The sequence below is a fragment of the Nonomuraea sp. 3N208 genome, from assembly GCF_052245935.1.
GTDB lineage: Bacteria > Actinomycetota > Actinomycetes > Streptosporangiales > Streptosporangiaceae > Nonomuraea.
This window is the reverse complement of the sequence record NZ_JBQQBR010000061.1, coordinates 1-55,827: the sequence shown is the minus strand read 5'-3', so window position 1 is coordinate 55,827 and position 55,827 is coordinate 1. Positions and strand designations below refer to the sequence as shown.

The 55,827-nt window shown below is 70.1% G+C and carries 55 protein-coding genes (1 of these 55 only partly in view); 25 read left to right on the top strand and 30 right to left on the bottom strand.

The annotated features are described in order from the left end of the window. The 3 genes in view from ACTWPT_RS53635 to ACTWPT_RS53625 are tightly spaced (each overlapping or abutting the next) and all read right to left on the bottom strand, a layout consistent with a single transcriptional unit that may run on beyond the window. Nucleotides 1-1,531 carry the 5' portion of an acyl-CoA dehydrogenase gene (locus tag ACTWPT_RS53635; protein ID WP_443185290.1) on the bottom strand. 164 nt of this gene lie to the left of the window's left edge, so the window shows 1,531 of its 1,695 coding nt (coding positions 1-1,531); it begins with the start codon at nt 1,529-1,531; the stop codon falls past the left edge of the window. Beyond that, the gene (locus ACTWPT_RS53630) at nt 1,528-3,213 is read right to left on the bottom strand and encodes an acyl-CoA dehydrogenase family protein (protein ID WP_443185289.1); all 1,686 of its coding nucleotides are present in this window, start codon (nt 3,211-3,213) and stop codon (nt 1,528-1,530) included. The genes ACTWPT_RS53635 and ACTWPT_RS53630 overlap by 4 nt, the downstream gene beginning before the upstream one ends. Next, entirely contained in the window at nt 3,210-4,979 is a 1,770-nt protein-coding gene (locus ACTWPT_RS53625) for a fatty acyl-AMP ligase (protein WP_443185288.1), read from the bottom strand. Before ACTWPT_RS53625 ends, ACTWPT_RS53630 begins: the two co-directional genes overlap by 4 nt. A gap of 274 nt (nt 4,980-5,253) precedes the next feature. Between ACTWPT_RS53625 and panD the strand changes: the two genes are divergently transcribed. The 4 genes from panD to ACTWPT_RS53605 are packed head-to-tail and all read left to right on the top strand — an operon-like array spanning nt 5,254 to nt 7,972. Then, the gene (gene panD, locus ACTWPT_RS53620) at nt 5,254-5,679 is read left to right on the top strand and encodes an aspartate 1-decarboxylase (protein ID WP_443185287.1); all 426 of its coding nucleotides are present in this window, start codon (nt 5,254-5,256) and stop codon (nt 5,677-5,679) included. 32 nt (nt 5,680-5,711) lie between these two features. Next, a complete protein-coding gene (locus ACTWPT_RS53615) occupies nt 5,712-6,173 on the top strand; it encodes a hypothetical protein (protein ID WP_443185286.1) in 462 nt (153 codons plus the stop codon). A gap of 3 nt (nt 6,174-6,176) precedes the next feature. Next, on the top strand, nt 6,177-7,301 hold the full coding sequence (locus tag ACTWPT_RS53610; protein ID WP_443185301.1) for a sensor histidine kinase: 1,125 nt from the start codon (nt 6,177-6,179) through the stop codon (nt 7,299-7,301). Between the two features lie 14 nt (nt 7,302-7,315). Beyond that, nucleotides 7,316-7,972 (top strand): response regulator, encoded by a 657-nt coding sequence (locus ACTWPT_RS53605; protein WP_443185285.1) that lies wholly within the window; start codon nt 7,316-7,318, stop codon nt 7,970-7,972. A gap of 45 nt (nt 7,973-8,017) precedes the next feature. Here ACTWPT_RS53605 and ACTWPT_RS53600 read toward each other — a convergent pair whose 3' ends face one another. The 7 genes from ACTWPT_RS53600 to ACTWPT_RS53570 form a co-directional block, all read right to left on the bottom strand. Continuing rightward, a complete protein-coding gene (locus ACTWPT_RS53600) occupies nt 8,018-8,824 on the bottom strand; it encodes a hypothetical protein (protein WP_443185284.1) in 807 nt (268 codons plus the stop codon). After that, on the bottom strand, nt 8,821-9,789 hold the full coding sequence (locus ACTWPT_RS53595; protein WP_443185283.1) for an ABC transporter ATP-binding protein: 969 nt from the start codon (nt 9,787-9,789) through the stop codon (nt 8,821-8,823). The genes ACTWPT_RS53600 and ACTWPT_RS53595 overlap by 4 nt, the downstream gene beginning before the upstream one ends. Nucleotides 9,790-9,928: 139 nt before the next feature. Beyond that, the gene (locus ACTWPT_RS53590) at nt 9,929-10,738 is read right to left on the bottom strand and encodes an SAM-dependent methyltransferase (RefSeq protein WP_443185282.1); all 810 of its coding nucleotides are present in this window, start codon (nt 10,736-10,738) and stop codon (nt 9,929-9,931) included. Between the two features lie 241 nt (nt 10,739-10,979). Then, a complete protein-coding gene (locus ACTWPT_RS53585) occupies nt 10,980-12,248 on the bottom strand; it encodes an FAD-dependent monooxygenase (RefSeq protein ID WP_443185281.1) in 1,269 nt (422 codons plus the stop codon). A gap of 32 nt (nt 12,249-12,280) precedes the next feature. Further along, on the bottom strand, nt 12,281-12,982 hold the full coding sequence (locus tag ACTWPT_RS53580; protein WP_443185280.1) for a maleylpyruvate isomerase family mycothiol-dependent enzyme: 702 nt from the start codon (nt 12,980-12,982) through the stop codon (nt 12,281-12,283). After that, nucleotides 12,982-13,818, bottom strand: coding sequence for a fumarylacetoacetate hydrolase family protein (locus ACTWPT_RS53575; RefSeq protein ID WP_443185279.1), 837 nt, complete (start codon nt 13,816-13,818; stop codon nt 12,982-12,984). The genes ACTWPT_RS53580 and ACTWPT_RS53575 overlap by 1 nt, the downstream gene beginning before the upstream one ends. After that, nucleotides 13,815-14,963 (bottom strand): cupin domain-containing protein, encoded by a 1,149-nt coding sequence (locus ACTWPT_RS53570; RefSeq protein WP_443185278.1) that lies wholly within the window; start codon nt 14,961-14,963, stop codon nt 13,815-13,817. The genes ACTWPT_RS53575 and ACTWPT_RS53570 overlap by 4 nt, the downstream gene beginning before the upstream one ends. Before the next feature lie 105 nt (nt 14,964-15,068). On the opposite strand from ACTWPT_RS53570, the gene ACTWPT_RS53565 reads away from it, so the two are divergent. Beyond that, nucleotides 15,069-15,851 carry an IclR family transcriptional regulator gene (locus ACTWPT_RS53565; RefSeq protein WP_443185277.1) on the top strand — a complete coding sequence of 261 codons (783 nt, stop codon included), beginning with the start codon at nt 15,069-15,071 and terminating at the stop codon, nt 15,849-15,851. 43 nt (nt 15,852-15,894) lie between these two features. Here the strand turns inward: ACTWPT_RS53565 and ACTWPT_RS53560 are convergent, their stop codons facing one another. Then, the gene (locus ACTWPT_RS53560; protein WP_443185276.1) at nt 15,895-16,746 is read right to left on the bottom strand and encodes a glutamate ABC transporter substrate-binding protein; all 852 of its coding nucleotides are present in this window, start codon (nt 16,744-16,746) and stop codon (nt 15,895-15,897) included. 286 nt (nt 16,747-17,032) lie between these two features. On the opposite strand from ACTWPT_RS53560, the gene ACTWPT_RS53555 reads away from it, so the two are divergent. The 11 genes from ACTWPT_RS53555 (at nt 17,033) to ACTWPT_RS53505 (ending at nt 26,928) form a co-directional block, all read left to right on the top strand. Next, the gene (locus ACTWPT_RS53555; RefSeq protein WP_443185275.1) at nt 17,033-17,380 is read left to right on the top strand and encodes an NADH-quinone oxidoreductase subunit A; all 348 of its coding nucleotides are present in this window, start codon (nt 17,033-17,035) and stop codon (nt 17,378-17,380) included. A gap of 11 nt (nt 17,381-17,391) precedes the next feature. Then, a complete protein-coding gene (locus ACTWPT_RS53550) occupies nt 17,392-18,561 on the top strand; it encodes a hypothetical protein (protein WP_443185274.1) in 1,170 nt (389 codons plus the stop codon). A 19-nt stretch (nt 18,562-18,580) separates the two neighbouring features. Continuing rightward, entirely contained in the window at nt 18,581-19,429 is an 849-nt protein-coding gene (locus tag ACTWPT_RS53545) for an NADH-quinone oxidoreductase subunit H (protein ID WP_443185273.1), read from the top strand. Beyond that, nucleotides 19,429-19,938, top strand: a complete 510-nt coding sequence (locus ACTWPT_RS53540) for an NADH-quinone oxidoreductase subunit J family protein (RefSeq protein WP_443185272.1) — start codon at nt 19,429-19,431, stop codon at nt 19,936-19,938. Before ACTWPT_RS53545 ends, ACTWPT_RS53540 begins: the two co-directional genes overlap by 1 nt. Further along, complete coding sequence (gene nuoK / locus ACTWPT_RS53535; protein ID WP_443185271.1) at nt 19,935-20,240, top strand: NADH-quinone oxidoreductase subunit NuoK; 306 nt, start codon at nt 19,935-19,937, stop codon at nt 20,238-20,240. The genes ACTWPT_RS53540 and nuoK overlap by 4 nt, the downstream gene beginning before the upstream one ends. Next, the gene (locus ACTWPT_RS53530) at nt 20,237-22,030 is read left to right on the top strand and encodes an NADH-quinone oxidoreductase subunit 5 family protein (RefSeq protein WP_443185270.1); all 1,794 of its coding nucleotides are present in this window, start codon (nt 20,237-20,239) and stop codon (nt 22,028-22,030) included. The genes nuoK and ACTWPT_RS53530 overlap by 4 nt, the downstream gene beginning before the upstream one ends. Further along, nucleotides 22,027-23,490 (top strand): complex I subunit 4 family protein, encoded by a 1,464-nt coding sequence (locus ACTWPT_RS53525; RefSeq protein ID WP_443185269.1) that lies wholly within the window; start codon nt 22,027-22,029, stop codon nt 23,488-23,490. The genes ACTWPT_RS53530 and ACTWPT_RS53525 overlap by 4 nt, the downstream gene beginning before the upstream one ends. Beyond that, complete coding sequence (locus ACTWPT_RS53520) at nt 23,487-24,863, top strand: NADH-quinone oxidoreductase subunit N (RefSeq protein WP_443185268.1); 1,377 nt, start codon at nt 23,487-23,489, stop codon at nt 24,861-24,863. Before ACTWPT_RS53525 ends, ACTWPT_RS53520 begins: the two co-directional genes overlap by 4 nt. Nucleotides 24,864-24,950: 87 nt before the next feature. Next, entirely contained in the window at nt 24,951-25,349 is a 399-nt protein-coding gene (locus tag ACTWPT_RS53515; protein WP_443185267.1) for a VOC family protein, read from the top strand. 18 nt (nt 25,350-25,367) lie between these two features. Beyond that, nucleotides 25,368-25,706, top strand: coding sequence for a YciI family protein (locus ACTWPT_RS53510; protein ID WP_443185266.1), 339 nt, complete (start codon nt 25,368-25,370; stop codon nt 25,704-25,706). Between the two features lie 7 nt (nt 25,707-25,713). Further along, nucleotides 25,714-26,928 carry an RNA polymerase sigma factor gene (locus ACTWPT_RS53505; protein WP_443185265.1) on the top strand — a complete coding sequence of 405 codons (1,215 nt, stop codon included), beginning with the start codon at nt 25,714-25,716 and terminating at the stop codon, nt 26,926-26,928. 131 nt (nt 26,929-27,059) lie between these two features. On the opposite strand, the gene ACTWPT_RS53500 is transcribed toward ACTWPT_RS53505, so the two are convergent. Genes ACTWPT_RS53500 through ACTWPT_RS53470 form a run of 7 tightly spaced genes read right to left on the bottom strand, consistent with a single transcriptional unit; the run spans nt 27,060 to nt 31,375 of the window. Then, entirely contained in the window at nt 27,060-27,587 is a 528-nt protein-coding gene (locus ACTWPT_RS53500; protein ID WP_443185264.1) for a DUF1707 SHOCT-like domain-containing protein, read from the bottom strand. A 5-nt stretch (nt 27,588-27,592) separates the two neighbouring features. Further along, the gene (locus tag ACTWPT_RS53495; RefSeq protein WP_443185263.1) at nt 27,593-28,396 is read right to left on the bottom strand and encodes an ABC transporter permease; all 804 of its coding nucleotides are present in this window, start codon (nt 28,394-28,396) and stop codon (nt 27,593-27,595) included. Then, a complete protein-coding gene (locus tag ACTWPT_RS53490) occupies nt 28,393-29,358 on the bottom strand; it encodes an ATP-binding cassette domain-containing protein (RefSeq protein WP_443185262.1) in 966 nt (321 codons plus the stop codon). The genes ACTWPT_RS53495 and ACTWPT_RS53490 overlap by 4 nt, the downstream gene beginning before the upstream one ends. Before the next feature lie 25 nt (nt 29,359-29,383). Next, nucleotides 29,384-30,028, bottom strand: a complete 645-nt coding sequence (locus tag ACTWPT_RS53485; RefSeq protein WP_443185261.1) for a DUF4097 family beta strand repeat-containing protein — start codon at nt 30,026-30,028, stop codon at nt 29,384-29,386. Nucleotides 30,029-30,034: 6 nt separating this feature from the next. Then, nucleotides 30,035-30,286 (bottom strand): hypothetical protein, encoded by a 252-nt coding sequence (locus tag ACTWPT_RS53480; RefSeq protein WP_443185260.1) that lies wholly within the window; start codon nt 30,284-30,286, stop codon nt 30,035-30,037. 43 nt (nt 30,287-30,329) lie between these two features. Next, nucleotides 30,330-30,899, bottom strand: coding sequence for a hypothetical protein (locus ACTWPT_RS53475; RefSeq protein WP_443185259.1), 570 nt, complete (start codon nt 30,897-30,899; stop codon nt 30,330-30,332). A 41-nt stretch (nt 30,900-30,940) separates the two neighbouring features. Continuing rightward, nucleotides 30,941-31,375, bottom strand: a complete 435-nt coding sequence (locus ACTWPT_RS53470) for a sigma factor (RefSeq protein WP_443185258.1) — start codon at nt 31,373-31,375, stop codon at nt 30,941-30,943. A 107-nt stretch (nt 31,376-31,482) separates the two neighbouring features. Between ACTWPT_RS53470 and ACTWPT_RS53465 the strand changes: the two genes are divergently transcribed. Beyond that, a complete protein-coding gene (locus tag ACTWPT_RS53465; RefSeq protein WP_443185257.1) occupies nt 31,483-31,947 on the top strand; it encodes a nuclear transport factor 2 family protein in 465 nt (154 codons plus the stop codon). Between the two features lie 53 nt (nt 31,948-32,000). Next, entirely contained in the window at nt 32,001-32,546 is a 546-nt protein-coding gene (locus tag ACTWPT_RS53460; protein WP_443185256.1) for a YceI family protein, read from the top strand. 128 nt (nt 32,547-32,674) lie between these two features. On the opposite strand, the gene ACTWPT_RS53455 is transcribed toward ACTWPT_RS53460, so the two are convergent. The 7 genes from ACTWPT_RS53455 to ACTWPT_RS53425 form a co-directional block, all read right to left on the bottom strand. After that, nucleotides 32,675-33,655, bottom strand: coding sequence for a threo-3-hydroxy-L-aspartate ammonia-lyase (locus tag ACTWPT_RS53455; protein ID WP_443185255.1), 981 nt, complete (start codon nt 33,653-33,655; stop codon nt 32,675-32,677). After that, on the bottom strand, nt 33,652-34,374 hold the full coding sequence (locus ACTWPT_RS53450) for a helix-turn-helix transcriptional regulator (RefSeq protein ID WP_443185254.1): 723 nt from the start codon (nt 34,372-34,374) through the stop codon (nt 33,652-33,654). The genes ACTWPT_RS53455 and ACTWPT_RS53450 overlap by 4 nt, the downstream gene beginning before the upstream one ends. A 108-nt stretch (nt 34,375-34,482) precedes the next feature. Then, nucleotides 34,483-37,050 (bottom strand): BTAD domain-containing putative transcriptional regulator, encoded by a 2,568-nt coding sequence (locus ACTWPT_RS53445; protein ID WP_443185253.1) that lies wholly within the window; start codon nt 37,048-37,050, stop codon nt 34,483-34,485. Between the two features lie 300 nt (nt 37,051-37,350). Then, the gene (locus tag ACTWPT_RS53440; protein WP_443185252.1) at nt 37,351-38,040 is read right to left on the bottom strand and encodes a response regulator; all 690 of its coding nucleotides are present in this window, start codon (nt 38,038-38,040) and stop codon (nt 37,351-37,353) included. Then, a complete protein-coding gene (locus ACTWPT_RS53435) occupies nt 38,010-39,131 on the bottom strand; it encodes a hypothetical protein (RefSeq protein WP_443185251.1) in 1,122 nt (373 codons plus the stop codon). The genes ACTWPT_RS53440 and ACTWPT_RS53435 overlap by 31 nt, the downstream gene beginning before the upstream one ends. Further along, on the bottom strand, nt 39,124-40,251 hold the full coding sequence (locus ACTWPT_RS53430; RefSeq protein WP_443185250.1) for a sensor histidine kinase: 1,128 nt from the start codon (nt 40,249-40,251) through the stop codon (nt 39,124-39,126). Before ACTWPT_RS53430 ends, ACTWPT_RS53435 begins: the two co-directional genes overlap by 8 nt. Nucleotides 40,252-40,342: 91 nt before the next feature. Then, nucleotides 40,343-41,170, bottom strand: a complete 828-nt coding sequence (locus ACTWPT_RS53425; protein ID WP_443185249.1) for an AraC family transcriptional regulator — start codon at nt 41,168-41,170, stop codon at nt 40,343-40,345. Here ACTWPT_RS53425 and ACTWPT_RS53420 point away from each other — a divergent pair. Then, a complete protein-coding gene (locus ACTWPT_RS53420) occupies nt 41,169-41,711 on the top strand; it encodes a TIGR03086 family metal-binding protein (protein WP_443185248.1) in 543 nt (180 codons plus the stop codon). The genes ACTWPT_RS53425 and ACTWPT_RS53420 overlap by 2 nt on opposite strands. A gap of 99 nt (nt 41,712-41,810) precedes the next feature. Here ACTWPT_RS53420 and ACTWPT_RS53415 read toward each other — a convergent pair whose 3' ends face one another. Next, nucleotides 41,811-42,569 carry an SAM-dependent methyltransferase gene (locus tag ACTWPT_RS53415; protein WP_443185247.1) on the bottom strand — a complete coding sequence of 253 codons (759 nt, stop codon included), beginning with the start codon at nt 42,567-42,569 and terminating at the stop codon, nt 41,811-41,813. Nucleotides 42,570-43,031: 462 nt separating this feature from the next. Between ACTWPT_RS53415 and ACTWPT_RS53410 the strand changes: the two genes are divergently transcribed. Together ACTWPT_RS53410 and ACTWPT_RS53405 are read left to right on the top strand one after the other, a co-directional pair. Beyond that, nucleotides 43,032-44,303 carry a cytochrome P450 family protein gene (locus ACTWPT_RS53410; protein WP_443185246.1) on the top strand — a complete coding sequence of 424 codons (1,272 nt, stop codon included), beginning with the start codon at nt 43,032-43,034 and terminating at the stop codon, nt 44,301-44,303. 618 nt (nt 44,304-44,921) lie between these two features. Continuing rightward, a complete protein-coding gene (locus ACTWPT_RS53405) occupies nt 44,922-46,496 on the top strand; it encodes a carbohydrate-binding protein (RefSeq protein ID WP_443185245.1) in 1,575 nt (524 codons plus the stop codon). Between the two features lie 123 nt (nt 46,497-46,619). Here the strand turns inward: ACTWPT_RS53405 and ACTWPT_RS53400 are convergent, their stop codons facing one another. Continuing rightward, the gene (locus ACTWPT_RS53400) at nt 46,620-46,832 is read right to left on the bottom strand and encodes a hypothetical protein (protein WP_443185244.1); all 213 of its coding nucleotides are present in this window, start codon (nt 46,830-46,832) and stop codon (nt 46,620-46,622) included. A 152-nt stretch (nt 46,833-46,984) separates the two neighbouring features. Beyond that, nucleotides 46,985-48,214, bottom strand: a complete 1,230-nt coding sequence (locus ACTWPT_RS53395; RefSeq protein ID WP_443185243.1) for a cytochrome P450 — start codon at nt 48,212-48,214, stop codon at nt 46,985-46,987. A gap of 47 nt (nt 48,215-48,261) precedes the next feature. Between ACTWPT_RS53395 and ACTWPT_RS53390 the strand changes: the two genes are divergently transcribed. After that, on the top strand, nt 48,262-48,855 hold the full coding sequence (locus ACTWPT_RS53390) for a TetR/AcrR family transcriptional regulator (protein WP_443185242.1): 594 nt from the start codon (nt 48,262-48,264) through the stop codon (nt 48,853-48,855). A 51-nt stretch (nt 48,856-48,906) separates the two neighbouring features. On the opposite strand, the gene ACTWPT_RS53385 is transcribed toward ACTWPT_RS53390, so the two are convergent. After that, complete coding sequence (locus tag ACTWPT_RS53385) at nt 48,907-49,785, bottom strand: hypothetical protein (RefSeq protein ID WP_443185241.1); 879 nt, start codon at nt 49,783-49,785, stop codon at nt 48,907-48,909. A gap of 250 nt (nt 49,786-50,035) precedes the next feature. Here ACTWPT_RS53385 and ACTWPT_RS53380 point away from each other — a divergent pair, with 250 nt between their 5' ends. From ACTWPT_RS53380 to polX, 3 genes are read left to right on the top strand one after another with little or no spacing between them, the layout of a single operon-like run. After that, on the top strand, nt 50,036-50,485 hold the full coding sequence (locus tag ACTWPT_RS53380) for a MarR family winged helix-turn-helix transcriptional regulator (protein ID WP_443185240.1): 450 nt from the start codon (nt 50,036-50,038) through the stop codon (nt 50,483-50,485). Then, a complete protein-coding gene (locus tag ACTWPT_RS53375; RefSeq protein WP_443185239.1) occupies nt 50,463-52,919 on the top strand; it encodes a PEP/pyruvate-binding domain-containing protein in 2,457 nt (818 codons plus the stop codon). Before ACTWPT_RS53380 ends, ACTWPT_RS53375 begins: the two co-directional genes overlap by 23 nt. Before the next feature lie 23 nt (nt 52,920-52,942). Further along, complete coding sequence (polX, locus tag ACTWPT_RS53370; protein ID WP_443185238.1) at nt 52,943-54,661, top strand: DNA polymerase/3'-5' exonuclease PolX; 1,719 nt, start codon at nt 52,943-52,945, stop codon at nt 54,659-54,661. A 286-nt stretch (nt 54,662-54,947) separates the two neighbouring features. On the opposite strand, the gene ACTWPT_RS53365 is transcribed toward polX, so the two are convergent. Further along, a complete protein-coding gene (locus tag ACTWPT_RS53365) occupies nt 54,948-55,610 on the bottom strand; it encodes a hypothetical protein (RefSeq protein ID WP_443185237.1) in 663 nt (220 codons plus the stop codon). Nucleotides 55,611-55,827 lie beyond the last annotated feature (217 nt).

Genomic DNA, 55,827 nt, shown 5'->3' with positions numbered 1-55,827 from the left:
CGAGCAGGCGGTCACGCCGGTTGTGCCGCCAGGTCTCCAGGCAGGCGGCGGCCATGAGGACCCGCACGTATCGGGTGGTCAGGTCGTAGGTGTCCGACGAGGCCGCGTAGGTGCGTTCGTGCGGCGGCAGATCGGCGCACTGCCCGGCCAGGTCCCGCAGCTCGGCCAGGAAACCTTCGGCGAGGCGGCGGACCAGCCGCTCGGTGACCTCCCCCGCGGCCTCGCCGCTGTCGAGCCAGGCGGCCACGCCGGCGCTGAGGCTGTCGCGCCCGCCCGCGGTGATCCGCAGCCGGTCGAACGGCAGGGGCGGCAGCTCGGCCCCGGCCCGGAACATCGCCGCCGGAGCCGGCTCCGCCGACCCCCACGAGCGACGGGCCAGCAGCGGCAGCTGCGGCAACATCGTCATCTGGCAGGCGGCCCGCGCGGCGTGCCCGAACCCGATCGGCTGCACGTCGCGCAGCAGCTTCTGGAAGATCGCGTACTCGCCCTCGCGCAGGTACGAGCGGGCGCCGAGGACGAGCGACAGCCGGTGCACGGCGTCGAGCACGACGCCGGACACGCCGTACTTGGCGGCGGCGGCCAGCACGCTGGTCTCTCCGGGCAGCACGTGCAGCGCCCTCGTCGCGGCCAGGGCGAAGACCTCGCAGGTCAGCAGGTCCACGAACGCGCCCACCAGGCTCGCGCGCACGGACGGCAGGTCGGCCGCGGGGGCGCCGTACAGGGTGCGGGAGAGTGTGAAGCGCAGCGTCGTCCGCAGTGCCGTGTCCAGGATCCCGGTCATCATCGCGGGCAGCACGGTCCTGGTCACCTGGAAGGAGCGCATCGCCGTCTCCAGCCCCTGCCCGGGGAACCCGATAACGTCGCCGGAGGAGAGCGGGCAACCGGTGAACTCCACCCCGCCGAGCTGCACGCCCCGCATGCCCACTGTGGCGAACCTGGGCAGGTAGCGCAGGCTCCCCTCGGGCAGCCTCGATTTCTCGACGAGCAGCTGGGAGTGGCTTCTGCTGCCCGGTCCCGGGTCGGTCCGCGCGAACAACACCAGCGCGTCCGCCCGCTGGAGGTTGGTGACGACCTCTTTGCGGCCGTTCAGCACCAGCCCACCGGCTCCTGGGAGGGCCGCGCACTCGGTGCCCGCCATGTCGTTGCCGTGCGCCAGCTCGTGGTAGGCGCTGGCCACCCGCCGGTTGTCCAGCAGCAGGGCGGCGACACGGGCGCGCTGCGCGGCGTCCCCCGCGCTCCACACGTTGACACCGGCGATGAACGAACTGGCGCCGTAGCCCAGGCCGAGGCAGGGATCGCGGCGGTAGACCGCCCGCATGATCTCCACCAGGTCGTCCAGCCGGGTCAGCCGCCCGCCGTCCGCCTCTGGGACGAACTCGGCGTTCAGCCCGTAGGCGTCCAGCACGCTCTCTCCCGCCGCGCACATCTCGGCCCGCTCGTCGGCCGCCAGGACCGCCCGGAACCCCACCGGGTTGCCCGGCTCCCACGGATCGCCCAGCATGTGCTCCAGCCGGGCCAAGCGTTCCTTCATGAACGGCTCCCCTCGTCGCCGGAGATCGACAGCGGCGCCTGGTCGTCCAGCAGCCGCGCCGCCAGCGCGTCCCAGCTCCCCCGGTCGGGGACGGGGGCGCCGAGTCTGCCGAGCACCCAGGTCAGGCAGGCCCGCACCCAGAGGCCGTCGCGCCACAGCGGGTCCGCCGCCCGCCGGCCGCCGTCGCGCACCCACAGGTGCAGGGCCGCCGCACCGGCGAAGGCCAGCTCGTACCGCTCGGCCAGCGGGAAGACCGCGGCGGGGACGTCGCGCGGCACGGGCACATATCCGGCCAGGTCCCGGTGGAGCCCGGCCACCACCGTCTCGAGCTGCGCCGCCGCCTCCGCGACCTCGGGATCCCCGAGCTCCTTCGCCTGCCGGACCGACTCGGGCAGGCTCTGCACGACGCTGCAGCCCGTCGGCGACAGCAGGCCCAGCGCGCCGGGGTCGAACGGGGGCAGGTCCGCGTCCAGGCAGGTGGCCAGGTCGAGGCCGGGCCGGTCGCGGCGGGCCTCGTCGTAGGCGACGGCCAGGCGTGGGAACTGCCCGATCAGTGCGTGCCGGTTGACCTGCGTGCTGCCGTCGAAGATGGCGACCACCCGGTGATCACGTTCGAGCTTGGCGAACGCGCCGTCGGCGTAGCCGTCCGCCAGGAAGGCGCGTACCCCCAGCAGCTCGCCGCACTTGTCCAGCAGCTCCTGTACCACGGTCGGCGCGAACGCCTTGATCACCGACGAGACGACGCCCAGCTCTTTCGGCAGGGCGTGCACGGCCCGGGCCGCGACCTCGGCCGTGGCCTCCACGGTCAGCGCCATGGCCGCCGCCTCGCCCAGCACCCGTCGCACCCGTGGCAGATCGGCCAGGTAGCGGCCGTAGAGCAGACGTTCGCGCACGAAGCCGGCGGTCAGGCGCAGCCCGTGGTCGGCGGCGCCGAGCGACAGCGCCGCACAGGTCGTCCTGGTGAGCTGCAGCGCCCGCAGCACGATCTCGAGTCCCTGCCCGGGCGCGCCGATCAGCGCCACGTCCGGCACGATGGCGCCGTCGAAGCGGATGCCGCTGATGTCGGCGCCCCGGATGCCGTGCGTGGCCACCTTCGGCAACGGCCGCCACGTCTCTTCGGCCAGCCCCCGCTTGTCCACCAGGAAGAGGCTGAACCCGCGTGCCCCGCCCGGCGGCCGGGTACGCGCCAGCACGCACACGAGCTCTCCCCGGGTGGCGTTGTTGATCAGCCATTTCTCGCCGTCGAGCCGCCAGCCGCCGGCCGTCCTGCGTGCGGTCAGCTCGCCCGCGAGCAGGTCGCTGCCGTGCTCGCGTTCGGTCAGCCCCCAGGCCACGGCGGCGCCCGCGGAGACCCGCGCGCCCAGCTCGGCGGCCTGCTCCGTGTGCCCGGCGACCCACACGGGCGTGGTGCCGAGCAGCGTCTTCCCGTGCGCGATGGCCACCGTGAGGTCGCGGCGCGCGACGGCGCGCAGCAGGTGCAGCAGCGTCGGGTAGTCGGCGAGCAGCCCGCCGTGTGCCGACGGGACGTAGTGGCGGTGCAGCCCGAGGTCGTCCAGCTCCCGCACGGCCTCGGCGGGGAACTCCTCCCGCAGGTCCAGCTCGGCCAGCCGGGCGGGGTCGAACGGGCGCCCGGCGCAGGACAGGTCGCTCAGACGGCGGTCGAGCGCCGCGGCCGTCGTCACTGAGCGGCCTCCCCCGCCACGAGCAGCCGCGAGTCGGCGTCCAGGTGGAGGGCGTCGAGCTCGCCGTCGAGCAGGAGCCGCCGCATGGCGACCCGCTGGACCTTTCCGCTGGTGGTGCGCCGCACGGCGCCCCTGCGCAGCAGCGCCACCCCGCCGACGGGGACGCCGAACTCCCTGGCCACCGTCTGCTTGACGCCACTGGCCAGCCGCCGGAGGTCCGCGTCCGGGAGTCGCTTGCCGAGCTCGTGGGTGACGACGAGCATCTCCTCCTCGGCCACGCCGTCGCCGGCCGGCACGGTGACGGTGAACACCGCGCCGACGCCGCCGAGCTCCGGATGCTGCTCGCGGAGCTCGTACTCGATGTCCTGCGGGTAGAGGTTGCGGCCGCGCAGGACGATGGTCTCCTTGATGCGGCCGGTCACGTGCACCTGCCCTTCGAGCAGGCAGCCGCGGTCGCCGGTGCGCAGGAACCCGTCCTCGCCGTCGGCGGTGGCGGCCCTGAACGTCGCGGCGGTGGCCGCCTCGTTGCGCCAGTAGCCCGCCGCGACGCTCGGCCCGCGCAGCCAGATCTCGCCGACCTGCCCGTCCGTCAGGGCGCGGCGGCTGTCCGGCTCCACGATCCTGACCTCCAGGTCGAGTACGGGCCCGCAGGCCACCACGTCCCGATACGGCCGGCCGTCCCCCGCGGGTGTGAACCGGTCGCGCTCCAGGTCCTCCGCGTCGACCCGGTGCACGGGCGGGCCGTCAGGTCCCCGCCCGCCCGAGACGAACACGGTCGCCTCGGCCAGCCCGTACGAGGCCACGAAGGCGTCCTTGCGGAAGCCCGCCGCGGCGAAGCGCCTGGCGAAGGCCGACAGCGTGGCCGCGTGGACCGGCTCGGACCCGTTGTGCGCGTACTTCCATCGCGACAGGTCGATCCCGGCGAGCTGCTCGTCGGTCACCCGGCGGGTGCACAGCTCGTAGGCGAAGTTGGGCGCGGCCGACCAGGCGACCTCGTACGCGTCGATCAGCCGCAGCCACAGGTGGGGTCGCTTGACAAAGGTGGTGGGGCTCATGAGCACGGACCCGGCGCCGAGGAACAGCCCCGGCAGCAGCTGCCCCATGAGTCCCATGTCGTGATAAAGCGGGATCCATCCGCCGACGCGGGTCGTCTCGTCCATGCCGAACGCCCGGCGCAGGCTGTCCCCGTTGTGCAGCAGGTTGCCGTGGGTGACGACCACGCCCTTGGGCTCGGCGGTGGACCCGGAGGTGTACTGCAGCAGCGCCGGGGTCTCGTGGCCGATGACCGGCATCGCCCAGTCGGCGGCCCGGTGGAAGGGACCGGTGTCCGTGGCCTCGACGGGCAACCCCGGCGGCGCCTCCGCCTGCGCCCACTGGCGTACCTCGTCCAGGCCGGCGGTGTCGGTGAAGACCGCCGACGCGCCCGCGTCGGCCACGATGGCGGCCACCCGGCGCCGGTCGTGCTGATATCCGCCGGGCATCGGCGCGGGGATCGCGATCGCGCCGGCATACAGGCAGCCGAGAAACGCGGCGGCGAATTCCAGCCCCATCGGGTACTGCAACAACACGCGCGCGCCGGGCTCGACGTTCCCCAGCAACCAGGCGGCGATGCCGCGGGCCCGCTCGTCCAGCTCCGCGAAGGTCAGGGACGGGGGATTCTGCTCGCGATCCGGGTCGGACACCATCGTCAGCGCCGGCGCGGAATCACGGGAAATCGCCTGGCCGCGGAACAACGCGGCGGCGCTCTGCGCACTCGGGAAATCCATCACGGGTTCGCGCCCCCAATAAACTGGAAAAGGTCCCGCACCGGTCTATAAATGTGCGGAATTCGCATCCGGCGCTCACGCTAACCACCCCGCAATCGGCCGGTCAAGGACCTTCAGGAGCGGCTACACCCCGCCTCACGTGCGCCGTAGCAAACCAACTGGGTCTTTTCGCGGAAACTTAATCGAATGCCGGGGCGGTCGTCCTACTGCTAGTCTCCAGCGTGGAGTTTTATGTGCACAATGAATTGTCACGGCTTGTGGAGACGAGGCAGCCTTGCTCATCACGCTCATGAAATCGAAGATTCATCGCGCCACGGTGACGCAGGCGGACCTGCACTATGTCGGGTCTCTGACGATCGACGCCGACCTGATGGAGGCCGCCGACCTCCTCCCCGGCGAGAAGGTGGACGTCGTCGACATCGACAACGGCGCGCGACTGACCACTTACGTCATCAAGGGTCCGCGAGGCTCGGGCATGATCGGCATCAACGGGGCCGCCGCGCGGCTCATCGCTCCCGGCGATCTGGTCATCATCATCGCGTACGCGTCGATGACCAGGGACGAGGCCCGCACCTTCGACCCGCGCGTGGTCTTCGTCGACCGGGGCAACCGGCCCGTGTCGCTGGGCTCCGACCCGGCCGACGCGCCCGAGGACACCGGATTGACGCGCGGGGACCGGCTGGCCGAGATCGCCGGGTAGCGGCCCCCCTGCTCGCTCGATAGCGTCGATCCGTGGACGAGTCGCGGTGGACGTGGGTCTTGAGGGTGCTGCGTGGCCGTTCCGCCGCGGGGCGGGCGCTCCACGACGGCGGCCTATGGGTGTTGCTCTCCCTGCCTCCGGCTCTGTGGGTGGCCGACAGCGGGGCGAGCGGGCCGCTGTGGCGGGAGATCGTGCTGCCGCTGGCCGCGCTGGGTGGCGCGGTCGCGGTCAGCCGGTGGCGGCCCTTGCTCGCGCTGGCCGTCTGCGTGGCGCTGACCTGCCTCGACCCGCTCAGCCCGGTGGACCGCTACACACTCTCGGTGGCCGTGATGAGCTTCCTGGCCGGCCGGCGCGTACCCGGCGCGGCCAGGGCGCTGTCGTGGATCGCCGCCATGGTCGGCCTGACCGGGCCGGCCGGGCTGCTGCTCGGCCGGCCCGCGCAGTTCCTCCTCTACGACCTGCTGGTGCTGCCCCTGGTCACGGTGATCCCCTGACTCATCGGACGGTACCTGATCCAGCGCCGGGAGCTGCTGCTGGCCGGATGGGAGCGCGCCGATCGGCTCGAGCACGAGCAGCGCATCGTCGCCGAGCGCGCCAGGCTGCTGGAACGCTCGCGGATCGCACAGGACATGCACGACAGCCTGGGCCACGAGCTGAGCCTGATCGCTCTCATGGCGGCCAACCTGGAGGTCGCCGCCGACCTGGACGAGCGGCACCGGGCCACGGCCAAGCAGTTGCGCGTCGCCGCCGGCACGGCCACCGAGCACCTCCAGGACGTCATCGGGGTGCTGCGCGCCGACGAGGACCACGAGGAGCCGGGCGCGCAGACCATCGAGGACATGGTGCAGCGGGCCACGGGCACCGGCCTGGAGGTACGCCTGATCGCGGAGGGCGACCCGGAGGACGTTCCGCGCATGGTCGAGAGGGCCGCCTTCCGTGTCGTCCAGGAGTCGCTGACCAACGCCGCCAAACACGCGCCCGGCGCGCCGGTGACCGTCGAGGTGGCCCACGGCGACGGGGAGACGAGGGTGCGCGTGGTCAACGGGCCGCCGTCCGGCCCGCCCGCGTTCGGCATCGCCGGCGGCGGCCACGGCCTGACCGGGCTGCGGGAGCGTGCGCGGCTGCTCGGCGGCACCGTACGCCACGGGCCCAGCGACGGTGGTTTCGAGGTCGTCGCCTGGTTGCCGCACACCGCCGAGCCCGCGCCCATCACCGGAGGCCCGGAGCCCGGGCCCGCTCCTGCGGACGGCGGGCACGCGCATCAAGCTCGACGGCGCGCGCGGGGCCGCTTTTTGCTGGCGTTCGGGGTGCCGATCGGGGTGGCGACCCTGCTGGGGCTGGCCGGGATCGGCTACCTCTACCAGACCCAGTCGTCGGTCCTGCGTCCCGAGGTCTTCGACGGCTTGAGTGCCGGGCAGTCCCGCACGGAGCTCGCCGGCCGGCTGCCGGTGCACTCCTTCGACGAGAGCCCGAGCCCCATCACGGAGGCGGCGGCGCCCTCGGGGACGACCTGCACGTATTACCTGTCCACCGGGGATCTCTTCGTGACGGCGACGGTCTACCGGCTGTGCTTCGCGGGTGACCGCCTGGTGGCCAAGAACGCCTACACACCGACCGAGTGAACGGAGAGCCGACAGTGGTCCGAGTCGTGATCGCCGACGACGAGAACCTGATCCGCGCGGGCATCAGAGGCATCCTGGCCTCGGATCGGGACATCGAGGTGGTGGCCGAGGCGCAGGACGGCCGCCAGGCGGTCGAGCGCGTACGCTCCCACGCCCCCGACGTGATCCTGCTCGACATCCAGATGCCGGGCCTGGACGGGCTGCGGGCGGCCGAGGAGATCCACCGCCTGTCCACCAGGACCAAGGTGATCATGCTGACCACGTTCTCGCAGGACGACTACGTGGCAAGGGCGCTGTCGTCGGGGGCCGCCGGCTTCCTGCTGAAGTCCGGCGACCCGCAGGAGCTGCTCTCGGCCGTGCACGCGGTGGTCGGCGGCGCCGCGTACCTCTCTCCCAAGATCGTCGCCCGGCTGATCACCAAGCTCGGCCCGGAGCGCATGGCGCGCGGGCTGGCCGCCAAGGACCAGATCGACGGGCTGACCGAGCGGGAGCGGCGGGTGCTGGCGCTGCTGGGCGCGGGGTTGTCCAACGCGGAGATCGCCCAGCGGCTGCACGTGGTGGAAGGCACGGTGAAGACCTACGTGAGCGGCATCCTCCAGCGGCTCGGCCTGCGCAACCGGGTGCAGGCCGCGATCCTCGCCCATGAGGCCGGGCTGGTGGACCCGCTGTAACGCGAACGGAGCCGGCCGCGCCGCGGCCGGCTCCGTTCCCTCCCGTCACATGGTGTCGCGCCGCCGGAGCGAGAAGTAGCCGAGAAAGATCGACAGCAGCGACCACGCGAGCACGATCAGCCCGGCCACCGGGCGGCCGTAGGTCTCGTCGGTGCCGCCGTGCATGAGCGCCGCGCCGGCGTCACCCGGCAGGTACGACGCCACCTCCGCCAGGTTCACCGCGGGCAGCATGATCGGGATGATCAGCAGGACCACGAACAGGATCGCGATCGAGCTGGCCGCCCCGCGCAGCAGCGTGCCGAGCCCGAGCGCGAACACGCCGAGCATCGGCAGGTACAACGCGACGCCGACGACCGTGTTGTAGGCGTCGTCGGTGGTGTAGGAGTCGCCGTACTCGCCGAGGCCGACGATGCTCAGCCCGAGCGCGCCCGCGCCCAGCACCAGCCCGAACACGAGCATGACCGACACCAGCACCACCGTCTTGGCCAGGAGCGTGCGGCCGCGGCCGGGCACCCACTGCAGCGTCGAGCGGATGCTGCCGGTGGAGTACTCGGAGGTGATCATCATGACGCCGAGCACGGCCACGGTCCACTGGACCAGGTAGCCGATGGCCTGGGCGGCCACGAACGGAGCTGAGGTGGTGAACGCCTCCGGCACACCCTCGGCATGCTGCGAACGGGTCGAGATCGCGGCGATGGCCACCCCTCCGAGCATGAGCACGATGCCGGAGAGGAGCGTCCACCACGTGGACTGCACCGTCCAGAGCTTGATCCACTCGGACCCGATCGCTCCCTTGAGCCCGCCGTCGCGCTGCTTGGGCTTGCTCAGCCTCGCGGGCATCACTGCGGTCATAGTCCGACCTCCGCCTTCTGCTCGGTGAATGTGTCCAGGGGACTGGCCGCGCGCGAGCGCTCGCCGTACTCCACGCTCTGCGCGGTCAGCTCGATGTAGGCCTCCTCCAGGGACGCGTCCATGGGGCTGAGCTCGTGCAGGCGCAGGCCGAGCTCGAAGGCCATGTCGCCGATCGTGCCCGGGCTCGCGCCCTCGGCCACCAACTCGTCGTCGCCGAGCCACCGGACGTTGGCGCCACCGGCCGTGAGCCGCGCGGTGAGCGTGTCGAGCCCGCGGATTTCGGGGCTGCGTACCTTGACCCGCTGCCGGCTGCTTTTGGCGATCAGCTCCTCCATCGGCGAGTCGGCCAGCAGCCGGCCCTTGCCGATGATCACGAGATGGTCGGCGGTGACCTGCATCTCGCTCATCAGGTGGCTGGAGACGAAGATCGTACGCCCCTGGGCGGCCAGCGCGCGCATCAGGTCGCGAACCCACCGGATCCCGTCGGGGTCCAGTCCGTTGACCGGCTCGTCCAGGATGAGGATCTCGGGGTCGCCCAGCAGCGCCCCCGCGATGCCGAGCCGCTGCCCCATGCCCAGCGAGAACGACCCCACGCGCTTGCCCGCCACGTCCGACAGGCCCACCACACCGAGCATCTCGTCCACCCGCTCGGTGGAGATGCCGTGCGTCTTGGCCATGGAGCGCAGGTGGTTACGCGCGGTGCGCCCCGGGTGCACGGCTTTCGCCTCCAGCAACGCCCCGATCTCCCGCAGCGGGTGCCGCAGGTCCACGTATCGTTTGCCGTTGATCAACGCCGACCCGCTCGTGGGCACGTCCAGGCCGAGGATCATCCGGATGGTCGTCGACTTGCCGGCGCCGTTCGGGCCGAGGAACCCGGTGACCTTCCCCGGCTCGATGTTCACGGAGAGCCCATCGACGGCAGTCTTCTCGCCATACCGTTTGGTTACTTGATTAAGGGTGATCACTGACCCTCCCGGGTGTCCGTTACCATCACCACGGACGGTAGTCAGCGAACCTCGGGCGGCACCTCTGCCGATCGGCACCGGATGGCATTGACTTTCGGCAAGATTGGGACGTCCCGGACCAGCGCGGCCGCGAGATCCTCTAGGCCTTGCGACCGACCCCCACGATCACCCATGCCTTGTCCGACCGCTCGGACACGAAGGGGCTGTCCGGCCGCCAGTCGCGGACGTAGACCAAGCCGGGCTCGACCACCTCGAGGCCGTCGAAGAAGCCGGACACCTCCTCCCGCGTACGGGCACCGCCCTCGGCATCACCCAAGATCTTCTTGTAGAGATCGACGATCGGCTCCGCGATCTCCGGGCGCGAGTCGAAGACGACGTGCGTGATGACGATGTGACTGCCGGCCGGCAGCGCATCACGCAGCTGGGCCACGCGCAGGAAGGGCTCTCTTTCGTCAGGGATGTACTGCAGGATGGCGAACAACAACACCGCCACCGGCTGATCGAGATCGATCGTCTGCCGCAGAACGGGGTCGGCGAGCAGTTCGGCGGGATGCATGACGTCGCCCTCGACGACGACGATCCCGGGCTCCCTGGCGAGAATGGCCCTGCCGTGGGTGAGCACCACCGGATCGTTGTCGACGTAGACAACGCGGGCATCAGGAGCGACGGAGCGGGCCAGCTGGTGCGTGTTGAGCTGGGTGGGCAGCCCTGCGCCCAGGTTGATGAACTGGGTGATGCCCTGGTCCACGAGATACCGGACCACCCGTACGTGGAACGCCTGATGCTCCAGCGCCATCACCCGGACCTCCGGAGCGATGGCCAGCACCGCCTCGGCCGCCTCCCGGTCGACGGCGAAGTTGTCCTTCCCGCCGATGAAGTAGTCGTGCATGCGGGCGAGGTTCGGTGTGCTGGTGTCGACACCTGCGAACCGCGTGTCCTCGTCACCCATGCGTCGCCCTCCACGGTCGATAGCTCCTCGATTATGGCGGAAAACGGAGAGCTATGCCGAAACCGCAGGAGCTCGGCTTCCTCGTCATCGCAAAGCAGACCTATGTGGCTGTTCATACCCTGGCCAAGGCGACGACCGCCGACAACAAGATCGCAAGCCCTGGACCACGGCCTGGCCGACCCGGGGCTGGCAAAGTTTTGGGCCTCAGCTCCCCCGGCTGAGGCATGCCAACATTATCCCCCTACGTCCGATTTGTATAGTTTTTTGTGTGACGCATGCCACCACCGTTGGACTCGGCGAACATCGGCGGCAGTTGCTCGGGTGTGAGAGCCGTCGGTCCGAAGAGCCAGTCCACGTAGCTGTAGTCGTGGACGTCGCGGTCGCGGAGCACCGCGTTGCGCCACTCCCGCTTCTCCCCGTCGTGGTGCCACAGCTTGCCCCAGGCCCGCGCCGTGGTCAGCACACGACGGCAGTGCTCAGGGCGGACGGCGTTGTAAGCCGCCAAGGCGGCGTCCCAGTCGACAGAGCGCGCCTTGCCCTGGGCGCCCACGTGCTCGGACAGCACCCACGCGTCCTCGATGGCCATCACCGCGCCCTGTGCGAGGTACTGGAGCGGCGGGTGGGCGGCGTCCCCGGTGAGGGCGATCCGGCCGCGCACCCAGTCCATGATCGGCTCGCGGTCGAACATCCGCCACCACCGGTCGCGCCACATCAGCGGCAGGCCGGCCCGCACCTGGTCGCAGGTGGCCGCGAACGCCCCGTCCAGCTCGTCGGGCGTGCCCCAGTCCTCCTCGCCGGCCAGCGCCTTCGGCGACTCGAACACCGCGACCTGGTTGAACATCTCGCCGTGACGCAGCGGGTACTGGACGAAATGACACCTGGGGCCGATGTAGACGACCACGTCCTTGAGGTGCACATCGAGCTCGGCGACCCGCTCGATGGGTACGGCGCCCCGGTAGGCGACGTACGCCGAGCTGACCGGCTCGTCGTCGCTCACCATCCGGCGAGCCACGGAATGCAGACCGTCGGCGGCGAGGACGATCTCACCGAATTCACGCCCGCCCTCGTGAACGGCGACGGCGCCGCCCTCGACCTGCTCGTACCTGGTCACCGTGACGTCGTTGACGAGATCCACCCCGGCCCGCCGGCAAGCGCGCAACAGCGTGCCGTGCAGGTCGCTGCGATGGATCACCATGTAAGGGAAGCCGTAGCGCCGCTCCACGTCGTGCAGGTCGAGCCTGCTGAGGACGCCCGCGTCGATCGCGTCCTTCATGACGATGCTCTCGGGGAGCACACCGAGCGACATGACCTCGTCGAGCAGGCCCCAGTGGTCCAGGATGCGGGTGCAGTTGGGTGCGATCTGCAGACCGGCGCCGACCTCACCGAATCGGTGAGCCCGCTCGAGCACCCGCACTCGCAGGCCCTTCCGGGTGAGTGCCAGGGCGTTGGCCAGACCGCCGATGCCTCCGCCCACCACCACGACGTCGGCGCCGTGGCTCCCTTCAGCCATGTCGCATGTTTCCTTTCTCACGTCGCGCCGGGCTACAGCCACCGTGGGAGTTCTGGCCACTGCCCGTCCCCCGGTCGGCGACCGGAGAGGTAGGCGGCGAGGCCGGCGAGGGTGCCGGTGACCGGAGCGGGGTCGCCGTCGCCGGAGACGGTCCACATGCGGCCGTGGTCGGTGGCTGTGAGGGCGAGCGCGGGCCCGGCAGCGCCGGACCGCTTGGCGGTGATGTCGTCGATCAAGGCGGCGAGGAAATCGGCCGGAAGATCGTCGAACTCCACCCCGGCGCCGAGGTCGACGGCGTGCACCATGACCTCGCGCGCGCGCATCCAGGGGATCTCTTCGGCCGGAACGGTGCGGCCCTGGGCGGTGCGGACCGCGTGGGTCCACTGCTGCTCGTCCAGCTCGGCGAGCCGGGCGTCGAGCGTCTCGGCGGCCTGTGCGGCCCAGGCACGCAGCTCGGCGGCCGGCCGCGTCGCGCCTGCCTCGATGTCGGCGTCGCGCTGCGCCGGGGAGGAGTACATCGGCCTCTCCTCGCCGGTGCGGGCCCAATGTGCCAGGTTGACGAGGGCGTCGGCGTTGGCGGCGACGTGGGCCAGCAGGTGCTTGCCGCTCCAGCCGTCGAGCGCCGCCGGCTGGTCCAGCAGGTCGTCCGGCAGTTCGGCGAGGGCGCCGAAGAAGATCACGGTGCCCTGCGCCATCCACCGCAGGCTGTCGGCGCGGCTCCTGTCGGCGGCCATCACGCGACCGGCTCGGCGACGGCCTTGACCTCGGACCGGCCGAGTCCGGTGATCTCGGTGGCCAGGACACTGCCGTCGGTGAGGTAGCGGGCGGGCTTGCGTGCGTGGCCCACCCCTCCCGGGGTCCCGGAGGCGATGACGTCGCCGGGGGTGAGCGTGAGGATCGTGGAGATGTACCGCACCAGGGCGACGGGGTCGAACACGAGGTCCGAGGTGTCGGCCTGCTGGACCACCTCACCGTCGACGGATCCGGTCAGGCTGAGCGAGGGCCGGCTGCCGCCGTCCAGCTCGTCGGGGGTGACCAGGTAGGGGCCGAACGGCGTGCTGTCCTCCCAGGTCTTGCCCTGCAGCCACACCGGGGAGCGGTACTGCCAGTCCCGCATCGTGACGTCGTTGAGAACGGCGAACCCCGCGATGGCCGCGGCGGCGTCGGCCTCACCGGCGCGCCGCACGGTCCTGCCGATGACGATGGCGAGCTCGGCCTCCCAGTCCACCTGGCCGGACTCCGGGGGGAGCCGGATCTCGTCGTACGCCCCGACGAGCGCCTCGGGATACTTCGCGAACAACGTCGGGTACTGCGGCAGCTCCCGGCCCATTTCGAGGATGTGGTTGCGGTAGTTCAGCCCCACACAGATGATCTTGCCTGGCCGGGGGACGACGGGCGCGTAGCCGGCGCACTCGGCCGCCCGCCCCTCCGCCCGCGCGGCGTGTTCCGCCCAGTCCGGCCGGGCCAGCAACTCGCCGAGGTCGGCGAGGCCGAGGTCGATCAGGGTCTCCCCCTCGACACGCACGGCCCGGGTGGCGCCGTCGGCGGTGCGGATGGTGGCGAGCTTCATGCGTTGAGTCCTTCTACGTGTGCGCGGTTCAAATGCAGCGTCTCGAAAATCGGCCCGTCGCTGAACCTGAAGAGATCGAGGGCGGCAGAGTCGGAATCGGACGCCGAGGCCTCGGACTTCGCCGAGAACGGCACCCAGGAGGGGACGACGAACAGATCACCCCGGGTGACCGACCAGGACAGATCTCCGACCGTGACCCGCCCGCTGCCGTCGAAGACCTGGTACACCGAGGAGCCGGTCTCGCGGCGGGGGGCGGTCTCGGCGCCGCTGCGGATCCGGTGCATCTCGACCCGGATGGTCGGCAGCACATCGCCTCCGGTGGTGGGGTTGGTGTAACGCACCGCCGCGTGACCGGGCTCGAGCGGCCCGGCATGGCCCTCGGCCTCGAGCTCGAGCTGGTCCGCAAGCGCGCGGTCGGTGTCGGCCCACCGGTAGGCCAGCAGCGGGGTGCCGGGCTGCGCGCCGAGGGACGAAACCGGGCGCAGGCCAGGGTGGCCCCACAGCCGCTCGGATCGAGAGCGTTCGGGGGTGGTGCGTTCGTCCGCGCTGATCTGCTCACGGCCGAACTCGAAGAACTGCGACTCCGTGACGTACTGGAACGGAATGTCCAGGCCGTCGATCCACGCCATCGGCCGGTCGGCCGCGTTGTGGTGGGCGTGCCAGTTCCACCCGGCCTGGGGCAGGAAGTCACCCCGGCGCATCGGCACGGGGTCACGGCCGACCACGGTCCACACGCCCTCGCCCTCGACGACGAAGCGGAAGGCGTGCTGGGTGTGCCGGTGCTCCGGAGCGTCCTCGCCCGGCATCAGGTACTGGATCGCCGCCCACAGCGTCGGAGTCGCGAACGGCCGGCCGCCGAGCGCCGGGTTCGCCAGGGCGATCGCCCGCCGCTCCCCGCCCCGGCCGACCGGCACCAGATGCCCGGCCCGGTCCGCCAGGCCCAGCAGGCTCTCCCAGCGCCACAGATGCGGGACCGCCTTGGAGCGCGGATGCAGCGGCATCAGGTCGCCGATCTCCGTCCACAGCGGGACCAGCAGCTCCTTCTCGAAGCCGCGGTACAACTCCGCCAGGTCCACCGACGGCGTCGGCTGATCCGGCGAGTCGACCACAGCGAGGCGAACAGGGGAGTTCGCGGTCTCGGTCATGTCTGCTCCTGCCCTTCAACCTGCGGCGTGACTCGAAGACATCCGCCGGCCCGCCGTGGCTCCAGCTTGTATCGTGGAGGACAGAAAAGAACAGGAGATTCTGCTATGAAGAATCCCCCGAATTACTCCGTGCGGAGTGTCGACCACGCGCTCCAGCTGGCGGTCATGCTGCAGGTGGAGGGCCCGTTCGGCGTGGGCGAGGCCGCGCGGCGTCTCGGGGTGGCGCCCTCCACCGCGCACCGGCTGCTGGCCATGCTCGTCTACCGGGACTTCGCGATCCGCCGTGAAGACCACCGATACGCGGCCGGGCCGGTGCTCTCGCTGGGCGGGAGCTCGCAGTCGCGGACGGCGCTGCTGCGCTCAGTCGCCATGCCGCACCTGGCCGGCCTGGTCGACCGGGTCCAGGAAAGTGCGAACCTGCAGATCCTGTCCGGTGACCACGTACGGTTCATCGCGTCGGTCGAATGCATGCAGGCGCTGCGGGTCGGCAACCGCGAGGGCATGGTGTTCCCCGCGCATCTGGCCTCGGGCGGAAAAGTGATGCTCGCCGATCTACCGCCCGAGCGACTCGACGCGCTGTACAGCGAGGCGAAGTGGGCCGACCGCCTGGACCGGCGGCCCAACCTGGCGGCGCTGCGCCGCGAGCTGCGTACCGTCCGCGAGCGGGGCTTCGCCATCAACGCCGGCAAGACAGAATCGGGCGTCACCGCCATCGGCCGGGCCGTGCATGGTGAGGACGGCCGTGCTCAGGCAGCCGTGTCGGTGTCGATGCCCACCAGCCGCTTCTCCCGAGATCGTCTCCCCGGTCTGGTCAGCGCCCTGACCCTGACCGCCCGCGACATCGAAGAGGAGATGCGAGGCGTCGACGCCCCCCGCGCCCCGTCATGAATCTTGCAGGAAAGGCCGGTCCAGGCCGGTCAGGTCGCCCTGCTCAGCTGCATGTTTCGGCCGCCGGCGCCGTCTTGGGCAGAACGAGACCGGTCTTTCCGAACCACTTCTGCAGCAGCCGCGAGGCCGTGCCGTCCTGCCACATCTTGGCGACCGCCCTGTTGACCGCCTCGCACGTGGCCGTGTCGCCCTTCTTCAGCCCGACCGCGTACCTCTCGTCCGTGAACGGATTCCTCAGCAGCTTGTACCGCTTCGGGTCGTGGCTGGAGAGGCCGGCCAGGATCATGTCATCGGTCGTCACCGCGTCGAGGCCACCGCTGCCGAGCTTCTGCAGGCACTCCGAGTAGGAGTCCGCGCCGACCAGCGTGGCGGACAGGCCGAGCCGGCCGTCCGGGGGCGGCTCGGTGATCCGCTTGTAGGAGTTGGAGCCGGGCACCTGACAGATGCGCTTGTTCTCCAGGTCGGTCGCCTTGGTGATGTGGGTGGCGTCGGCGCGCACCATGGTGTCCTGGTGCGCGATGACGTACGGCCCGGCGAAGGTCACGTAATTCTTGCGCGCCGCGGTGATGGAGTACGACGCGATGACCATGTCCACCGTGCCGTTCTGGAGCAGCGCCTCACGGTTCGCCTGTCGCGACTCCCGCCAGGTGATCTTGACGTCCTGGCCGTCGGCGAGCTCTTTCACGATGTACTTGGCGACGTCGACGTCGAAGCCCTTGGGTTCGCCTTCCCCCTGCTTCAGACTCAGGTTCGGCTGGTCCCACTTGGTGCCGATGGTGACTTCCCCGGCCTCCCTGATCTTCTCTTCGACACTGGAGTACGTGTGCGTGTCACTACACGCGGCCAGGCTGACCGCCATGGCCGCTGCGGCGAGCACCGCTCCTGTTCGACGCATCAGCATAGTGGTGGCCCTATCCGATCTACGAGGGGAGTCGCCTGCCGCAGGCTGAATCAGTCGAGCGTGCCACACGCGACGTAAAGAGAAACCTGGGTATATGCATGCCTATGTCCATATCGTCGTGATTGTTTACTCAGCTGCTCCCACCTCGGCCCGCTGCCTGCGCAACACCCGAGAGACATCTCAGGCGTGAGGACGTGGACCCGGGTGGACGTCCCGTCACCGGTTGGTGGTGGTGCAGGGGGGAAGCACGGATCTTAGTAGCGATGTCAGGAGAAGAATCATGGCGCCATGGGCGGCGGTGATGGGTCTGCTGAGCCTGGTTCTCGCCGGCGTGCTCAGCGTCCATCTGGTCGCCCGGCTCATCGCCCCTTCCGGCATCGCCCAGGTCGGGCCGTTCCTGTCGGGCGCACGCCCGCACGAGCACGCGCTGTCGCGCTTCCACGTGCGCTGGTACGCGGTGACGCTGGTGTTCCTCGCCTTCGATATGGAGATGGTCTTCATGTATCCATGGGCGGTCGTCGTCGCGGAGGTCGGGGCGGTCGCGGTGGTGGAAATGTTCATCTTCCTCGGCCTCCTCATGGTCGGCGTGATCTACGCGTGGCGGGAGGGCGCGTTCCGGTGGGTCTGACCGAGTGGCTCATGCGTCAAGCCGCCCATGCCGCCCGTCCGCTGGTCGTGGGCGTCCCGTACGGCACCCGGACACGGCTCCACGTCGAGGCGGAGCTCGCCAGGCGCGGCTGGGTCACGGCGCGGACGGTGGCCGAGGCGGGCATGCTGGTGGTCTGCGGTGAGCCAGGGGACGATCTGAGCCGGGCCGTGCAGCGGATCTGGGCGGACCTGCCCAGTCCACGGGCCCGGGTCGAGCTGCCGCCGATGTCGGATCCCGCACGCGTGGCACAGGCATTGGACGAGGCGACGGACCGGCTGGCCGATGCGCAGGCGCAGCGGCGGGACGCAGCGGAACGGCTCACTCGGCCCTGGCGACCGGAGGCCGGCGAGCAGGCCCATGGGGAGCACACCGCTCACGAATCCGCCGGACACGAAGAGCACGCCGCGCACGGACATGCCGCTCATGAGGGTCACGAGCACCACATGGGGAGTCCGGGTGGGCTCAGAATGGCCGGCCGGGCCGATGACCGTGACGGTCTGAAGCTCGACCGGCTTCACCTGCCGCTCGGGCCCGTTCTCACCGATTGGCCCTGCGGACTCATCGTGGAGACCACGGTGCAGGGCGATGTGATCCAGCAGGCCACGGTCAAGGTCGCCGACGGGTTGTCCCGTGGCGGCGAGGGATCGTTCTGGGACGGGCCGTGGCTGGCGGCGACACGGGGCCGGCGGATCATCCGGGGACAGGCGGAAAGACACCGGGCGGCCTCGCACCTCGACAGCCTCGACCGGCTGCTGGCCGTGGCGGGGTGGCCCGCCGAGGCGGCACGGGCGAGACGGCTACGCGACCGCGCCCTGGCCGGAGCTCCCCTCTCCGAGCTGGGGCCGGAGTTCAACCGGTTCGCCGGCCGGGTCAGCGGGTCGTGGATCCTCCGGTGGATGTTCCGCGACGTCGGCGGCGCCGGCGGCGACGTGTGGCAGCGCCTGCAAGGATGGCTCGCCCGGACCCGGACGGCGCTCGACGCCTTGGAGGACGGCTCGCCCCTCACCGACGATCAAGGACCGCGCGGGCCGGTGAGCGAGCGGCCCTCGGCGAACCTTCTGGCCGCACTGCCCGATCTGCTGGCCGGGGCGGAGCTCGCCGCCGCCCGGCTGATCGTCGCGAGCCTGGATCCCGACGTCGAGCAGGTGCTCCATGCCTGAGCTCACGCCAGTCTGGACAATGATCGCCTACCCTCTCGCACTGGGCGCGTTCACCTTCGCCGCCGCGGCCTTCGACACCAGGCGCCCGCTCAGCCGGGTGGCGCGGCTGCTCGTGCAGCAGCGGCGGCGCACCCTGCTGCCGGACACCCTGCTGATGCGGATCGGCGTGGTGAGCCTGCTCGCCGCCGCGGTCCTGGCGGGGATCGTGCTGCCGCTGGGCGACATCCCGCTGCTCGACCTGGACGTCGGCATCGTCTGGTTCAACGCGATGGAGGTGTGCGTCTGGGGCTCGCTCTGGCTCATCGGCTGGGGCGTCAACGCGATCCACCCGCTGGTCGGCGGCTACCGCTTCATCGCCCAGGGCCTGGCGTACGAGTTGCCGCACATGTTCGCGCTCATCACCGTCGCGCTGGGGGCGGGCTCCCTACGGATGACCGACGTGGTGGCGGCGCAGCAGGGGCTGTGGTTCGCCGTCTGGATGCCTGCGGCCTTCGGCGTCTACCTGATCTCCGCACTGGCGATCGCGTTCTGGGGACCGATGAGCCAGCCGCTGGGCCAGGACATCGCCGGAGGCGTGACGGCCGAGCTGGGAGGCGCCGATCGGCTGCTGTTCGGGATCGGCCGCTACGCGCTGCTCGGCGTCGTGGCGGCGGCGGCTGTACCTCTATTCCTCGGCGGGGGCGCCGGACCGTGGCTGCCCGAGTGGGTGTGGACGGCGCTCAAGACCGCGGCCGTCCTGGCCGTGCTGGTATGGGCGCGACACCGGTTCCCCGCGGTCAGGATGGACCGCTTCATGCAGGCGTCCTGGCTCGTTTTGATCCCCGTCACGCTCGTGCAACTGCTGATCGTCGGAATCGTGGTGTTGTGATGGCCGTCGCCTTCTGGATCCTCGCCGTCCTCGCCGTGGCCGCCGGGGTCACGGTGTTCGTCGTCGACTCGATGGCACGGGCGACGTTCGCCCTGCTGACGTCGCTCCTGGCCGTCGGGGTGACGTTCCTGCTGATCGACCTGCGCTACCTCGGTGTGCTGATCATCCTCATGATGGTCATGGAGATGCTGATCATGGCCGTCTTCATGATCATGTACATGATGAACCCGGCTGGGCTCATGCCGATGAAGATGGTGCACAACAACAAGGGCGCCGCCGTCATCGCCGGGACCGTGTTCGTGTTGCTGGCGGCCGGGGCGCTCGTCACCCGGTGGCCGGAGCGCAGGGGGACCCCGCCGGCGGACCCGACCGAGCAGCTGGGGCTGGCGATCATGGGCCCGAAGATGCTGGTGATGATGGTCATCGGTGTCGCGATCCTGGCCACGATGATCGCCGGTGTGGTGCTGGCCACGCACAGGGGGCGGTACGACACCGAGGAGGGGTCGTGACGCTCGAGGCGTTCCTGCTCCTGGCCGCGGCGCTCTTCGCCGTGGGCCTGTACGGCGTGCTGTCCCAGCAGTCGATCGTCATGCTCATGATGGGCCTGGAGCTCATGATCAACGGCTTGATCGCGGCGGGCGGCGCCTTCTGGTACTTCCTGGCCCCCGCCTCCGCGGACGGCCAGGTGCTGGTGCTGGTCGCGGTGACCGTGATGGCGCTGGAGATGGCGATGGGCTTCGCCGTGGTCACCGCGCTCTTCCGCGCTCGCGACGTCGACATGACCGATGCGGCCGGGGACCTGAAGGGATGAGCGCGCTCCTGTGGTCGCTGCCCGCACTGCCGATCGTCGCCGGCGGGCTGCTCCTGCTGGTGCGGTGGCGCCCCCCGGTGGTGGCGACGGTCGTAGCGGCCGTGACGCTCGTCCTCGCGGTGTGCGCCGCCGCGACGCGGCCCTCGGCTCGCACCGTGCTGTTCGCCGGGATCGAGTCGGGGGCGGCGGTCGACGGCCTGTCGGCCGTGATGGTGGTCACGGTCGCGGCGGTGTCGCTGGCCGTGCTGGTGTTCGCCGCGGGAGAGATGCGCGAGCCCCGCTTCTTCGGCCTCATGCTGATCTTCGTCGGCGCCATGCTGCTGACCGTCACCGCGACGGACCTCGTCCTTCTGCTCATGGCGTGGGAGGTCATGGGCGCGATGTCGTACGCGCTGATCGGCTTCTGGTGGCAGGACCCGGACCGGGTCCGCTCGGCGAGCATCGCGTTCGTCACCACCCGCGCCGGCGATCTGGGCCTCTACCTGGCGGCCGGCTGCGCCATGTTCGGCGGCCAGGCGCTGGCCCTGAGCGGCCTGGCTTCGTCCGCGTGGCGTGACCTGATCGCCGCCGGCCTCGTCGCCGCGGCGCTCGGGAAGTCGGCTCAGCTGCCCTTCTCGTTCTGGCTCTCCCGTGCCATGGCCGGCCCCAGTCCGGTCTCGGCGCTCCTGCATTCGGCGACCATGGTCGCCGCCGGGGCGTACCTGCTGTTGCGGATGCAGCCGTTGCTGGCCGCGACCGGCTGGGCGGCCACCCTGGTGGCCTGGGCGGGCGCGCTGACCGCGCTCCTGCTGGGTGGCGTGGCGGTGGCGCAGCGGGACCTCAAGCAACTGCTCGCCGCGTCGACCTGCGCCCAGATCGGATTCATGGTGCTGGGAGCGGGGGTGGCGGCCGTGGCGGGCGGAGCGGCACACCTGGTCGCGCACGCCGCGGTCAAGAGCCTGCTGTTCCTCGGGGCAGGCGCCTGGTTGACCGCGCTGGGCACCAAGGACCTGGCCGAGCTCCGCGGCGCCGCCCGCCGCCACCGCCTGGTCGGCCTCACCTTCGGGGTCGGTGGCCTGGCGCTGGCCGGGCTGCCGCCCCTCTCCCTCTGGGTCACCAAGGACGCCGTGCTCGCCGCGGTGGATTCACCCGCTCTGTACGTCGTCTCGCTCGGCGGCGCCTTGCTGGCCGCGGCGTACGCGGCGAAGGCCGTGGTCGCGGTCTGGCAGCCGGGTGAGGTCGGAGGGCGCCGCGTGGGCCTTTGGGAGATGATCCCGCTGCCGGTGCTCGCCGCCGTCGCCGCCGCGTTCGGGGTCGTCGGACTGCCCGGAGTGTTCGACGGCTGGTCCCGGCTGGTGGGCGAGCCGGCCGCACCGGCTCCCGGCGCCGGTGAGCTGGCGTTGTCGGGCGGGCTGGCCGCCGCCGTGGTGCTGACCATGGTGGTGGTACGGCGCCGCCACGCGACAGTCCCAGGCCGGGACGCATGGGCCGGCTGGCTGCACCTGGAGCAGGCAGCGGTCACCTTGGTGTGGCGGCCACTGGAATCCGCCGCCAAGGCCGCGGCGTGGTTCGACGACCGGGTCATCGACGGTGCCGTACGTGCCGTGCCCCGCGCGGGGATGGCCGCGGCCCGCGTGGCCATGAGACCCTTCGAGACCGGAGTGGACGGCGTGGTGTCCGGCATCGTCGCGGGCACGGCCAGGCTCGGCAGACTGGCCCGTCGCCCGCAGACCGGGCAGATCCACACCTACTTCGCCCAGGCGGCGGTGGCGTTCGTCCTGCTCGCCCTGGTCATCGTGCTGGTGAGGTGAGCGTGCTCTCCGTCGTGATCTTCCTCCCCCTGCTGGCGGCGGCCTCGCTCGCGCTGCCGCGGCTCGGCACCCGGGCCGTCCCGTGGATCTGGATCGGCGCCGCCGCCCTGGACCTGGCGCTCGTCGTGGTCATGTGGCTCGGCTATGACGGCGGCATCGCCTATGAGACGCGCCTGCGGTGGATCCCGTCCATGGGCGCGGGTTACCACGTCGGCGTGGACGGCCTGTCTCTGCCGCTCATCGCGATGACCGCGCTGCTGTTCCTGGTCTGCGCGATCTACTCGATGCGCGAGAGCGAGCGGGTCCGGTCCTACGCCGCGCTCTTCCTGTTCCTGCAGACGGTCTCGCTCGGCTTGTTCGCCGCGCTCGACCTGCTGCTGTTCTTCGTCTTCTTCGACCTGTCGATCGTCGGCATGTACTTCGTGATCGTCGGCTGGGGGCACGGCGACCGCGCCCGGTCGGCGCTGAAGTTCTTCCTCTACACCTTCCTCGGCTCGCTGGTCCTGTTGCTCGGCTTCATCGGCCTGTTCCTGGCCGGAGGGACGTTCGACATGGTCGAACTGACCCGGACTCCCCCGGCGGCGAGTGCGCTGGTGCTGCTGGCCATCGGTACCGGGCTGGCGGTCAAGACGCCGACCGTGCCCGTGCACACCTGGTTGCCGCCCGCCCACACCGACGCGCCCGCCGCCGGTTCGGCGATCCTGGCGGGAGTGCTGCTGAAGATGGGCACGTACGGCTTCGCGAGGATCGCGATGCCGATGCTGCCGGACGCGTGGCGCACGTACGCCTGGGTGATCATCGTCGTCGGCGTGGTCAGCGTGCTCTACGGCGCCCTGGTCGCGCTCGCCCAGGAGAACCTGAAGCGGCTGATCGCCTACACCTCGGTCAACCACATGGGCTACATCATCCTGGCCCTCGGCGCCGCGGGCCTGGCCGCGGGCGACCCGCGGGCCAGGGACCTCGCCGTGAGCGGCGCGGTCACCCAGATGGTCAGCCACGGCCTGATCACCGGCGCGCTGTTCCTGCTGACCGGCGTGCTGTGGGACCGGGCACGCAGCTACGACCTCGGCCGCTTCGGCGGGATCGCCGCCAACGCGCCGATCTTCACAGCGCTGACCGCGGTCGCCGCCTTCGCCTCGCTCGGACTGCCGGGCCTGTCCGGTTTCATCGCGGAGTTCCAGATCTTCATCGGGGTGATCGGAGCCGGCGCGGTCCTGGCGGGAGTGCTGAGCATCACCGGCATCCTCATCACCGCCGCCCTGTTCCTGCGGGTCCTGCACCGGGCCTTCCTGGGCCGGCCAGGCGAGCTCACCGGGCGAATGATCGAAGTACGCCCTGGCGAACTCGCCGCCGTGGCGCCGTTGTTGCTGCTGTCCCTGGTCATCGGAATCGCCCCCCGATGGTTGCTCGGCCTCATCGAGCCGGCCTCCGCCGCCCTGGTGTCGTTGGTGAGCCGATGACCGGGATGGCGGAGAACCCGCTCGACCTGCTGCCCGAGCTGCTGATCCTGGCGGGGGCGGTCGCCGGGCTGCTCGTGGGGCTGTTCGTGCCGCGGGGGCGGCAGCGGGTCGTGGCGTGGATCTGCGGGACGGCGCTGGCGGGCGCGATGGTGGCCGGCGCCGTCGCGGCGACCCGGCAGGACGTGATGGCGTTCGAGTCCTTCGCGGTGGACCTGCCGACCAACGTGGCCCGGCTGGCGGTGGCGGGCGCGACCCTGCTCATCGTCGTGCTCGCCGCCGGCTGGGCCCGCGGCGGCAGCCGCGAGAGCGAGGTCTACGTCCTGCTGCTGCTCGCCGCGCTGGGCACGATCGTGCTGGCCGGGGCGAGCGATCTGCTCGTCTTCGTCGCCGCGTACCTGCTGGCGAGCATCCCCGCGTACGCGCTGGCCGGGTTCGCCAAGGACGCCCACGGCACCGAGGCCGCGCTCAAGTACTACCTGATGGGCGCCTTCCTGGGCGTGCTCATGCTCGCCGGGGTCACGCTGGCGTACGGCCTTTCTGGCACGACCGCGTATCGATCGCTGTCCGATGCGCCTCCGGCCGCCGCCGGCTGTGCGGTCCTGCTGCTGCTGGCCGGCGTGCTGTTCAAGGTGGGCGCGGTACCCGCCCACTTCTGGGTGCCGGACGCCACCGAGGGCTCATCGGCGGTAATGGCCACGTTCATCACCACCGTGCCCAAGATCGGGGCGTTCGTCGGCCTGTACCGGCTGGCCACCGAGGTGTTCGGCGGGACGTGGCGGCCGGTCGTCGCGCTGATCGCCGTCGCCACCATGACGCTGGGCAATCTAGCCGCCTTCTACCAGGACAACCTTCGCAGGCTGCTCGCGTACTCGACGATCAGTCAGGCGGGGTACCTGCTGCTGCCCGTCGTCGTCGCGGGACAGAGCGACCTGGCCCGGCCCGCCCTGCTCTTCTACGTCGCCGCCTATGCGATCACCAACCTCGGTGCCTTCGCGGTCGTGGTGGCCGTCGGACGCGACTCCCTCGCCGACCACACCGGCCTGAGCCGCCGATCGCCCCTGCTGGCGCTCGCCGTGGTGGTCTGCCTGCTCGGCCTCGTCGGCACCCCGCCGACGGCGGTCTTCGTCGGCAAACTCCTCGTCTTCTCCGCGGCATGGGACGGGGGGTACGCGTGGCTGGCCGCGATCGCCGTGATCAACACGGTGGCCAGCGTCTTCTATTACCTTCGGTGGATCCTTCCGCTTTTCCGAGCGGGTGACGGACCCACCGAGATCCGGCCCATCGCGTCCGGGATCGCCGTGCTGGCCGCCGCCCTGTCACTCTTGCTCGGCCTGGCCAGCGGGACAATCCTGGCCATTTCCTATCCGTTCTGATAGCCGGACGCAGGTGTCGTATCGGCCGGACTGCCAATCGTCTTACTGATGAAGGCCGACGGACGGCCTGGGAAAGGGAGCGACGTCATGAATCCGACGCTGAACACCATCGACATCGTGGTCTCCGACATGGGCGCCTCGATCGCCTTCTACGCACGTCTCGGGCTGGAGTTCAAGCTCGACCCGCACTCGCCCGAGCACGCCGGCTGCGACCTGCCCGGCGGACTGCACGTCATGCTCGACACCGAGCCGTTCCGCACCCCGTTCCTGCCCGGCTGGACCCCACCGAAGGGCGGGCCGCGCACGCTGCTGTGCTTCGAGTTCGACTCCCCCGCCGGGGTGGACGCCAAGTACGCCGAGCTGGTCGAGGCCGGGTACCGGGGTATCAAGGAGCCGTTCGACGCGTTCTGGGGCATGCGGTACGCCACGATGGCCGATCCGGACGGCAACGGCGTGGACCTGTACGCCACACTCCCGGCAAGCTGACGGTAGGGAGGGCGGACAATGAAATACGTGCTGATGTTCGTCGAGACCGAGGAGTTCGCCAAAGAGCTCGAGGCGATGGGCGAGCTGGAGCGGGAGGCCGCGTATGAGGCGGTGGGCCGCTGGTTCGCCGAGAACGCCGACAAGATCACGCATCATAATCATCTGCATCCGGTGCACACCGCGACCACGGTGCGGCTGGGCGAGGGCGAACCGGTGGTCACCGACGGGCCGTTCGTGGAGGGCAAGGAGGTGGTCAGCGGGTTCGCCGAGGTCGAGGTGGCCGACCTGGACGAGGCGCTGAAGCTGGCCCGCTCGTGGCCCGCCTGCCCCGTCGTGGAGATCCGTCCGGCCAGGTGATGAGCACGTGAACGAGCACGTGAACGAGCAGGCGAGCGCGGAGGTGCTGGCCCGCGTGGTGCGCGAGCACGCGGGCCGGCTGGCCGCGTCCTTGGTGTCGTTGCTGGGCGATTTCTCCGCTGCGGAGGACCTGGTGCAGGACGCGGTCGAGACGGCGCTGCGGCGCTGGCCGGTTGAGGGTGTGCCGGAGCGGCCGGACGCCTGGCTGTTCACCGTGGCCCGGCGGCGCGGCCTGGATGTGCTGCGCCGCGAGTCGAACTATCGGGCCAAGCTCGCCCAGCTCACCTGGCCGGAGCCGGCCGACCTGGACGACCGGCTGCGGCTGGTCTTCACCTGCTGCCACCCCGCGCTGTCGCGCACCGCGCAGATCGCGCTGACATTGCGGGTGGTGTGCGGGCTGAGCACTGCCCAGATCGCGGCGGCGTTCGTGATTCCCGAGACCACGGTGGCGCAGCGCATCACGCGGGCCAAGCGGAAGATCGGCGAGGCCGGCATCCCGTACCGGGTGCCGGCCGACGAGGATCTGCCGGAGCGGCTGAGCGAGGTGCTGGCGGTCATCTACCTGCTGTTCAACGAGGGCTACCTGTCCAGCACCGGTGAGCGGGCGCACGCGCGCGATCTGGTCGAGGACGCAGAATGGCTGGCCGCGCTGCTGGTGAACCTGATGCCGAGGGAGCCGGAGGCAGCCGGGCTGCTGGCGTTGATCCGGCTGCACCGGGCACGCGGGGCGGCCCGCTTCGACGCCCAGGGCCGCCTGGTGCTGCTGGCCGACCAGGACCGCTCGTTGTGGGACCGGCAGGCCATCGAGGAGGCGACCGGGCTGCTGACCCGGACCGCGCGCACGTACCGCCGGCCGGGGCCTTATCAGGTGCAGGCGGCGATCGTGGCCTGCCATGCCGAGGCCGGCAGCTTCGCCGACACCGACTGGCCGCAAATCGTGATGTTGTACGACATGCTGCTGTATCTCGCCCCGTCGCCTGTCACCCGGTTGCACCGGGCGATCGCGCTGTACTACGCCAAGGGGGCGGAGGCGGCGCTGGCCGAGCTGAAGCAGCTCGGCCAGGCGCTGGAGCACTACCCGCTGTTCCACGCCACGCTGGCCGAGCTGCTGCGGGATGTCGGACGGCGGCAGGAGGCGCGGCAGGCCGACGAGCGGGCGCTGGAGCTGACCGCCAACCCGGCCCAGCAGGCGCTGCTGGAGGAGCGCATCAGCTGGGGGTGAGCTCGGCGGCCGTTCTCACCCCCCAGGGAACACGAGGTGCGCAAGAGCACGATCACCGCTGCGGTCGCGGCCACCGCCGCCGTGCCGGTCGCGGCAGGAGGCGTGGACGCGCCGGTCGTGCGGTCACTCGTTCAGCGTCGGGACCCCATGAACATGCGCGCATAGCGGATCCGCAGGCGGCCGTAGTCCATCTCGCCTGTTACCCGGATGTGCGGCCTTCCCGGGCGCGAGCGCCCTGGCACCGTGGATGTGACGCCACCCCATTCGGTCTGCATTCCGTCGGCGTTCGCGCTCGCGCCGGCCGGCAGGACGATCGTGGCGGAGCCGTAGGGCAGGTGGAGTTCGATGTCGATCTGCGGATGGTCGATGACGGCCCGGGTCATGTCGAGCCACACGCCGCCGTACTCGGAGTCGATCCGCAGGAACCGCGGGACCCGCCACTCTCCTGCCCGCCTGGTGCGCCCGCCCCTGGAGGCGAGGTGCACCACCTCCTCCGGCAGATCGGCGAGAGCAGGTTCCAGGTCGGCCTGGGAGGTAGCGGTGAGCACCAGTTCGAGCCGCTGCTCCATCTCGCCGGAGCTGAGGCGGCCGTCCGCGTACGCCTGCTGGAGCCGGTCCACCGCGTTGTCGCGTTCCGTATCGGAGATGCGGAGCACCATGCGGGTCATTGGCTGACCGCCCGCTTGTACAGCCGCGTGGCCAGCGGCACGAACACCACGAGGAGCAGGAGCGACCACAGCAGCGTCGCCGGCACCGCGTGCTGCAGCGGCCAGGCGCTGGGCAGGGGCATGGCCGGACTGGTGTTGCCGAACAGCTCGCGGGCGGCCTGGACGAGCGTGGAGATCGGGCTCCATTCGGCGATCGGCTTCAGCGGCCCGGGCAGGCGGGCGCTGTCGACGAAGGCGTTGGACAGGAAGACCAGCGGGAGCGACACGAGGGTGGCCACATTGTTGAACACCTCGGGCGTGCGCAGCGCCAGCGCGACTGTCGCCGTCACCCAGGAGAACGCGTACGCGAACAGCAGCAACACCAGGAATCCCAGGGCGGCCTCGAAGGGCGAGGTATGGATGCGCCATCCGACGAGCAGCCCGACAAGCGCCATCGTGACGATACTGGTCACATTCATGATCAGGTCGCTGAAGGTCTGGCCGGTCAGCACCGCCGAGGGCGACATCGGCAGCGTGCGCAACCGGTCGAAGATACCTTTCTGCAGGTCCTGCGTGAGGGTGTAGCCGGTGATCTGCGAGCTCCCGGCGATCGTCATCACGAAGACGCCGGGAACCAGGTATTCCACGTACGACATGCCGGGCAGGTCGATCATGCTGCCGAAGACGTAGGTGAACATCAGCACGAACACGATCGGGAGCAGGACCACGCCGCCCAGCAGGTCGGGTGCTCGCTTGATCTTCAACGCGTTGCGCTTGGTGATCGTCATGCTGTCGGCGATCGCCACCTGCAGAGTGTTCATCGGACGCTCTCCTTGATCTTCTCGTCGGCCTCGTGTCCCGTGAGGGTCAGGAACACGTCGTCCAGCGTCGGGCGGCGCAGTCCGGCATCGCGTACGGCCACCCGCTCGGCGGCGAGCCGCCCCAGCGCCGTGGTCAGCGCGGCCGCCCCACCGCTGACCGGGACCGTCAGCCGCAGGGCGCCCGGGTCGGCCCGCATCTCCTCGACGGCCAGGCCCGCCAGCGCACCGCGGGCGGTCTGCAGGTCGGCCGCGCTGGTGACGGTCAGCTCGATGCGGTCGCCACCGACCTGGTCCTTGAGCTCGTCGGCGGTGCCGAGCGCGATCACGCGGCCATGATCGACCACCGCGATCCGGTCGGCCAGCCGGTCGGCCTCCTCCAGGTATTGCGTGGTCAGCAGCACTGTCGTGCCGCCCGCCACTAACTCGGCGATGACCTCCCACAAGCCCACGCGGGCCCGCGGGTCCAGGCCGGTGGTGGGCTCGTCCAGGAACAACACCGGGGGGTCGGCCACCAGCGCGCCGGCCAGGTCCAGCCGGCGGCGCATCCCTCCGGAGTAGCCCTGCACCGGACGGTCGGCCGCATCTGTCAGGTCGAAACGCTCCAGCAGCTCGCGGGCACGCTGCTTGGCGCGCTTGACTCCCAAGTGGTACAGGCGGCCGACCATCTCCAGGTTCTCGGCGCCGGTCAGGTGATCATCGACCGCCGCGTACTGGCCTGAGGCCCCGATGACCGTACGCAGCCGCGCCGCGTCGCGCACAACGTCGAACCCCCCGACCACGGCTCGGCCGGCGTCCGGCTTCAGCAGCGTGGTCAGGATCCGCACGGTGGTCGTCTTGCCGGCGCCGTTCGGGCCGAGCAGGCCGAACACCGTGCCCTCGGGGACCGACAGGTCCATCCCGTCCAGGGCGACGACGTCGCCGTACTTCTTGACCAGGCCCTCGGCCTCGATCGCGTCTGGCATGAGGTGCATCCCTTCGTTTCGATCTTCAGGAACGGTGGATCACGATGTCGCCGTAGGCGGTGTGCGCACGCACCTCGACGGTCTTGTCGGACTGGCCGGGGCCGTCGCAGGCGTCCAGGGACACCTCGACGGTGCCGTACTGCGAGCTCACGTCCAGCCAGGCGGCGGTGCCCTCGCGGATCCCGAGCTCCAGCCCGCCGCCGGTGGTCTCCATGCGGACCGGGCCTGAGGCCACCTCGCCGATTCGGACGCTGCCGTACGCGGTCTTGGCGGCCACGCCGGCCAGGGCGCGGTCGACGGAGATGTCGCCGTAGGCGGTGTGCAGCCGCAGCTCCCCCGTCACCTGGCCGACAGTGAGATCGCCGTGGGAGGTCTTGACCACCGCCGTGCCGTCGATCTCACCGATCCGGATGTTGCCGTCGGTCGTGGTGACCTCGGCGGGGCCGGCCGACCGGCTCACCGAGATGTCGCCGGACCCGGTCTTCAGGCGCAGCCTGCCGGCCTGCTCGATGCGGATCTCGCCGTAGGAGGTGGTGAACTGCACCTCGCCGAGGCGGCCCGCACAGCGGAAACCGGCTGCCGTGTGCGCTTCGACGCGGGAGCCGGCCGGCAGGTCGATCGTCACGTCGACTGAGCCGCCCCCGCCGAGCAGCGAACGGGCCCACCTCATGGGCGCCTAGATCGGCATGTCGATCGAGCCGCCCCAGCGTGGCGTGGCCGCCTGCTCCTTCGCCGCCTTCACCAGCAGCCGGCCGTCGGCGTACTCGACCTGGACCTGCTCGGCGGCGTGGACGTCGGTTTCGTCGAACTCGTCGCTCGGGCGTACGTCGACGACGGTGTCGGTGCGATCGCTCGCGTTGATCCGCACCTTGCCGGCGGCGACGTCGATGATGGCGATAATGGGTTCGGAGGTGGAGAAAGTGGGCACGGCGCTCCCCTGTTCGTGAGTAGGGCAGATGGTCATGGCGCTGCTAGCGCACCCAGCCGGTGTAGCGCTGCCCGGACTGCCGCCCGGGGGCCCGGCTGGAGCGGCGGCCCTGGTCGCCGCCTTCGAGCGCGGCGGACACGGCACGCACCAGCCAGGCGTTGACCGACAGCCCGTCCCGGGCGGCCGCCTCTTCGATGCGTGGCTTGAGGTGCTCGGGCACGCGGAGCGAAATCCGCGATGTCCCGCCGTCGTCGCCGCCCGGCGCAACCGGCGCGGCGACCGGCCCGGCCTTGCTCTCGCCCGTCACGGAGGTCCCGGTCATCCCGGGCTCGAAGCGGCTCTCGGCGTCGTCCTCGAACAGCCGGCCGCGCGGCGGTGGCGTCACGACGAAGCCGGGGTCCCGGCCGCGCAGGCGCACCTCGACCGAGCCTGGCGCGAGGTCACGGGTGATCTCATCCGCGGCGGCGGACAGCGCTTCCAGCAGGGCGAGCCGGGCGGCCGGCTCCAGCGCCGCGGCAAGACGCTCGGCAATCGCGCGAGCGTCTTCGCCGCCTGCCGCGGCGGCGATGGCGAGTTCGCGGCGGAGATGGTCGACATACGGCGCAAGGTCCATGACACCACTATGACGTCAAAGTGGCGTCACAGCAAGCTGAGCTACACCTCAGACGACGTCACAGTGACGTCATGCCCCGGACGACGGTTGGGATCGTGCCCTGCCGCCATCCGCTCCTCACTGAGCCGCGGGCCGAGCTCCGGCCAGTGCGGGACGGCATGCCGCGCCTCATCTTCGGGGTTCGTCCCGTCCATACGGCTGATGACCGGGTCGGGCACGTGCACGCCCATGGGCTCCTCACGCCGCGTTCTGCGCGAGCGCAGTACGTTCAGGCACACTCGGGCGACGATGGTGGTCAGCCAGGCGCCGAGGTTGTCGGCACCGCCGGTGTCTGACCGACTGGCGCGCAGCCAGGCTTCTTGGACGGCGTCGTCGGCCTCGGCGAGCGAGCCGAGCATCCGGTAGGCCACCGCCCGCAGGCGGGTCCGGTTGCTCTCGAAGCCTTCCGCCAGCAAGTCGGCTCGGTCATCGGTCACATTCCTCCGTCGCCAGGTGTCGTACGGGTGACCCCCAAATCCGGTTGATGTGACAAGGAGCCCGCTGATCCTCCACGTCACCTTGATCAACAGAGGGAAGGAACCCGATGAGCGACATTCAGACCATCGTTGACCGCTTCGAGATCGAGGCGCTGCGCGGCGAGTTCACCGACGCGGGGATGATGCACGACTACGACCGTTTCGCGTCGCTGTTCGCAGAGGACGGCGTGCTGCGGATCCCCGACGTCAACATTGAGTTCGTCGGCCGGGAGGAGATCAGCGCCGGGGTCGAGCGGCTGCAGCGTCTCTGGGAGTACTTCGTGCAAACCGTGCACCCGGGCACGATCCAGCTCGAGGGCGACACCGCAGTCGGCCGTGCGTACATCGCAGAGTTCGGGCGCATGCGCGACGGCAGCTCGCACCTGAACTACGCCATCTACCACGACCGCTACCAGCGCACCTCGGACGGCTGGAAGTTCACCGAGCGCGTCTATGAGGTCAGATACCTCGACCCCACTCCCCTGGCGGGCTCGGCGCCCCAGGCGGCGCCCGGCTCTGTGCGCGAATCCTGACCGGCTCGGAACCGAACGATTGACCACCCCTTCCCCTATGGGAGCGACCAGGTATGACGACCACGACCGAGCTCAGTGAGCTGACCGGCGACTACGTCCTCGACACCGCCCACACGCGGATCGGGTTCGTCGCCCGGCACACGATGGCCACCAAGGTGCGCGGGCAGTTCGAGGAGTTCGAGGGCAGCGCGCACCTGGACGGCGACGACCCGTCGAAATCGAGCACTCAGCTCAAGATCCAGGCGAAGAGCCTCCAGACCCGCAACCAGCGGCGCGACGAGCAACTGCGCGGCAACTTCCTGGACATGGACGACCACCCGGCCATCACCTTCACCTCGACCACGGTGAAGCAGGTCGACGAGACCACTTTCAAGGTCACCGGTGACCTGACCATCCGCGGCGTTATCAAGCCGCTCACCGTGGACTTCGAGCTGACCGGCGCCGAGAACGACCCGCGGGGCAACGTACGGGTCGGATTCAAGGGCAGCGTCACGATCAACCGCAACGACTGGGGCGTGAACTGGAACGCAGCGACCACAGTCATGGTCAGCCCGAAGGTGACGCTGGAGTTCGACGTCGCCGCGATCCGGCAGCCCTGACCGATGGCCCGATGACGGCTGCCACCGGCAGCGGGAGGGGTTGCTCCCGCGGCCGGTGGCGCGCTGAAGACCTGCTCGGCCACCCACCGCCGGGGCAGCAGCGCGAACCGGCGGGGTGGCGTGGTGGTCTATGCCTGGGCTGGGCCTGCGCACAGCTCGGCGAAGCGGCGGACGTCGATGTTGCCGCCGGAGACGATCAGGCCGATCCGGGGCGGCACGCGGTCCAGGCGGCCGGCCAGCAGCGCGGCCAGCGGGGTGGCGCCGCTCGGCTCGATGACGATCTTCATGCGCTCGAACGCCAGCCGCATCGCCGCCCGGATCTCGTCGTCGGAGACGAGCACAATGTCGTCGACCAGGTGCCTGTTGATCGAGAACGTCAGCTCGCCCGGGATCTCCGCCGCCTGGCCGTCGGCGATCGTCCGCGGGACGGGGATCGACACCCGCCGGCCCGCGCTCAGCGACCGCTTGGTGTCGTCGCCTGCCTCGGGCTCGACGCCGATCACCCGGATGCCGGGCTGCAGGCCCTTGGCGGCCGTGGCGCTGCCGGCGATCAGGCCCCCGCCGCCGATGGGCACCAGCAGCGCGTCCAGCTCGCCGGCCTCCTCGAGTAGCTCCAGCGTGGCGGTGCCCTGCCCCGCGATGACGTGCGGATGCTCGTACGGAGGGATCAGCGCGAGCCCGCGCTCGGCGGCCAGCGCCTCCCCGATGGCCACCCGGTCGCCGGTGTAGCGGTCATAGGTGACGATCTCGGCGCCGTACCCGGCGGTGGCCTCGATCTTGGAGCGGGGCGTGTCCTCGGGCATGACGATCACCGCGGTGCTGCCCAGCTCGCGGGCGGCCAGGGCGACGGCCTGGGCATGGTTGCCGGAGGAGTACGCGGCGATGCCCCTGGCCAGCTGCTCGGGGGAGAGTCTGGAGACGGCGTTGTAAGCGCCGCGGAACTTGAAGGCGCCGATGCGCTGGAAGTTCTCGCACTTGACGAAGACCTCCGCCCCGACCAGGGCGTCCAGCGTGCGGGAGCGCAGGACGGGGGTGCGGTGGGCGACGCCCTTGAGCCGGGCGGCGGCGTCGTGGACGTCGTCCAGGGTGACCGGGAGTGCGGTGGTCATGCGTGCTCCTCCTGCGCGGTGTCTGATCCGGTACGTGCCTGGGAGAGATAGTTGTAGGCGGAGGCACGGGAGATGCCGAGCCGGGCCGCCACCTGGGGGACCGCCCGCCGCACGGCGAACACGCCGCGCTCGTCCAGGCTCCTGAACAACTCCAGCCGCTCCCCGCGGCTGAGCTCCGCCCAGGGCTTGTTCTGCTCGAGCTGGTACGCGTCGACGATGGCATCCACGACGGAGTCGATGTCGTCACCGAACGTCGTGGTCGGTCCGGTGCCCGACACGGTTGCGGAGACGGTTAGCCCGGCGAGCTGCCCGATCAGCGCGTGGGCCTGGGAAACCGCGGTGATGTCGAGGTTGACGCACAATGCCCCGAACACGGCCCCGCCGCTGTCCCGCAACACCATCGTGGACGACTTGACCAGCTTGCCGTTCTGGGTGCGGGTGACGTAGTTGAGCTCGTCGCCCGCCTCGTCGCCGCGAGCGAGGATGCCCATGCCGATCTCGCTCATCGACCCGCCGACGCTGCGCCCGGTGACCGAGCCGGCGATGGCGACCACGGAGTTGTCCGGGCGGCGGAAGTCGTGCACCACCGCCTCGCAGAACGAGCCCAGGGTCGCCACGATCCCGTCGACGACGGGGGCGAGCGCCGCGATGATCGCGTCCTGCTCACGCTTCGACCAGGGGCGCTCGTCGACGGCGGTTTCCGGCCGCGCTTGGGACATCACTCCTCCAGAGATCTCTGGACGAAGTGTATATATCTTAGACGAAAAGTCCAACCGAGGGCCGAGCTCGCGGTGACCCGCCGGGCGGACCGGCGTGGTCTGGGCGAGTCACCAGCGGGACGCCGCCTCCCCCAGGCGATAGCCGGATTCGCGAAGCATCTTGACGGCCACCTGATAGCTCTCCACCGCTTCGGCGAAGCGGCCGGCGTGACGGCAGACCTCGTCCATCCGGCCCTGACGGTAGTAGACGTGCACGCGGTTGCTGCGGATCGTGGCCGCAGCGGCGGACTGCCGGCTTCCCTCGGCGAGCGTCACCGCGACCTCGAGTTCGGCGAGGGCGGCGTCCAGCCGTCCCACCGGCGTGTTGGTGGGACCGAGGGTGTTGAGCGCGCCGATTTTCCGCCGGGGCAGCCCGGCGCGGTCCCAATCGGCGACCGCCCGCTCCAGCTCGGAGATCGCGTCATCGTAACGGCCCTGGTCACGGTAGATCCAGCCGAGGAAGCTGCGAATCCGTGCCTTGCCTGCCCAGTCGGCGCAGCGTCCGGCCGCCTCGATCGCGGCCTTGTGGATGCCGATCAGTTGCGTGTGCCACCCCTGGTTGTAGAAGGGCCTGTGGAGATGGATGGCGAGTCCGACGGCGGTCTGCGGGTCGGGACCATCGATAGCCTGTTGCGCGACCGCGAGAAGGTTGTCCCGTTCTTCCCCGATCCACCGGCTGGCCTCCTCTGCACTCGTGAGAGTGACGCCGGGCTGGTCCGCCTTGCTGCCGGGAAGGCCCTGACTCGTGCGTTCGAGGCACCTACCGGCGGTCGTGGCGGTGCCCAGGTAATGGTGGAGGGCACGGTGGACGGCGGCGGCGCGGTCGGGCTCGGGGATCTCCTGGCCGGCCTGTTCGCGCGCGTACAGGCGGATGAGGTCGGGGAGCCGGTAGTGGCGGCGGCCCGCCGATTCGAGGAGGCGGGCGTCGCGGAGGCGGTCGAGGGCCGCCTCCGCACGGTGTTCCGGCCAGCCGGTGAGCGCGGCGGTGGCCGCCGGTGTGTGGGTGGGCGTCTCGAGCAGGCCGAGCAGCGGCAGGAGGCGCGCCGCGTCCCGGCCGGTGGGTTCCTCGCGCAGGTGCTGGTGGCTGACCGCGAGGCCGGCGCGTACGGCCAGGTTGGCGTACTGGAGCATGTCGAGGCGGCGCGTGGCGTCGGCCAGCCGCTCGGCGAGGTCGGCCAACGCCCAGTCAGGACGAGAGGCCAGCCGGGCGCCCACGATGCGAACGGCGAGGGGCAGGCCACCGCAGAGCCGGATGATCTGGTCCGCCGGCCCGGGCTCGGCCTGGACACGGGCCGGCCCCGCGATCCGCGCGAGCAGCGTGGCGGCTTCGGCGTCGGCGAGCCCGGCGAGGTGCAGGTGGTGTGCATTGTCCAGAGTGCCGAGGAAATCGCGGCTGGTGATGACGACGGCGCAGTCCCCTCCGGCCGGGATCAACGGGCGCACCTGCGCGGCGTCGAGCGCGTTGTCGAGAATGACGAGCAGGTTGCACGCCGCGGTGAGCGAGCGATAGCGAGCCGCGGCCTCGTCCGGCTCGGCAGGTACGGCGGTGCCGTCGAGCCCCAACGAGCGCAGCAGTTGCCGCAGCGCCTCGATCGAGGAGAGCGGCGTGCGCCCCGCGGTGGCACCGTGCAGGTTGACGTAGACGACTCCGCCGGTGAACCGGTCGGCGACGGCGTGTGCGGCATGAACGGCCAGCGCGGACTTGCCGATCCCGCCGGGGCCGTCGATGGCGGCCACGGCCGGCACCCCCTGGGCCGGTCGGGTGAGCACGTCGCGCAGCCAGGCGACCTCGTCGGTGCGGGCTGTGAACGCCTGCGCGTCGGGGGGCAGTTCGGCCGGGATTGTCGGATCTCCGAGCACAGTCCCCTGCGCAGGCGTGGCCAGGTCGAGCACCGGATCGCCGGCCAGCACGGCACGATGCAGCCTCTGCAGTTCGACACCCGGCTCTATGCCCAGTTCGGCGACGGCGACGCGCCGGGTCTCCTGATAGACCTCGAGCGCTTCCGAGGGACGGGCCGCCCGATACAGCGCCAGCATGAGCTGCGCACGTGGCCGCTCCCGCAAGGGGTTGGCCTCGACGTGCGGCACGAGGTCGGCCACCGCCGCGTGGTGACCGCCGGCGGCCAGGCGCAGGTCGACGTGGTCCTCGAAGGCCGCCAGGCGTTCGTCTTCCAGACGGGCGGACTCGATCTGGGCCCACGGAGCGGTCACCTCGGCCAGCGCGGTGCCCCGCCACAGGGCGAGGGCCTGCCGGAACAGGCTGTCCGCCGCGGCCGTCCCCTCCTGCGCCCTGGCGGTGTGCGCCTGCCGGACCAGGCGGGTGAACAGGTGGGCGTCGATGTTGTCGCGGGGCAGGTTGAGCACATATCCGCCGGGGACTGTCTCGATGATCTCGCTGCCCGCGTGGGGCGCGAGCAGTTCCCGGAGTTTCGACACCACGATGTGGAGTTGCTTGTCGGCCGTGGCCGCCCAGCTCTCCGCCCACACGTCAGTGAGGAGTTGTTGCGCGGTGACGGGCTGCCCAGCGCTGACCGCGAGCCTGGCCAGCACCCCGATCCGCCGCTGCCCGGCCAGCCGCAGTGGCTCCCCGCCGGCGAACACCTGCCACGGGCCGAGAATCTTGATCTCTAGCTCCACCCGGATCGCTCCCCTCGTTCACCGAATGTGCGAGTGTGACGACCTCCATGGCCGCCTCGGATCGGACCAGCCCATGGCATGGAGGAAACATCTACTCGTGCAGCAGGACAGCGAAGATCATGTCCACTGAGTCGGCGCAGAGCTCGAACACCTCAACGGTCCACAGCGCCCGGAGGGACGCCTCCGGGCTGGAACGGCGGCATCGCCCGCCCGCCCCGTCGCGGAGGTCATCCACACGGCCGGCCGCGGCTGATCGCCACTTTACGAAGGCACAGGCCGCGCTGGTGTCCGGTGAACGCCCTACAAAGAGGTCACCGTCTGATTGAGCTCAGCGAGCGTGATGAGTCCGTCGTCAAGGGCGCGGCCGACGAGCTCGCTCTTGGTACGGGCCGCCCGCCCCACGTTGGCGTACTTCACCCGTACACGCGTGATATAGGTGTCCACGGTCTTGACGGTGATGTTGAGCTTCGCGGCGACGAGTTCCTTCGACGAGGACACGAACCACGCCCGCAGCACCTCGGTCTCGCGCTGGGACAGGCGCGGCCGGCCGGGAGCGTCGTCGGCGATGAGCGCGCCGGACAGCGACGGCGCGGTGTAGGGCTCGCCCCGCGCGGCCGCCCGAATGGCGGGCACGAGATGGTCGGGGCCCTCGCGCTTGGTCAGGTAGGCGAGCGCGCCGAGGTCGATGCATTTGATCGCGGTCGCGTCGTCGGTGTGCTGGGAATACACGATCACACGCCTGCCGTTGTCGACCAGCCTGCGAAGCTCACCGAAGTCGGGTCTGCGCGGCACCAGCTCCAAATCGAAGATCACCACGTCGGCGGCGGCGCCGGGTCCGGTCCAGACATCGGCGAGCCGGTCCCCCGCGTCGATGAGATTGATCGGCGGCACGGCTTCAGAGCACCAGGAGCGGACGCCTGCGGCGATGGCCGCATGATCATCCACAATCACCGCAGTGATCAATTCGTCCGCTGCCGCATCGGCTGCCATGTGACCTCCATCCAGACCGTGTCGCCGTTGTTCAACGCCTCGACCCGTACGCCGGGTGTCGCCGGGCTCGGCACGTCCACCTCGCCGCAGTCCGCGACGACGCTGACCGAGACCAGGTCCGCGCCGCCCACGACGGTGACCCGTGCCCGTGAGGCGGCGGTGGCGAGCACGGTGAGCACCGCCTCGGTGAGATCGCGCCGTACGGCCACGGGCGGTGCGGGCCACTGGCCGCGCGCGTCGAGCTCCACCACGACGCCCTTGCGGTCCGCCACGTCGGCGCAGTGACGCAGCTCGTGGAGCAGGGGGTTCGCGACGGTGTCGGACTCGGCGAACAGCCGCCGCATCCTGGCCGCCTCGATGGCGCAGCGCCGCTGGACCTCCGGGTCCTCAGGGCGCAGCGAGCCGTCGGCGAGGCCTTCGAGCAGCGGGACCGTGGTCGCGGACAGTTCGGCGAACCGCTGCCGCCTGCGACGGTGGGACTCCGCCGCGACCGCCTCGGCGAGGCGTACCCGCTCGATCTCCCTGCGGGAGGCCGCGGCCGCCGCGCTGAGGCCGCGCAGGACGGCCGCCACCACGGCCATGCACAGCGGGAAGCCGACCACGCTCACCGAGCCCGTGGCGAACCTGGCCATCGCCTGCCTGCTGGGCTCGTCGAACAGGAGCAGGTGCAGCAGGGCAGTGAGCTCGTGGGCGAGCAGGAACGCCGCCGCGGTCCGCAGTGGACGGTCGAGCAGCACGACGACGCCCACCCAGTTGGCGGCACCGAAGATCCAGTCCACGCCGGTCGAGGTGCGCCCGTCCGGCAGGGTCGCGTACGACAGCGCGGACGCGGCGAGCACGACCGCGATGGCGGGCCCGCGCAGCCGGCCCCACGCTCGCCCCTGGACGAGGAGCGCAGCCTCGCCGGCGAGCACGGACCCCAGCGCTGCGAAGGCGGCCAGCTGCGCGAGCGACGACTTGTAGGCGTCCAGGCGGGGCAGCATGTTGGACAGGCCGAGCACGAACACGATCGCCGCGGCGACGAGCAGCGTCGCGATCCGCAGCCCGTGCCGCAACTGCGCCCGCGTCCGCTCCTCGACGACATCACTCACCGGCCACGCTCCATTCCAGCCGTACGAGGGTGCCTTCGCCCTCGGCCGAGGTGATCGTGGCCGTGCCGCCGATGCGGCTCATCCTGCCCCGCACGGACTCGCGCAGGCCGCGCCGGGTGGCCGATACGTCCTCCGGTGAGAATCCCTTGCCCTGGTCGGCGATCTCGAGCCGCAGCGACCGGCCGTCTCCGCGCAGCCGGACCGTCGCCCGGGTCGTGCCCGCGTGGCGGCGTACGTTGGTGAGGGACTCTCGCGCCGCGTCGGCGATCGCCCTGGCGACCTCGAACGGAAGCCGCAGCCGCGGCGGGGCGTCGAAGTCCACGGTCAGCTGCACGGCGTCGAGGTCGGCGCGTAACAGGTCGACGAGGTCGGCGTGCCGGGGCGCGCGCCTGTCGTCGGAGCGCAGCCTGTCCAGATCGCGGCGCGCCTGCGGGGCCAGCCAGTCCGCGCCGGAGCGCACCTGCCCGATGCCGACCATCAGCAGGGTCGTCGCCGCGGTGTCGTGCAACGAGTTGGCGAGCTCGCGTTCCTCGGCGCGAACGCCAGCGGCCACCAGCGACTCGGCGCGTGCCCGCGCGGCCTCGGCCGCCGTCCGGTCGGCCCGTTGCGCGGCGCGGTGGACGAGCACCCATGCCGCTCTGGACAGCGCGGCGGCCGGCACCGCCCACATCACCCCCGTGATCAGGGTGGCGTCCGCCTGCGCCGCTCCCGCCGCGGTGAGGAGGGCCACCGCACCGCCCCCGGCCACCACCGCCGCCACTCCGCCCACGAGCGGCGGGGTGTGCCACTGGCACGTCACGCAGAAGAAGGTGATCAGGAGCCGCAGCCACCCGGTGTTGCGGTCCGCGACGGCGTCGGTCCAGAAGGTGCTCGCGCACAGACCCAGCAGGACGCCCACGTCGAGTGCGACCGGACCGCTCCCCTGGCCCGCGCGAAGCCACCACGCATATCCGCAGGTCCAGGCCGCCGCGACGGCGGCGGCGGCCGCGGTGGCCGCCAGATGCTCGGGTGGGGCACGGAACAGGGCGATCGCGCAGACGGGGACGAGCGTCGCCAGGCGCACGGCGGCCGCGTACCGGCGGCCGAACCGCACCAGCAGCCGCGCCGCCTCTCCAGCCACCCCGTCACCTCGCAATCCGCTCGCTCGCGATCTCACTGTGACGCAGCCTAACCACTGGCTGTAGGCTGATCGACTCAGGGGGACGTGGGGATCAGGCCTGGTTTCCGAGCCGGGCGTAGGCCGCGGGCGGCATGCCGACGGCGGCGGTGAAGTCGCGGGTCAAGTGAGCCTGGTCGGTGTAGCCGAGCTCGGCGGCCAGCGTGGCGAGGTCGAGTCCCTGGTAGACCCGCTCCGCGGCCTCGTGCAGCCGGAAGCGGCGGATCACCCACTTGGGGCCGATGCCGACATAGTCCCGGAACAGCCTCTGCAGCGAGCGCACCGACCGCCCCGACCTGGCGGCCAGCTCGTCGACCCTGGTCATGGACACGTCGCGTTCCACCATCGCGACCAGTGCCGCGACCTCGTCCACCAGCGGATCCTGCTCCGGCCCCTGACTCAGCAGGAACGCCTCGATGAGCGCGACGGCGGCCCTGGCGTCGGGTTCGGCCAGGACTCGCTCGACCAGGGTCGCGCCCGCTACGCCGTACATCTCGCCGATGTCCACGAAGCGGCCGGTCAGTTCGGACACCGGGCCACCGAGGAACGGCCGGAAGCCGCCGGGGCGGAAGCGGGTGCCGATCACGCGACCGCTGCCCCGCATCGTGTAGGAGAACCCGCCCTTGATCACTCCCCTGATTCTGGGGAAGTCCTGGGCGATGGCCATGTTCACGGTGGGGTGCGAGACGATGCGCTGTTCGTACGGTTCGGCGAGGTCGGTCCACGTGACAACCCAGAAATGCTCCACATACGCGGAAATCTCGGGCGATGGCGCCTGTCGGACGAAATCGAAGGCGTCGAGCCCCGCGTACGGGTTGACCCAGCCGCGCTGTCGCGTTTCTACAAGCCGCCCCCGGGGCTGGCGGGGAACGATGGCTGCCATGGAAGACATGATGCCGCTGATGACGCGCGCCGCCGAACGGACCGCGGGAGTGGTGCGCGCGGTACGGCAGGAGCAGTTCGGGTTGCCGACGCCATGCGCGAAATTCGACGTCAAGGATCTGATCAACCACCTCGAGTGGGTGGCGGAGATGTTCGAGTCGCTGGGTCGCAAGGGGCCGCGCGTCGAGCAGGGACCTTACGCGGGCGACTTCCCCGAGCGAGCGGAGCGCATGCTGGGCGCCTGGTCGCGGCCCGAGGCGTGGGAGGGCACCAGCCCCGCCATGGGCCTGCCGATGACCGCGCTGGCCCAGATGTACCTCGTCGACATGGTCGTGCACGGCTGGGACCTGGCCAGGGCCACCGGGCACGAGTACGAGCCGGAGCCTGCGGCGGTCTCGCGGGCTTTGGACTTCACCGAGCAGATGGTGGAGATGGGCAGGCAACGCGGCGCCTTCGGCCCGCCGGTGGCAGTGGCGGGCGACGCCCCGCAACTCGACCGCCTGCTCGGCGTCATCGGCCGGGATCCGGCCTGGACACCATGACGGCCGATGAGCCGTGGACGACCGTTCGGCGGGCCTGAACCGCGCATTGCCGCGCGCCGGCCCGCCGGATGAAGGTCATTCTCGGCATCCGCACGGTGCTCACGCCTTCCGGCCTACCCCACCGTAGGCGTCGAGCTCGCGGCCATTCGAACGCCAGTGGTTGACCGTCACCACGCCCGGCTCGACCAGTTCCAAGCCTTCGAAGAAGCGTGCGATCTCCACGGGAGTGCGCTGAATGTACGCTACGGCGCCGCTGTCGTTGTACTGCTCCTGTGCCTCTGCCCCTGCGGCGCTGTGGACGTTGGTGCCGTCGTTGAGCGCCAGGTAGCTGCCCGGCGCCAAGGCGCCCATCAGCCGGGCAACGATCGACAGCGCCTCGTCCAGGTTGGCGATGTGTCCCATGATGCCACTGAGGTTGAGCGCCACGGGCTTGCTGAAGTCCAGCGTCTTCGCGGCGGCCGTCAAGATGGTCTCGGTGTCGTGCACGTCCGCGTCGATGTAATCGGTGGCGCCCTCCGGGGCGCCGACCAGCAGAGCACGGGCGTGGACCAACACCAGCGGGTCGTTGTCGACATAGACGATCCGCGACTCGGGGGCGATTCGCTGGGCGATCTCGTGGGTGTTGTCCACCGTGGGCAGGCCGGTGCCGATGTCCAGGAACTGCCTGATGCCCGCCTCCTCGGTCAGGTACGTGATGGTCCGGGCAAGGAACGCCCTGGACGCCCGGGCGAGCTCGACGACCTCGGGGAAGATCTTCTTGTACTCCTCCCCCGCGATGCGGTCGACCTCATAGTTGTCCTTGCCACCCAGCCAGTAGTTCCAGATGCGAGCGGAGTGCGGCACGTTAGTGTCGATCACGAAGTTCTCCTTCGGGGGAGCTGCAGTTCAGGCATCTGATTCTCGCCTGGAACCATCTGCTCAAGGAGACCATGCACTTCTTCGAGACGTGATGGAGACGGCATGGTGATCATGTACACACCCCGGGCAACTGCGTGCGATCAGCACGAAGGCCCTCGAATACAGCGCCGTCCCAGACCGTGAAGCGTGGGTTTCTCGTGCTTGTGTGTGTGCTTCCGGTGCTTGTACGTGCGCTTGTCGTGCTTGTACGTGTGCTTCGCGTGCGTCTCCTGCTTCTGCTTCTGCTCCTGCTTGCCCTTCTCGTGCTCGTCCTCGTACGGGTGCTAATTCCCAAGACACGACCGGCACAGAATGTGGCCTGGTCGGCAGGTGGACGCTGCTCGGCGGTAAGACCGTTCGCTACTTGGCGTGGTTAAGAGCGTCACGCACAGTAAGTATGACATTCGATCATAGGAGTTGCCGATGCACGTCCCCCTCCAACTGCCGGCTCCGAACGAGCGGACATCCCAAACGATCTGCCGGTATCGCGACGAGATCGGCCCCGTCCTGCGGGTCGAACTGCCGGGCAAGGTGCCCGTCTGGTTGGTGACCTCGTATGACATGATCAACGAGGTCCTCGCGAACGACGGCACCCTCTACAGCAAGGACCCCAGGAACTTCACGGCTTTGCACGATGGCAGCATCCCCCCCGACTGGCCGCTGCGCCAGATCATCGAAGGCAATCATCTCCTGACCAAGGACGGTGCGGACCACCGTCGGCTGAGAGGTCTAATCAACCACGCCTTCACGCCCGGCCGCGTGCAGGGGCTGACCTCACGCATCCAGAAGATGACGGACGCGTTGCTCGACCGGATGGCCGCCGAAGGCGGCGTGGTCGACCTCGTGTGCTCCTTCAACGCGCCGCTGCCTCTCACGGTGATCTGCGAACTGTTCGGCGTTCCGGAGGACGAGCGGCCCCAGATCCGCGAGTGGGGCAACGTGCTGGTGTCGCACACCGCCACCCCGGAGGAGTCCCTCGCCGCGCACAACGGGGTGCTCGGCTACCTGGCCACCTTCATCGAGCGCAAGCGCCACGAACCCGGCGACGACCTCACCACCGGGCTCATCCGCGCACAAGAGGACGACGGCGACCGCCTGTCCGAGGACGAGATGTTGTGGATCATGTGGCATATGCTGATCGCCGGTCACGAGACCACCGTGCACCTGATCGGCAACGCCGTCATCGCCCTGTGCTCGGACCCGAAGCAGCTCGCGCTGGCGCGTACGGAGATCGCCTGGGAGCAGGTGGTCGAGGAGACGCTGCGCAGCCGCACCTCGGTGGTGGGCATCATGTTGCGCTACCCGCGGCATGATGTGCAGCTCGCCGGGGTGACGATCCCGGCCGGGGAGGCCATCATGGTCGGCCTCGCCGGAGCGGGCACGGATCCGGCCAGGTTCGGCCGGGAAGCCGAGCGCTTCGACGTCACACGGGAGCCGGAGATGCATCTGGCGCTCGGCCGCGGTCCGCACTTCTGCCTCGGTGCGCCGCTGGCCAGGCTGGAAACACGCATCGCGCTGGCCTCATTGTTCGGCAGGTTCCCCGAGTTGCGCCTAGCGGTCGGGGCGGACGAGATCGTCTACAACTCGTCGATCATCACCGAGGGACCGGTCAGGCTGCCGGTGGTTCTCGGTCCCGCGAGGGGCGTGTCCGGCGCGACCTCGTGCAGCTCGGCGTCGGCCCACGATTTCACGTAGGCAGGCGGAGTGACGCGACGGGCGGCAGCGAGCAGTGTCTCCTGCCGCTTGCGCCCCCGCTCGACGTCCGCGTCCGTCCAACGGCCTGGCTCATCGGCAGGGAAGAAGGCCGCTCGGGCCGACTCGATCTGGCTCGCCAAGATCGTCGAACGGGGAATGATCGTCTCAAGCGCGCTTCGCGCGGGAGAGCGACGAGTCGCTGAGCGACTACTTCGCAGGCAAGGAACACATCGCCACCAGCATCGACGGGCTACCCGGCCTCCCCCTGCCATTGCCGCCGGCACCCGGACGCACGCATGAACCCGAGACCGGGAATCCCGCCTGAGACAACCCGCGGGTGACTCGGCTCTTCGGTGGAAGCGGCCGGTTGCGGCGTTCGAGTCTCGACCGAAGCCGTGCGAAGGGCTGCCGGGAACACGACTCACGCATGTCCCCCGTCACCGGTCATGAAAGTTTCACGGGTGGTTGACGGCGGGGAAAGCGCTTTCCTACTGTGGCGTCGGTTTCATCGATGTTTCCATGCTTCGCCCGGGCGACAACACACAAGGCGACCCCGTACACGGCGTCATGGCGCCCCAACATGCGCCCACGCCGCCGTACCGACACCATGGGAGAACAATGATGCGGCTGAAAGCCGTCCTCACCTGCGCCAGCCTGTTAGCCGTCACATTCGTCGCACTGTCACAACCCGCCGCCCATGCCGCCCCGACGCGGTACGAGGCGGAAAGCTCGCCCGCGGTCTGCACCGGCACCATCGACAGCAACCACTCCGGGTACTCGGGCAGCGGATTCTGCAACGCCAACAACGCCACCGGCGCCTACGCGCAGTTCACCGTCACCGCCGGCGCGGCTGGAACGGCGACGATCGGCGTGCGGTTCGCCAACGGAACCACGAGTGCCCGGCCCGCCGACCTGATCGTCAACGGGTCCACCGTACAAAGTGTCTCCTTCGAGGCCACCGGCGCGTGGAACACCTGGGTCACCAAGACGCTCACCGTGTCGGTGAACTCGGGAAGCAACACCATCCGGTTCAACCCGACCACCTCCGGTGGCCTGCCCAACATCGACTACCTTGACGCCGAAGTGGGCGACACACCACCCCCGCCGCCGGGAACGCTGTATGTGGCGCCGAACGGCAGCGACAGCGCAGCCGGCACGGAGTCCAACCCGACGACGCTCACCTCGGCGATCACCCGCATCGCTCCCGGCGGGACGATCCTCATGCGCGGCGGGCGCTACGACCACTCGCAGACGATCACCATCGCGGCGGGCAACAACGGCACCTCCAGCGCCCGCAAGAAGCTGTCCGCCTACCCGGGCGAGACCCCGGTACTGAACTACTCGGCCCAGAGCGAGGCCTCGGCGAACCGCGGGCTGGCCGTGAACGGGTCGTTCTGGCACGTCTACGGCATCGTCGTCGAGCGCGCCGGCGACAACGGGATCTTCGTCGGCGGCCACAACAACATCTTCGAGCGCACGGTGACGCGCTTCAACCGCGACACGGGGCTGCAACTGTCGCGGATGACCTCCACCACCCCCCGCGACCAGTGGCCGTCCAACAACCTCATCCTGAGCGCGGTGTCGCATGACAACGCCGATTCCGACGGCGAGGACGCCGACGGCTTCGCCGCGAAGCTCACTTCCGGCCCCGGCAACGTCTTCCGCTACGCCGTGGCGCACAACAACATCGACGACGGCTGGGACCTCTACACCTATGCTGACGAGGGACCCATCGGCGCGGTGACCATCGAGGACTCCCTCTCCTACGAGAACGGCACCCTCAGCGACGGCACCCAGAACACGGCCGGTGACCGCAACGGCTACAAGCTCGGCGGCGAGGACGTTCCGGTCAACCACGTCATCCGGCGCAACATCGCCTACGACAACGGCAAGCACGGATTCACCTACAACAGGAACCCCGGCACGATGACCGTGTCGAACAACGTCAGCATCGACAATACCGAGCGCAACTTCTCCTTCGACGCCGGCAGCTCGGTGTTCCGCAACAACACCTCCTGCCGCGGCAGCAGCGGGACCAACGACAGGATCGTCGGTGACGCCGACGGCTCGAACCAGTTCTGGTCCGGCTCGAACGGATCCAGGTGCTCGTCCTACACAGGCGCCCTGGGCTGGTCCTACGCCGCGGACGGCCGGCTCGTCGTGACCTTCGGCGGCAGGGTGGTAACGCCGTAACAAGCCCATCAAGTTCACGGGCCGGGCCAGTACGTCGCCGTACTGGCCCGGCCCGGGACGCGTCGAACTGCTCGGGCTTCCTCGTCGCTTGTGGCCCCGTTACCAGCGTCGGCGCGACCAGCCTCATGAGCGCGTGGCCGTCCCAAGGACGTGGAAGGAGAACGGCGTGCGCGCCTCGGGGAAGAGGAAACGCTCCAAGCGTTCGATGCGCAAACCCGCCTGCCGGATCGTGGCGACGGTGTCGCGGCCCGTGTGGCAGCCCCCGAGGATCAGCGGCCAGATGGTGGCGTCCAGCAGATCCTGCACCCGCGCCAGCCGTGGACTGTCGGCACGCACGTGTCGGGGACGGGCAGGCGCTCGGCCGTTCCGATCCTGACGTCGATGGGCGCGGACGCATCCGCGGCGGCGGCTTCAGCCAGGCCCCGCAACCGCGGCTCGATAGAACCGGGCGAACACGGGGCGGCTCATGCGTGCCGGTGTCACGCCGCTCACCAGCTCACCGGAAGTGCCGTCAGCCCACCGGTGAGCACTCGCGGATTGAAACTCAGCTCCTCCACGCCTACGGCCAGACTCAACGCGGGGAAGCGGGCGACGAACTGGGAGAACACGACGTTCAGCTCGAGCCGGGCCAGTGGGGCGCCGATGCAGTAACGGGCGCCGTGGCCGAAGGTGAGATGCCCGGCCGCCCGGCGGGCGATGTCGAACCGGTAAGGGTCGGTGAAGGCCCCGGCGTCGTGGTTGGCCGCGCCGGTGTCCAGAAGCACCAGGTCTCCCTCTTGTACAGGCACACCCGCGATTTCCAGGCCCGTGCGGGCGTAGCGGGGAATGCCACCGCCACCCAGCCCTGGGGCCCGCAGAATCTCCTCCACGGCCCCGTCGATCCTGGAAGGGTCGGCGACGAGCGCCTGCCACTGGTCAGGGTTGGCGAGGAGCCACAGGGCGCCCGTGCCGATCGCGACCACGGTGGTCTCGTGGCCGGCGAAGAGGAGGAACATGCCCATCATGGCCGCCTCGTCGTCGCTGACCCCTTCGGTCATGGCGAGGCGGCTGATCACATCGGTTTCGCCGTCGTTGATCCGGCCTTCGCGTCGTCTGCGCGCCACCAGTCGCTGGCCATAACCGAACAGCTCGGCCAGCCCCTGCTCGGAGCGCGCCTGATCGGTGACGTCGCCCGCGGCCTGCGTCCACGTGCGAAACTGCGCCCGGTCGTCGTACGGGACCCCGAGCAGCTCACAGATCACCGCGATCGGCAGCGGCACTGCCAGGGCCCCGTGCAGGTCGGCGGGCGGTCCCTGGGCGGCGAGCTCGTCCAGGAGCGCGCTGGTCAGGGCCTCCACTCGGGGGCGTAGTGCCCGCATCCGCCTGGCGGAGAAGTGCGGCTGCAGCAACGCGCGCATCCGCCGGTGATCGGCCTGTTCGGTGTCGAAGTCGCCCAGCGGTCCGCCGAAGAGAGCCGACTTCCCCGTACGGGACGCCTTTTCTGGCGTGCGGTGGGCGCGGCCGAGGCGGTCGTCGTCCAGCAGTGCCTGCACCTGCTCGTATCCGGTCACCAGCCAGGCCGGATCACCGACGGCGGTGCGGATGGGGTGGATCGGCCCTTGTTCCTGGAGCCGGCGCAGGAGCGGCGCCGGCTGCAACGGTCCCGGCTTTTCGAACGGCAGCTGGAAAGCAGTCGTCGCACCGCTCTCCTTGATAGACGCAGCTTTGTAGACTTCCATGTATATAAAGCTACTTGTAGACTATTGATTCCACAAGAGAGGACGACATGACGACGACCAGCGGGCAGGCACCGGTGCGCCGGCTGCGCAGGACGGAGCGGCGGGAGCAGATTCTCGATGCGGCCACGCAGGCCTTCGCCCGCTCCGGTTATGCCGCCACGAGCCTTGACGACGTCGCCAGGGCGGCGAGCCTGACGCGGGCGCTGCTGTATCGGCACTTCGACTCGAAGGCCGACCTGTACCGCGCCGTGCTGGATCGCGCGTGTCAGCGGCTGGTCGAGACCGTGGGCGAGGACGACTTCGACGAGACATCCATTCCGTCGCTGCTGCGTGCCGCCGCAGCCGATCCGGACGCCTTCCGGCTGCTGTTCCATCACACGGCGCGGGAGCCGGAGTTCCGCGAGTTGATCGACTCCATCACGACGGCCTCGGCCGAGATCGCCCGGCGCAACCTGGCCACGCGTGTTCCCGCGGGTCCTTGGCTGGAGTGGGCCTCCCGGCTGATCCCCACGTTGACGATCGAGGCCGTGATCGCCTGGCTCGACTCCGGTCAGCCGGATCCGGATCAGGCTGCCGCGCGGGTCGACCAGGCGGTGAAAGGCGTCATCGCGGCCGCGCAGCCCGCACCAGGCAGCGGGTGAGCCGTCACCAGGTGGCCGCGGCCATCACAGCGGCAACGGCCTAGCAGCTGATCATGTCGCATTGACTTTGCCGAAGGCGATCGGGCGGTCCGCGACGCTGTGGTATCCGTTCACCACGTTCTCGTTCGCACCCCACCAGTGCCCTTGAGGCCGGTTCGCCGCGTCGGTACGAATGAAGATCCACCCACGCCCCAGCCCCGGGTACTCGGTCGTGCCGACGGCGCGGGTGTCCGGGAACGCCAGGTACGGCGAACTCGCCGAGGTCGACGCCACCCCGTGCGGGTTGCTGGTGCTGTCGATCACCGGGACCGCCCACTCGATGGTGGAGCTGTCGCCATCGCGGTCGTAGGGCACCGGGGCGCCGGCCACGATCATCGCGTGGCCGGTGGCGTCCCCGGTGCTGGAGGACGAGGAGTTGTACTTGACCGCGATGATCGTCCCAGCGACGATCTCGGTCACCTGGTCCAGGAGAGGGTCGGCGCTGGTGATGAAGTTCGGAGCGCCACTGACGAAGGTGTCGTAGTACTTCTCCGCCGTCGGGCTCATCGAGCCGAAGTTGTCCTTCAGATACTGGTCGGTCGCGAAGGGCCACGCCTGCTGCAGCACCTTCGTCACGAAGCTGGCGCACTTGCTGCGGTTGAAGTAGGTGGTCGCCGAGCCTGGCGTGCCCCAGATGACGGACGTGGTCTGACTGCCGGTGGTGTAGGTGTTGTAGGTGCTCTGCAGCGGCCAGCTCAGGGTGTTGAGGTTGTCGGCGACCTCTGCCGCCGTCGTATAGGTGTTGTCCGGTGCCGCCCACGCCGCCGGAGCACCGGCCTGTGTCCCGGCGAAAGCCACCGCGGCGGCTCCGGCCGCGGTGGCCGTACGCAGGAGCCCACTCCTCCTGCCGTTACCCTCTCCGCAGCCGCCGGCAGCGGATCTCGCACGCATGAAGATCTCCCCCTGTCGATCACGGGCATTGTGCATCGGTACCCCTGCCTGAGTGCCGCCCGCTCTGGGCCGGGCACACCGAAAATCCGGCAGCCGCGCTTGAAGATCCCCTGCCGCAACGTTGCCAATGAATTGCCGATTCTATCGTTTACGGCCCGAAGCCCGGCGATCCCGACCGGATGAGCAGTAGTGGACCTCCGATTGTCGAGGAGGTAACTTAGTTGCTATCTAGCAACTAGTGTGAGTAAGCATGGATTTCCGGCAACGCCTTATCGAGGTGACGACCTCGATGCAGCGCGACCTCCTGCCGTCGCTGACGCGGATGTACGAGGGCGACGACCTGCGGATCCTGGATCGCGCCGTGCTTCAGGTGCTCGACCGGGACAGCGCGCCGACCGTCAAGGAGTTGGCGGCCCTGATCGGCCGTTCGGTCTCGTGGACCAGCCGCCTCGTCGACTCGCTCGTCCGGCGCGGACTGGTCGAGCGGCACGAGGACGCGACGGACCGCCGGGCGCGCAGGGTCCGCCAGAGCAAGAAGGGGGCCGCGCTGCTGCGCAGGAGCCTGGAGGTCCGGGTCGACATGCAGATGGCGCTCTGGAATCACTTCACGGAGGAAGAGCGGGAGATCGTCCTCCACTCACTGGAGATCTACGCGGAAGCCGCGAGGAGGATAAGGGATGAAAATCATCCATCTCTCTGAGATCGACTCTTCCATGATCGATCTGGTGGGCGGCAAGGCCGCCGGGCTCGGCGAGATGATCAAAGCGGGTGAGCGTGTTCCGGACGGCTTCTGCCTGACCGTCGAGTCCTTCAAGTCCCGAAATCTCCCGGAGAGTGAGCTGATCGCCGCCTACGAGCGGCTCGGCGGCGGACGCGTCGCCGTCCGTTCCAGCGCCACTGCCGAGGACCTGCCGGACGCCAGCTTCGCCGGCCAGCAGGACACCTATCTCAACGTCGAAGGCGCCGACCCCCTCATCGACGCGGTCCGCAGGTGCTGGGACTCCCTGCACACCGAACGCGCTGTGGCCTATCGCGCCACGGTGGGCATCGACGACGCCGCCATGGCCGTGGTGGTCCAGCGCATGATCGACCCCGTGGTCGCCGGTGTGCTGTTCACCGCCAACCCGATCACGGGCTGCCGCACCGAGATGATCGTCGACGCCGCTCCTGGACTGGGCACCGCCATCGTCGACGGCACCGTCGTCCCCGACCACTACGTCCTCGGCAACCAGGCGCCGGCCCTACCGGACGGCGACGGATGCCTCGGCAAAGAACAACTCGAGGAACTGCGGCACGCCGGCCGGCGGCTGCAAGAGCACTTCGGCTCGCCGCAGGACATCGAGTGGGCGATCGATGCGGCCGGCACGCTCTGGCTACTCCAGTCCCGGCCGATCACCACCCTGTTCCCGGCCCCGCCCGACACCGGCGACACCCGGCTCTACCTCGAATTCGGCCACCTCCAAGGAATGCTCAGGCCGGCTACCCCGATGGGGGTGTCGCTGCTCAAGACGGGTTCGGGCATGTGGCTCAAGGCCGTGGGCGCCACAGTCGATCCACACGATCCGTTGCCCCGGTTGATCCCCATCGGCGGGCGGCTCTACTTCGATCTGACCGATTTCGTGCGCAACAAGTCCATGCGAAAGCGGCTGGGGACTTCTCTGGAGGTGTACGGGCCGCGGGTGCAGGGTGCCGTCGAGCGCATGCTGGACGATCCGCGGTTCGCCCCGCAGCGCGGCCTGCCGTTCCGTCTCGGCAGTGCCGTGAAGATAACGGTACGGCTGGCGCCCGGTGCGATCGTCGGCATCGTCCGGAGCCTGGTGAGGCCGGACACCGCGCGGGCCGCGGCCTATCGCGCCGTGGACGAGATGAGGCGCCGGACGACGCCGCCGGCCGAGCCGGCCACGCCGGCCGAGCGGCTCCGCTGGGTGATCGAGGACTCCCACAAGGCGGTCATGAGTCCGGACATGATGGGGCTGGTGTGGCCGCTGACGGTCGGAATGATCGCCGGCCTGGTGCCGTCCGGACTGCTCGAAGGCGTCGCCGCCGACGATGAGCTGGACATCGTCCTGGGCGGGATGCCGTACAACGTGACCACGGAGATGGACCTCGCGCTCTGGAGCATCGCGGTGAACGCACGGGAACACCGCGACCTGTTCCTCAACACCCCGCCGGAGGAGCTCGCCACGAAGTATCGCGCGGGGGACCTCCCCGACATCGGGATGGCCGGCTTCCTCGACAGGTACGGCATGCGCGCGGCCGCCGAGATCGACGTCGGCATGCCCCGCTGGGAGGAAGACCCGGCTCCACTCTTCGCCACGATCGCCAACTACCTTCGCGTGGACCACCCCGAGCAGGCGCCGGACCGGCGGTTCGAGCAGGCCGCCCAGAAGGCGGAGAAGATGATCGACACGCTGTCGCGGCGAGCGCGCCGCCGGAGACCGCTACGTGGCCGGCTCGCGACGTTCCTCATGCGCCGCTCGCGCAAGCTCACCGGGCTCCGGGAGATCGCGAAGTTCGCCTGGCTGCCGGCGCTCCAGGCGGCGCGCCGGCAGCTGCTGTTGACAGGAGACGATCTGGCCTCTCGCGGCCTGCTGGAGCGCGCCGGCGACATCATGTTCCTCGACCTCTTCGAGGCCCGGGCCGCCGTACACGACGGGGCCGACCATCGGGACCTGATCGCGGCGCGCCGCGCCGAATACGAGCGGGAGCTGCGGCGGCCCGCTGTCCCGGGGGCCCTCCTGTCCGACGGGACCGATGTGGAGGCGCTCGCCCCGCAAGGGCCCGTGGAAGAAGGGGTGCTGACCGGGATGGCGGGGGCCGCGGGCCGGGCGACCGGCAGGGCGCGGGTGATCCGCGACCCGGCCGGCGCGCACATCGAGCCGGGCGAGATCCTGGTGGCCCCCACGACGGATCCCGGCTGGACCCCGTTGTTCATGACGACGGCGGGGCTGGTGACCGAGACGGGGTCGCCGGTGGCACACGGCCCCACCGTGGCCAGGGAGTACGGCATCCCGGCGGTCATCTGCGTCAGGAACGCCACGCACGAGATCAAGACCGGGCAGCTGATCACGATCGACGGGACCGCGGGCACGGTGCGGGTGGAGGAGGAGATAGACGACGCGATTTCGGGATAGAGGACTCGGGGGGATGATGCGAGATGGCACGCACCAACGACGACGTGGCCGCCGTGCTGGAGGAGTACGCAGACCTGCTCGCCATCACCGGTCACGAGGATTTCAAAGTCCGTGTTTACCAGAAGGCATCCCGGTCCGTGGGCGCCTATCCGAACGACATCGCCGGCTACGACGCCGACGCGCTGCGGGAAATCCCCAACGTAGGTGAGTCGATCGCCGCCAAGGTGGCCGAATACCTACGCTCCGGCACCATGCCGAAGCTCGAGGAGCTGCGCACCCGCATTCCCGCCGGGGTCCGCGCACTCACCCATATCCCCGCACTCGGCCCCAAGCGGGCGATGATCCTGCACGAGCAGCTGGGCGTGGACTCCCCGGAAAGTCTGGAGTCCGCGATCACCGCGGGCGCCCTGCGGGACCTGCCGGGATTCGGCGCCAAGACCGAGGAGAACCTGCTGCATGGCATCGCCCTGCTGCGTGACGCGGGCCGGCGGGTCCACATCGGCGTGGCCATGCCGCTGGCCGAGGACATCGTGGCGGCGCTGCAGGCGGTTGGGGGCTGCCGGCGCTGCGGCTACGCCGGGTCACTGCGCCGCATGAAGGACACCATCGGCGACATCGATGTCCTGGCCACGTCCAACCGGCCGAGGGTGCTGATGGACGCCTTCGTCGGGCTGCCCCACGTCACCGAGGTCATCGTGCGCGGCGACAAGAAGACCTCGCTCCGCACCAGCCAGGGGCTGCAAGTGGACCTTCGCGTCGTGCCGCCGGACGCGTGGGGCGCGGCCGTGCAGTACTTCACCGGCGCCAAGGCGCACAACATCCGCACCCGCGAGATCGCCCAGCACCACAAGCTCAAGCTGTCGGAGTACGGCCTGTTCGACGCCGTCACCGACGAGAAGATCGTCTCCAGGACCGAGGAGGAGGTCTACCAGCGGCTCGGCCTGCCGTGGATCCCGCCGACCCTGCGCGAGGACATCGGCGAGATCGAGGCCGCGCTGGCCGGAACCCTGCCCGAGCTCGTCACAGAGGCCGACCTGCGCGGCGACCTGCACACTCACACCGACCTCACCGACGGCCATGCCTCGCTCGAGGACATGGTCGCCGCCGCGGCCGAGCGCGGGTACGCCTACTACGCCGTCACCGACCACGGGCCCGACCTGTACATGCAACGCATGACCCTGGACAAGGCCACCGCGCAACGCGAGCGGCTGCGCGAGCTGGACGGCACGTCCGGGCTGCGACTGCTGCACGGCGTCGAGCTCAACATCGGCCCCGACGGCCAGGTGGACTGGCCGCCCGACGTGCTGGCCGGGTTCGACGTGTGCGTGGCCTCGGTGCACTCCCACTTCGACCTGCCGCGGACCAAGATGACCCGGCGGCTGGTACGTGCCGCGCGGAACCCGCACGTCAACATCATCGGCCACCCCAGCGCCCGCCTGATCGGCCGCCGCCCGCCGATCGACGTGGACTGGGATCAGGTCTTCCAGGCCTGCGCGCGCTCCGGCACCGCGCTGGAGATCAACGCCTTCCCCGACCGCCTCGACCTGGCCGCGGACCTGATCCGGCAGGCGCATGGGTACGGCGTGAAATTCGCCGTCGACAGCGACTCCCATGCGGTCGGCCACCTGGCCAACATGCGCTACGGCATCGGGACGGCCCAGCGTGGCTGGCTCACCGCGGAAGACGTGATCAACACCTGGCCACTGGACCGCCTCACCGCGTTCCTCCACAAGGGGCGCTAGGCGTTCCGACGCGGCAGGCCCGGCGTCATGCGCACGGATCAAGCAGACTCCTTCGCGAAAGCCGTACACGGGAACCGTCAAGAAGCGAGAAGTGATTCATGGTCGATGTGTTCGCGAAATGCCGGCTGCCCGAGACGTACCAGTTCGTGAAGGAGCTGGGCGTCTCCCTACTACCAGGCGATCGAGCAGCGGCCGGGTGAGGGCGAGGTCGTGATCGACGGGCGCCGCCTGCGGCTCATCCCCGAAAGGATAGGACCGTCACCCCTTGTGACGGCCGTGCTGGTCATCAGTCAGCGATGTAGGTGATCGAGCCAACCTGGTAGCCGGTGGTCTTGGAGCCGCGCACGTGCATCACCATCGCACCGCCGTCGTAGGAGTAGGCGCACGAGTAGCCCGCCGGCTCCTTGCTGCAGCCCTGGAAGTAGTGGGTGACGCCCTGCGGGTCGTACTTCACCTTGAACAGCGTCTTCACCGCGCCCACGCTGCCGACCTCGAGCCCGCTGTACCTGTCGCCGCGCTTCCAGGCGGCGAACAGGTGCTTGGCCACGTTGGACGGCGTGACGACGTGCCGCGACAGATAGACCTTGGTGACCTTCGAGCCGGTCACGACCATCGCGATGCCGTTCAGCCCGCCGGGCACACGCACGCTGGTGTGGACGAACCGGCACACGTTGCCGGCGCAGCCGTCGAAGCGGTCGGGGGCGCGGTAGACGTAGGTGAAGATCGTCTTCACCGCCGCGGGGCTGGCCACTTTGGCCGCAGCCGTGCGGTCAGCGGCCAGCCAGGCGTGGAACAGCTTATTCGCCACCGTGCCGGGCGCGGGAGCCCCGGCCGAGGCAACAGCGGCAGCGCCAGGGGAGGCGAAAGCGGCGGCGGGAGGGATGGAGGCGAGCGTCAGGCTTGCGACCGCCGCGAGGGTGGCGCCGCCGAGAACCAGTCGTTTGGACACGCTCCGACGCTAAGCGCGGCGCCTTGCGCGGGGATTGACCTCGGCTTGCAGTGGTCCGCCTGCTCCCCCTCCGAAGCATGTTCATCACGACTAGTGCCGTAGCCGGTCACGTTTGCCCTTTTTGTGACGACACGCCGATCGAGGTCTCCTCTCGGTCGGCGTGATCGTTTCAGACTTCTGGGTGTGGCTGAACGGGTTCGTGTACGCGAGATCGATG

Excerpts from the sequence above, each read along its gene's own strand:
- ACTWPT_RS53375 (WP_443185239.1), top strand. The coding sequence starts at position 50,463 with ATGAAAATCATCCATCTCTCTGAGATCGACTCTTCCATGATCGATCTG.
- ACTWPT_RS53570 (WP_443185278.1), bottom strand. The coding sequence starts at position 14,963 with ATGACCGAGACCGCGAACTCCCCTGTTCGCCTCGCTGTGGTCGACTCG.
- ACTWPT_RS53515 (WP_443185267.1), top strand. The coding sequence starts at position 24,951 with ATGAATCCGACGCTGAACACCATCGACATCGTGGTCTCCGACATGGGC.
- ACTWPT_RS53405 (WP_443185245.1), top strand. The coding sequence starts at position 44,922 with ATGATGCGGCTGAAAGCCGTCCTCACCTGCGCCAGCCTGTTAGCCGTC.
- ACTWPT_RS53475 (WP_443185259.1), bottom strand. The coding sequence starts at position 30,899 with ATGGACCTTGCGCCGTATGTCGACCATCTCCGCCGCGAACTCGCCATC.
- ACTWPT_RS53500 (WP_443185264.1), bottom strand. The coding sequence starts at position 27,587 with ATGGTGCTCCGCATCTCCGATACGGAACGCGACAACGCGGTGGACCGG.
- ACTWPT_RS53625 (WP_443185288.1), bottom strand. The coding sequence starts at position 4,979 with ATGGATTTCCCGAGTGCGCAGAGCGCCGCCGCGTTGTTCCGCGGCCAG.
- ACTWPT_RS53395 (WP_443185243.1), bottom strand. The coding sequence starts at position 48,214 with ATGGAAGTCTACAAAGCTGCGTCTATCAAGGAGAGCGGTGCGACGACT.
- ACTWPT_RS53560 (WP_443185276.1), bottom strand. The coding sequence starts at position 16,746 with ATGCGTCGAACAGGAGCGGTGCTCGCCGCAGCGGCCATGGCGGTCAGC.
- ACTWPT_RS53520 (WP_443185268.1), top strand. The coding sequence starts at position 23,487 with ATGACCGGGATGGCGGAGAACCCGCTCGACCTGCTGCCCGAGCTGCTG.
- ACTWPT_RS53380 (WP_443185240.1), top strand. The coding sequence starts at position 50,036 with ATGGATTTCCGGCAACGCCTTATCGAGGTGACGACCTCGATGCAGCGC.
- ACTWPT_RS53460 (WP_443185256.1), top strand. The coding sequence starts at position 32,001 with ATGACGACCACGACCGAGCTCAGTGAGCTGACCGGCGACTACGTCCTC.
- ACTWPT_RS53590 (WP_443185282.1), bottom strand. The coding sequence starts at position 10,738 with ATGGGTGACGAGGACACGCGGTTCGCAGGTGTCGACACCAGCACACCG.
- ACTWPT_RS53440 (WP_443185252.1), bottom strand. The coding sequence starts at position 38,040 with ATGGCAGCCGATGCGGCAGCGGACGAATTGATCACTGCGGTGATTGTG.
- ACTWPT_RS53575 (WP_443185279.1), bottom strand. The coding sequence starts at position 13,818 with ATGAAGCTCGCCACCATCCGCACCGCCGACGGCGCCACCCGGGCCGTG.
- ACTWPT_RS53425 (WP_443185249.1), bottom strand. The coding sequence starts at position 41,170 with ATGGCAGCCATCGTTCCCCGCCAGCCCCGGGGGCGGCTTGTAGAAACG.
- polX (WP_443185238.1), top strand. The coding sequence starts at position 52,943 with ATGGCACGCACCAACGACGACGTGGCCGCCGTGCTGGAGGAGTACGCA.
- ACTWPT_RS53585 (WP_443185281.1), bottom strand. The coding sequence starts at position 12,248 with ATGGCTGAAGGGAGCCACGGCGCCGACGTCGTGGTGGTGGGCGGAGGC.
- ACTWPT_RS53540 (WP_443185272.1), top strand. The coding sequence starts at position 19,429 with ATGGCCGTCGCCTTCTGGATCCTCGCCGTCCTCGCCGTGGCCGCCGGG.
- ACTWPT_RS53580 (WP_443185280.1), bottom strand. The coding sequence starts at position 12,982 with ATGGCCGCCGACAGGAGCCGCGCCGACAGCCTGCGGTGGATGGCGCAG.
- ACTWPT_RS53555 (WP_443185275.1), top strand. The coding sequence starts at position 17,033 with ATGGCGCCATGGGCGGCGGTGATGGGTCTGCTGAGCCTGGTTCTCGCC.
- ACTWPT_RS53600 (WP_443185284.1), bottom strand. The coding sequence starts at position 8,824 with ATGACCGCAGTGATGCCCGCGAGGCTGAGCAAGCCCAAGCAGCGCGAC.
- ACTWPT_RS53490 (WP_443185262.1), bottom strand. The coding sequence starts at position 29,358 with ATGCCAGACGCGATCGAGGCCGAGGGCCTGGTCAAGAAGTACGGCGAC.
- ACTWPT_RS53465 (WP_443185257.1), top strand. The coding sequence starts at position 31,483 with ATGAGCGACATTCAGACCATCGTTGACCGCTTCGAGATCGAGGCGCTG.
- ACTWPT_RS53510 (WP_443185266.1), top strand. The coding sequence starts at position 25,368 with ATGAAATACGTGCTGATGTTCGTCGAGACCGAGGAGTTCGCCAAAGAG.
- ACTWPT_RS53545 (WP_443185273.1), top strand. The coding sequence starts at position 18,581 with ATGATCGCCTACCCTCTCGCACTGGGCGCGTTCACCTTCGCCGCCGCG.
- ACTWPT_RS53420 (WP_443185248.1), top strand. The coding sequence starts at position 41,169 with ATGGAAGACATGATGCCGCTGATGACGCGCGCCGCCGAACGGACCGCG.
- ACTWPT_RS53385 (WP_443185241.1), bottom strand. The coding sequence starts at position 49,785 with ATGCGTGCGAGATCCGCTGCCGGCGGCTGCGGAGAGGGTAACGGCAGG.
- ACTWPT_RS53390 (WP_443185242.1), top strand. The coding sequence starts at position 48,262 with ATGACGACGACCAGCGGGCAGGCACCGGTGCGCCGGCTGCGCAGGACG.
- ACTWPT_RS53565 (WP_443185277.1), top strand. The coding sequence starts at position 15,069 with ATGAAGAATCCCCCGAATTACTCCGTGCGGAGTGTCGACCACGCGCTC.
- ACTWPT_RS53550 (WP_443185274.1), top strand. The coding sequence starts at position 17,392 with ATGCGTCAAGCCGCCCATGCCGCCCGTCCGCTGGTCGTGGGCGTCCCG.
- ACTWPT_RS53495 (WP_443185263.1), bottom strand. The coding sequence starts at position 28,396 with ATGAACACTCTGCAGGTGGCGATCGCCGACAGCATGACGATCACCAAG.
- ACTWPT_RS53450 (WP_443185254.1), bottom strand. The coding sequence starts at position 34,374 with ATGTCCCAAGCGCGGCCGGAAACCGCCGTCGACGAGCGCCCCTGGTCG.
- ACTWPT_RS53530 (WP_443185270.1), top strand. The coding sequence starts at position 20,237 with ATGAGCGCGCTCCTGTGGTCGCTGCCCGCACTGCCGATCGTCGCCGGC.
- ACTWPT_RS53485 (WP_443185261.1), bottom strand. The coding sequence starts at position 30,028 with ATGAGGTGGGCCCGTTCGCTGCTCGGCGGGGGCGGCTCAGTCGACGTG.
- ACTWPT_RS53455 (WP_443185255.1), bottom strand. The coding sequence starts at position 33,655 with ATGACCACCGCACTCCCGGTCACCCTGGACGACGTCCACGACGCCGCC.
- ACTWPT_RS53410 (WP_443185246.1), top strand. The coding sequence starts at position 43,032 with ATGCACGTCCCCCTCCAACTGCCGGCTCCGAACGAGCGGACATCCCAA.